Below are 57,671 nucleotides of genomic sequence, written 5' to 3'. Positions count from 1 at the left end.
GGTGGAAGCTTGTCGGAGTTATTCCCTTCGAATTGTACAAAGCGCAGAACGGGTATATTATCCAGCTTACTGTTGCTGCTATCGTCCTTTCGGTGATCGCTACTTCTGGATTAATACTGTATTTAATCCACCGGGTGACTAACCCGCTGCGGGTGTTGACGAGATTGCTATCCAAAGTCAATCCTGAGGAGCCTTTACCCCTTTATACAGTGGGTTCGTCCGATGAAATCGGCAAGCTGGCGGAGAGCTATAATATGCTTGGTATGCATATCGAGAAGCTGAAGAAGCAACTCATCCGTAACGAAGCGCAAAAGAAGGAAGCAGACATGAGGGCCTTGCAAGCCCAGATCAATCCGCATTTTCTGTATAATACATTGTCTTCGATTCATTGGATTGCTTTAATGAACGAGGAAAAGCGAATCGCTGATATGGTTGGGGCTTTAAGTGACTTTCTTCGTTTCAGCTTAAATAAAGGCAAGGAGTTTTGTCCGGTTCATCAAGAGCTTGCCCATATCAAGAACTATGTCCAGGTACAATCTATCCGTTATCCAGACAAGTTCGATGTGGATATCGTCGTTGATCCGGAATTGCAGGATAATTACATGCTCAAGCTCTTGCTTCAGCCTTTAGTGGAAAATGCGATGATCCATGGTATTCAGAAAAAAGAGGGAAAGGGGATGATTACGGTGTACGTAGAGCGTAGAGCTAACAAGATGAGCTTTCTTGTGTTGGATGATGGAATAGGAATGTCGGAGGAGCAGCTGCAGACAGTTCGCAGCCATTTATATCCTTCGGGAGAGCAGCTTGTGCCTGATGCCAGCTACGGCCTGAGAAATGTGCATGAACGGCTGCAGCTTCATTATGGCATGGATGCAGGTCTGGTTATCGAGAGCAGGGAGCACGAAGGTACGCGCATCTCTTTTACTATCCCCATTCTGGAGGGACATCATGAGAATCATGATCGTGGATGATGAAGTTATTATTCGTACCGGACTGGCTAAGGTAATTAACTGGGGGGAGCTTGGAATGGAGCTTCTGGAGCCCGCGGCTTCTGCCGAAGAGGCTTTGGAGAGAATCCCCAAAGAGCGTCCAAATATACTGCTGACGGATATCCGGATGAGCGGCAGGACGGGCCTGCAGCTTGCGGACGAAGCGAAGCGGATCAATCCCGAGCTGGAGGTCATCGTCCTGTCGGGCTATGATGATTTCGCTTATACTCAACAAGCGATCCGTCAGGGAGTCAGCGACTACTTGTTGAAAACGAGCAGGCCGGAGGAAATCATTAAAACCGTGCTGAAAGCCAAGCAGCGGATTGAAGAGAAATGGGCTGCACACAGCCAGGGGCATTTCCAGCACAAGGAGGCCCGCAACCGGTTATTCGAGCGCTGGGTGGTGGATGGGGAGACGGAGGGGATCGAGCCTCATCTTCTGACCACCTTTTTCCCGCGGATATGTGAAGAAACGAATTCAGTCGGGGTCTGGCAGCAAATCATTATATTATCGGCGGAAGGCTGGCATGAATCGCCTGGTTCAGAGTCGCTGCTGCTGTTTGCGGTCGAAAACATGCTGCGGGATTTATTCAGTTGTGAGACATTGCTGGAGAAAAGACGGATAATCGTAGCTATCCGATTGAAAAAAGAGCAGCCGTTTGATGATCAGAATATACGTTATGTCATTGGGAAGATCGAACGTTTGTTGAAATGCAAGCTGTTTGTAGCCGTAGGCAAACCGGTGGAACAGCTGAGGCAGCTTCATGAATCATACACAACAGCGAGCGAGGCGTTCGGTTATAAGTCATTAATTGGCGATAGTATGCTGAATTATGCGGATATCATGCAGCGCAAAGGCGGTAAGACTGTTTGCTCGCATGAGGAGGAGCTGGAGCTTTCTTCGATCCTTCTGGAGGATAATCCGGTTGCGTTGAAAGGTTGGGTGCAGCGAATGCTTCATGAGCAGCTTGAGGACCCCCAGATGACGCTGGAGTCGATGGAAGCGTTAGTACATTCGATTGCCCTCACGGCTCATCGGTGGCTACAAAGGGTAATGACTGCAACTGGGCGTACGAGTGCAAGGGAAGAGACTCCAGCGCATTTTCATCTCAAGTTGAGCGTTATTACGCCCAAGGATGCGTTGTTTCAACATTTATATTCGGTCATGAAGCTGTACCACAATCAGCTGGCTGAAGGACAAGCAACACACGCGCAGAAAGCGATGGCATATATTGAGGAGCACCTTGGCCAAGATGTTGGTCTCCAGCAGGTGGCCAAGCATGTTCATCTGCATCCAAATCATTTAAGCGAAGTATTCAAGAAGGAAACCGGCATGACGTTCGGCGATTATGTAGCTAAGCAAAAAATTCGCCGCGCGATGGAGATTTTATCGGTTTCTCCGGCCAAAATCAGTGAAATTGCCGTAACCGTCGGATATGAGGACGTTAAATATTTCAGTCAAATTTTCAAAAAGTATACAGGCAAGACTCCAAGCGAATTCCGCGGGGATGCATCTATTCATTTGGAGCAGGAATAATGGCAGTAGAAGGAAAGAGGGAGCTTATGGAACTGGCAAGTCTTTGGAGAATTCAACATTTTGACGTAGGAGCGAAGAGACCGCTTGAGGTAGCCTCTGCCGGATTGGACGACCGTTTCTGGATTACGGCGAAGGTGCCGGGCGATGTGCACTCCGCTTTGATTGAAAGAAAGATTATTGAAAATCCTTATTTCGGACATAACGATGCAAAAAGCCTGTGGATTGAGCAAAAGGAATGGTGGTACCGGACCCAGTTCGATTACGTTGTGGAAGAGAGCAGCGAGGAAAGACAGGAGCTGACTTTTGAGGGGCTCGATACATTTGCAACTGTATATGTGAACGGACTCGAAATCGGTAAAACGGACAATGCGCTGATGGCGCACACCTTCGACGTTACAAGAGTATTGCGTAACGGCAAGAACACTATCGCGGTGAAGTTCGACCCGCTGTATTTGCATAACCGTGACAAGGAGCTGTTTCAATGGTCTTCTTATACGAAGGAGCGTCCGTGGCTGCGTAAGGCCGCGATGAACTTCGGTTGGGATTGGGGCCCGCGGATGGTGACTGTAGGCATCTGGGGCAAGGTGCGCATCGAACGCAAGCGCTGGGCCAAGCTGGACAGCGTATATGCTCGGTCGATAGCTGCTAGTGTGCAGGAAGCAATAGTTCGAGTTGATGTAGATGTAATGGCATACCGCAAAGATGCTGCTCGTGAGCGTGTGTGCGAGGTGCGTCTGTTGGACCGCGATGGTCAGGTGGCGGTCTCTTCTAAGCTGCCGGTTAGCGGGAAGACGGCAGCGGTTGATTTGAGGGTCAATGCTCCGCGATTGTGGTGGACGCATGACCTGGGAGAGCCGTACTTGTACGAGCTCGAAGTAGTGCTGTTCGCTGATGGAGAACAGGTAGACAGTTACCGGAAGCCGTTTGGGATTCGTATCATAGAGTTGCAATTGAAGGATGAAGAAGGCCAGAACGCTTTTGTCTTCGTTCTCAATGGCGTCAAGCTGTTTGCCAAAGGCTCCAATTGGATTCCGGCCGATAATTTCATCGGCGCTATACCGGATCAGCGTTACCGCGATCTGATTGCCCTGTCTGTTGATTCCAATATGAACATGCTGCGTGTGTGGGCTGGCGGAATATACGAGAAAGACATATTCTTCGAGGAATGCGACCGGACCGGAGTGCTCGTATGGCAGGACTTTGCCTTTGCCAATGCGCTGTTCCCGGATTTCAACCGCGATTTCATGGATAACGTGCGCCGCGAGGTTATTTACAACGTTAAGAGGCTGCGCAATCATGCTTCCTTGGCGTTGTGGTGCGGTAACAACGAAATCGATTGGCTGTATGATATGAAATCAGCAGGCGGTGACATCACTTGCCCTTTCTATGGCGAAGTGATTTATCACGAGCTGATTCCGGAAGTGCTGGAGGAGCTCGATTCCAGCCGCGCTTACTGGCCGTCCTCGCCTTACGGCGGCAACGACGCCAACGATCCGGATGTTGGCGACCGCCACAACTGGCAGGTATGGCACGGCTCTGTGTACCCTCGCCAATTCGGTGACGTGCCTTTGCTCGATTACAGTATCGAGGGCGTTACCTTCAAGAATTACAAAAAAGATTTCACCTTGTTCAGCAGCGAATTCGGGATGCATGCTTCAGCGAACCGCTATACGCTGGAGAAAAACATACCGGAGGGCGAGTTCTATTGGGGCAGTGTTGAGATGGCGTACCGCAATAAAGATACGAATCATCAGAAGGGCATTCTGCTGATGGAAGGCTTCACGGGCATTCCTCAGAACATTGAGGAATACATGAACTTTTCGATGCTCACTCAGGCCGAAGGGCTGAAGTACGGTATCGAACATTACCGCCGCAATAAGAAGCGGACGAGCGGCGCGCTGGTATGGCAGCATAACGACAGCTGGCCGGGCACGAGCTGGTCGCTGATCGATTACGAGCTGCTGCCGAAGGCATCGTTCTACTACGCGAGGAAGTTCTACCACCCGCTGCTGCTGTCGCTTGACCATGAGCCGGGGCAGCCACTGAGCGTGTGGGTCGTCAATGACCGCGTAGCTTCATACGAGGGCAAAGTTCGCCTGAGCGTATATGACTTCGCAGGCGTACAGGTTTACACGCACTTGTTCGATGCGAGTATCCCGAGCAATGGGGCTGTACAGCTTGGCAGCCTGCCGGAAGCTGATGTACTGAACGGCCGCGCGCCGGAGGAAGTCATTGTCAAGCTGACAGCCGAAGGCTGGAATGCGCCTGACAATGTGTATTATCTGCGCGATCCTAAGGATCTGCGCCTGCCATCCACCTCCTTGAAGGTGGATGTGGATGCGGCGGAGCAGACCGTGACGGTCACCGCTGTCGGCAGCGTGGCGCGGCTGGTGAAGCTGGATGTGCCGCAGGGCAATATCCGCTTCAGCGATAACTTCTTCGACTTGCTGCCAGGCGAGCAAGTAACAGTTCACATCAGCGCCCCGGCAGGAAAGCCAGTTTCATTGGCTGGGCTGAAAGTAAGCGCGCTGAACGCGAAGTAAACCGGGCAGACCAGGGTTCAGAAACACCTTAGTCCTACCGGCTTGAGCAGAGAATAAGAGAGCACTTTTCCCCACTTATCCAGTGATCGGAAAGGTGCTCATTCTGTTCTTTTATTGCTCGTTAGCCTTTCCAACTGTCGCCGGATTGGATAAAGCGGCGCATTCACGGAATGCAAAGTGTTTGCATCCTAGGCATTTGGCTGGATCCATTTTTCCCACTGCGTAATCAATAGCCTCTCCCGTATGTTCAAAGAAATGACCGTCCCCAATTTGTTCACTTAATCCGGTTCTTTTCAAATAGGCTTCAGGTTGGCTTTGAATGCCTGAGATCAGCACAAGCCCGCCTGATTGTTTGAAATGCTGCACGATGCTTGCCAAATTGGATTCCCCGGTAGAGTCCAGAAATGGAACCTTTCCCATACGAAGCAGCAGCATTGCAGGACGGGACGGGAGAGCTTCCATAATGGACTTTTCGAACAGGCTTGCTGCGCCAAAAAATAAAGGGCCTTCAATCGTAAAAATACTCAGTTGAGGACAGTCATGATCATCTTTAACCATATGGGCTCCCACTTTTTCATGCTTCAATGACGGATCCGGCAATACTTTGGCCACTGTAAGTATATTGCTCATCCGTTTGACGAATAGAAGGATGGCTAAGATCAATCCGACTTCTACAGCCGTTGTCAAATCTGTAAGCACGGTAAGAAGGAAGGTTATGACAAGCACCAAAGAGTCCGTTGTTCTTGTTTTGAGAATATGGGCAAATTCTCTTCTCTCACTCATATTCCAGGCAACTACCATTAAAATAGGCGCCATACTGGCAAGCGGGATGGCAGAAGCAAACGGAGCGAATAATAGCAGGATTAACAAAACGACGACTCCATGAACGATCCCGGAAATAGGGGATACGGCTCCGCTTTTAATATTTGTAGCAGTCCGCGCTATAGCTCCTGTTGCAGGAATTCCCCCGAATAGAGGAGTGACTATGTTCGCAATCCCTTGGCCGATAAGCTCTTTATTACTGTTGTGCCTGCTGCCGGACATTCCATCTGCAACAACAGCCGAGAGCAAGGATTCAATACCGCCAAGCATAGCAATTATAAAAGCAGGAGGAAGCAGCTCTTTGATTGTATCGAATGAAATAGGAGGAATGGCGAGACTGGGGAGAGTGCTCGGAATTACCCCGTAGGTGGATCCGATGGTTGCCACATTTCCGCTGAACCATAAGGTTGCGGCAATGCTGGAAATGATTAATCCTATTAAAGAACCGGGAACTTTAGCGCTGATTCTAGGCATGATTAATAGGACCCCTAAACTGATTAAGGCCGTGACAACGCTCCAAACATTTATGGTAGACAGATGCATCCCGATTTCGTTCATATTAGACAAAAAATCTTCATGGCGTTGTAGATTGCTTAGTCCCAGGAAATTACCGATTTGGCCTGAAAAGATAATAACGGCGATACCGGATGTAAATCCAATGGTAACGGGCCGCGGAATGTATCTAATTAAAACACCCAGCTTCAAAATGCCCATTAAGACAAGAATAATCCCGGCTAATAGGCCGGCAATGAGTAAGTTTTCATAGCCGTACTGTATGACAATGCCAAATAGAATGGGGACAAATGCTCCCGTAGGTCCGCCAATTTGAAATTTGGACCCGCCAAGCAACGATATCAGGATACCGGCAACTATGATCGTATAAATACCGAACTGAGGCTTTACGCCGGAAGCAATAGCAAATGCCATTCCTAATGGAATTGCAACCACGCCAACAATCAACCCCGCAACTAGATCACGACGCAACATAGGGTAAGTAAAGCCTTCAAATCTCCCGGACCATTTCAAATGACAACCCTTCTTCTTTGATATTTGTAATATTTGATTATTTGAATATATTAAGAATAATAAACCTGTGCATATAAAAAAACAATGCCCTTTTTGTAGACATTGATAAATATACTTTTTCTATTTGGTTTTGTTTGATCCTATGCTAGACTTTATAAGTTTCTGCTGAGCTAATAATAAAACGCATGATGAATATTCTGCTCGGACGAAAAGCGCTGCTAAAACACGAAGGCATCATCGTTGAGGCGATAGCGAATGGTTTAACTGGAATTTCTGGAGCTAATACTCCCGTCAGAGCCTCGGTGAGGCGCTTAACTGGAAAAACTCCATCTATTACAAGAAAATATTGGGTGAAATGCATTTAATGATGCAATTAGCAGGCCTTTTTCCAGTTATTTGCGGAAAAAGGCCTTCGCGGCGGGGATTAACGGGAGGATTTCCCGCTAGTCAATCCTGAAGCGCAAGACCGGCGCTGAACTACAATGGATGACATGCTGAGGGGGGGCACCTAGCCGTAGCCGTGTACTATCATTAAGCTTTGATACATCTCAATTTTCTGACACCCGCATACTTTCCAATAGTGAGATTGTTCCGACCAGGTGATTGTCAAAAATTTGTTTGGCTACCTGAAGCAAGTCTTTAACCAGGGGATCGCGCAAGCTGTACACTACGGATGTCCCTTCCTTACTGCCAAAGACAACATTTTTGTTTCTTAGAATCGATAGCTGCTGGGAAACGGCTGAACCTTCACTGCCGATAATGGTTTGGATCTCATTTACGTTTTTGCTGCCCTCGGAAAGCACTTCAAGTATACGAATTCTCATAGGATGGGCCAAGGCTTTAAAAAATTCCGCCTTAAATTGCTGGAGCTCAAGGTTCATAACGAATTCTCCTCGTATATTCAAATATTTAGATATTATCATAACATAAAAAGCCTCTTGTTCAACTAACTCCCTGCATTAATAGATGTTCCTGTTGATTGCAGTATTAATTGTATTGACTTATAATGCCTATATATTCAAATAACAAGATATATGAATGAAAAGATAGGGAATGACAAATTTGTTTTTAAAGGTGAAACATGAAAATGGCAACAAAGGAACAAATTATAGAGCATGGACTCGGCTATTTAGGTGATGTTGGAATTGAAGCGGTTTGTCAGGTATGTGTGCCTAATGGCGGGTCTTGCTGTAAAAGCTGTTCTTACTTGAGAGACCGAGTGGGCTGCCAATCACGTAACACCAGCTGTACGGCATGGCTGTGCGGCTTTCAGAAGTATATATTTTTTGAGCTCGGATTACTGGAGGCGTGGAACTTATTTTGGGAGCAGGTCCCAGGTCAGGACTACAGGCAAGACTTCACTCCAACTCAAGTGGTTGTTCCATTATGGCTGGATAAACCCGATCCACGAATTCGCAGCATAGTCGATGCATTTGCCCGTGATTTAGAAGAGCTGCGTGTCCACAAAAAAATAATGATTTCCCAATTCAATGATACATTAGAATCTTATATGATAAAAAATTTACTTTACCCTGATTCTGAAATTGCTCGCCATGTATTAAAAAAGCAAAGAAATCACATGCTGGATTTCAAGCAATTTAGAATGGAGAAGGAAAACTATTATAGCCGTTGACAGCATAATTATGCGCAGGAGGTGGTCTGGTTGGGGATTGGTGGAACGATAGTTTTAGGTATAATTACGATAATCATCGTATGTGGATTGACATTTTGGGTGACGAAGAAAGCCTACTCGCGCAAATGGGAAGAAGAAGACGAGGATTAAGAAAACTAATAGTATATCCTCTTAAGAAGAAAGAAGCACACCGGGAGGTGTGCTTCTTTCAATTGAACGATTCAGATGCAGGCTTACCAATTTACACTTTCAAACCAAACTCCATCCTGCTGCTTAGTCGTAAGCGCTTTGTGAATATAGGAGACCATAGGCTCCGGCAGCTCACTTAGCTTAAACCATTCCAGCTCTTGGCATTTATGCGGCTCGGCATTGACTAGTTGGCCTTTCCAGGAGCGTACCTTTAGAAAAAAGTCGATCCATTCGGAGCTCGTATTTTTTCGGTGCATGACACCTATAACATCAACTTCAGCGGGATCGATGTCTACCCCGGCCTCCTCTTTGGCCTCACGTATGGCAGCTGCTTTGACCTCTTCACCGCCATCCATTCGCCCTGCAACAACACTCCATTTACCATCTTCAAAGCCTGTGTTCTGTCTCTTTAATAGTAAAACTTCATCATTGCGGTAAAACAACAGATGGACCGAACCGTATAAAATTGGGGTTCTCAAAAGTAGGCCTCCAGAATGAACGTTTATAATAGATGCGATTAATGATGAACCGGTGTAACTTTGTGTGCCGATAAGAGTTAATACTAGTAATAAGGTGAAATTAAGAGGTACACGATGACGCCAGTGCTGCTGACATAAAGCCAGATGGGCATCGTCCAGCGAGCAATTCTGCGGTGGCGCTCTATTTGCATATTAAAGCCTCTTGTAACGGAAATCAAAGCGAGAGGGACATTGACAATGGCTAGCAGGACGTGAGTAATCAAGATGAAATAGTAAATGTACTTAAGCGCAGTAGGGCCACCGAACAAGGTCGGCTCTGTCAAGTAATGATAGATCACATAGGAAACAAGAAACAGGGCGGTTGTAGTGAAGGCGCAAAGAATGAAATTTCGATGCATGGGGATGTTTTTACGTTTTATTGCGTACAGCGAGATCAGTAAGAAAGAAAAGGTGAAGCCGTTAAAAATAGCATTTAATAATGGAAAAATAGTGACGTCGAAGCCAAGGCTTCCTTGATATCCTGGCAGAAAAAATAATAAAGCGATAATTCCGACAAGCACTACTGAAAAAGTGGCGATAAGCGGCATAAAATTGCGTGATTTCATTTCCTTCCCCCAATTGCGTGATTCACAGCTTCAAGCTGTCCTACTGTAATTATACGTAATGAATGGCGGAAATCAATAAAGTACACAGTTCTGTAACTTTCCACGAGAAGAGACTGGCATCCTTTAATGCCAGCCTCTTACCTGAATCATAGTGAGTCAGCTGTATTGATCGCGTGTTCCCAGCTAGGAAAGTAAAACAAAGCATTCTGCATTAGCTGTGGATGGGACTGTTTAACCTTCTTTTTATTCAAAGGCTGACCGTTAGACTTCAGTTGATGAATTTGTGCAAGCACATCATCTATGCCCATATTGGCTTCCATCGTTGTTCTCTCCCTTCTGTTCAGATTGGTAAGTATTCTTCCCTTATACTGGAAATATAATCATGAATTTAGGATGGTAAGATCGATAAGCAAGCAGCGTGAAGAACAGAGTAGAACTCTAGAGCTCATGGCGAGCAAGCAGTTAGCCTCCGGAAACAACTACATAGTTGTCCCATTATGTAAAAAACTGTGATACCATTACAGAAATAAACGGCCGAATAAAAGCCTGTAGTGCTTATTCGGTAAGCTGCCGTCAGGGGAAGTGTTGCATGTTGCTGGCCAACCTCAATCGTCTATTTCTATCGCTTCGAATGAAATTTATGATCCTGTTCATGGCTCTGATTACGATACCCTTTATAATCAGCGGCGCATTCACGTATACCAAGTATTCGGCTAATGTCGAACAGAATACGAAAAACTACACGCTGCAAATCGTCGATCAAATCCGCATCAATCTGGACAGATATGTCAAAGAGATCGAGAGATTGACGTTATCCCCCCTCTATGATCCGAACGTTCTCGCCATTCTGAAGAACCACAGCAGCTCCTACCAAAAAGGAGTCTATTTGACTGCGGAGGAGCAGTTCAAGACCAATTTATTCATTTCCTCTATGGCTTTTGACCGGTCTGAAATCGAAAGCATTCTCATTTTTACGAATGATGGCAGCTTATTCAGCAATTCCGATACAAGCGTAACGAACTATTGGGAGCAGGAAACAAATAATTGGATGGAAAAAGCCGACCTGGAAGACGGAGGACTAACGATCAATCCGCCTCATTCTGTTTCCTACTATACAACGGGGCCAAAAACGGTTGTATCGCTGTCGCGGCTAATCCGCGAACCGTATACGCACAGTAAAATTGGCTTCATTAAGGTGGATCTTAAAGCGGAAGGCTTTGAAAAAATATTTTCCTCCGTTAACTTAGGCAATAACAGCAAGCTGTACATATACGATAAGGATAAAACACTGCTGCACCCACAGTCGACTATAACAGAACCTGATGTGAACGATCCGGGATTTTTAAGCGCCTGGACGAAATCGAAATATACAGGGCTGCAAATATTAGGCCAGATCCCTCTAGGGGAGCTGAGGAAGGAAGCTAAAGAGATAACGAGCTATACGTTAATGATATCACTGACCTCGCTCGCGGTGGCTCTTATACTTGCCATCCTGTCTTCCGACCGATTGGTCAAGCCGATCCGTCATCTGCAGAGTAAAATGGAGCTGGTCAAGAAAGGCTTTTTCAAAGAGCGTGCTATCGTTGCGACCAATGATGAGATCGGGCAATTGACCGAGGTTTTTAACCGGATGGTGGGGGAGATCGACCGTCTTGTTCGTGAAGTATACGAAACGAAATTACGTGAGCGTGATGCGGAAATATCAGCACTGCAGAGCCAGATGAATCCCCATTTTCTCTACAATACGCTGGAATCGATCAATATGATGGCCGTGCAGTACAATCATCTGGCCCTTTCGAATGTGGTCACCAATCTCGGCAAATTGCTGAGATATACGGTGGACAAAAATCAATCCGCCGTCTATCTGCGCGATGAGGTAAGATTTGTTGAATCCTACTTGCAAATTCAGGCATTGCGCTGCGGGGACAGCTTGCGAATGGAAATCTTTATCGATCCGTCGCTGCAATACGTGCTAGTTCTGAAGCTCATTTTGCAGCCGCTTGTGGAGAATGTCATCGAGCATGGGATGGGCAGCGATCCGGTTACGATCCGAATAAGGGCGGCAACGGAAAACGACGATTTGATCCTCTCGGTTGAGGACGATGGCTTAGGAATGGATGTGCAAACCATGGAGCAGGTGCTGAGGCGTATTGATTATGCGGGGGAAGAGCATCCGGTGAAGCAGGAATTCGGTCAAAAAAGCAGCGGCTACGCACTGCGCAACGTACACCAGCGAATACGGCTATTGTATGGCGAGCCTTATGGAATTTTGCTAAAGAAAAATGCACATAAAGGAATGACCGTTTTTATTCGATTGCCATTCCAATGGGAGGAATAACCATGTACAAAGTTATGCTTGTCGAGGATGAGGATCTGATCAGACAGGGCTTAAAGAAGCTGATTGAAGAAGTAATCGGAGGATTCATCGTGGTGAAAGAGGAGAAAAACGGCCGCCAAGCTCTTGAATCGATGAAAAGCATCCTGCCCGACTTAATTATTACAGACATACGGATGAAGGAAATGAACGGCATCGAGATGATTGAGCAGGTGCGGCATAATTTCCCCGATACTCCTATTTTGGTAATCAGCGGTTACGGAGATTTCGAATATGTGAAAAAAGCGCTTCGCTTCAAAGTCGAGGATTATTTGTTGAAGCCTGTCGACAGAGTGGAGCTGACCCAATATTTAACCGGTCTTAAAGGAAGATTGGATAGCCGCAAAATGAGTGCGCTTCAAAGCCAATCCCATACAGTCGGGAATAGTGTGGAAGAGAATGAAAAGAAAATTATCCGCACAGTCAGAGAAATCATCCATTCCAACCTGGATCAGGATATCTCCCTCCAATTCATTGCCAATAAGGTTCATATGAACCATCAATACTTATCCTCATTATTCAAGCTGGAAACAGGCCAGAACTTCGTGGATTATGTGATTCAATGCAGAATGGAACGGGCCAAGCAGCTTTTGCAGGATACGAATTTAAAAATTTACGAGGTCGCTATGCTATCCGGGTATGAGAATGCCAAATATTTTATGACCGTGTTCAAACAGCTTGTAGGCGTAACCCCTTCCGATTTCCGTGAAAACCAGGTTCGTTAGCGAACGGAAAGACCTCGATTTTTTGAACCATAACTCGATTCATTTGGATTTCTCGAATGGATATTTTTCTCTATCATTACATATGTAAGCGCTTATCAAATGAGAAACGAAGGGGAATCAGGTATGAAGAAAATGTTGTCTATGGCCGTGCTTTTCGTATCGGCAGTAAGCTTAATAATCGGGTGCTCGGCCACAAAGGACACACCTAAGGAAACGGCAGCATCTCCCAAGCCAGCGGTTAAAGAAGACATTGTGCTCAAAGTCGGTATGTGGGGAGAAAACGATACGCGTAAGAAAATATTGGAGGAGTATGTCAAGAAGTTTACGGCCCAAAATCCTCACATAAAAGTCGAGTTTATGCTGGTTCCATTTGCTGATTATCAGCAGAAGCTGTCGATTATGGTTGCTTCCAAAACCGCGCCTGATCTGGTATGGATGTCGGATAAAATGATACCGCAGTTTATCGAAGCGAAGCAATTGGCCGATATTTCCGACATTCAGAACGACAAGGCATATGATTTTAACGACAACATACCGTCAAGCTTTCAACGCCTGAAAAAGGACGGCAAGCTGTACGGTGTACCTTTTCTAAATCCGCCTAAGGTTATCTTTTTTAATAAGACGTTATTTAAGGAAAAAGGACTTAAAACCCCATTGGAGCAGTACAAGGAAGGAAATTGGACGTACGACGAATACCTGAAGTCAGCTAAAGCTATCACCGACTCATCCAAAGGTATTTATGGCAGCTTCTTAATTACCGCCAATGGCTGGAAGGCTTGGGAGGATGCCTATCTGGATACGTTCTGGGCCTTTGGAGCGGATTTTATGAATGAGGAGAGCACCAAATTTACACTTAACACTCCTGAGGGAGAAAAGGCGCTTCAGCTGATATCGGATATGATCTTTAAGGATCAAATCCATCCGAAGCCGGGGGATCAGATCACATTTGAAGGCGGAAAAATCGGTATGTCCCGGCAAAACTATGCGTATGTCAATACAGCCAGAAGCATAAAGGGCTTTGAATGGGATATCGCGCCGATGCCGAAAGGACCTAACAAGGATGCACCTGCTGCAACGGGGCTAGCCGCCTATTCCGTCATGCAGGATTCCAAATATAAGAAAGAAGCGCAGGATTTGTTGAAATTTATGACAAGTAAAGAAGCGATGACCGAGTTTGCCTTCATGTATGTGCCTAACCGCAGCTCCGTACTGGCGTCTGATGCATTGACCAAGGGCTTCGAATCTCCGACGAAAGAGGCCATTAAAGCATCTCTGATCGATCCGATGAACGGCAAGCTTAGAGCGCAAAACGCACATAAGAACTGGCAGCAAATCGATGTGAAGGTTCAGACCGTTATCGACATGCTGTATACGAAGACCTACCCGGTAAAAGAGGTGCTTAAGAAAATGGAAGACGAGGTAACGCCTCTTATGAAATAAATGATTACAGAAGAATAAGCTTAAGGGTTTAAGTATAGATGTTTCGATTCGCCAAGCGAAAGCTTGGCGATATTTCTGAAACAAAAGTGAAGTGGAGGAAGGGACCTTACAGTGAATACCCAAACAGGCAAATTAATGCAGCGTGAAAAATGGTACGGCTATATGTTCATCTCTCCGATGGTCATAGGTTATGTCCTTTTTTTGTTGGGGCCGATTATCGCCGCATTTATGATGAGCTTTACCAATTGGTCGTTGATTAAAGAAGAAGAGTTTGTTGGACTGGCGAATTACACCAAAGCCTTCACAGGAGATTCCGTATTTTGGGATACGGTATGGAACTCCTTTTATTTTTCCATTGTTTTCGTTCCGTTGAATATCGTGCTGACTTTGGCGCTGGCCCTGCTGTTAAAGGAGCGAATCCTTGGCGTCGGCTTTTTCAGAACAGCTATCTTTACTCCGGTAGTTACATCTATTGTCGTGTGGGCTACGGTCTGGAAATATATTTTCCAAACAGATAACGGACTCGTGAACTCGATTCTCCGCATATTCGGAGTTACCGGACCGGCCTGGCTATACGATCTGTCCTTGGCTATGCCGACGGTTATTATCATCACCTTGTTAAAAGGATTGGGGATCAATATGGTGATCTTCCTTGCTGCGCTGAACGATGTCCCCCCTATGTACTATGAAGCAGCCAAAATTGACGGGGCCGGCAGGTGGAAAACATTTTTTAACGTGACGCTTCCGTTGATAACTCCTTCCGTATTCATGGTCCTTGTTATTACGATGATCGGATCGCTTAAGGTTTTTGGGCAAATATACGTTTTAACCGGGGGCGGTCCAGGTACAAGCACCTATGTGTTTGTCTATTACATCTATGAGCAGGCGTTCAAAATGTACGAATTCGGGTATGCATCGGCCGTAGCATTTATCTTGTTTTTTATTATTTTCATTCTTACGGTTATGCAGTGGGGCATTAGAAGAAAGTGGGTGCATCATGAACAATAAAAGATGGGCGGAAGCTGCCAAAACCGTACCTAAATATGCCATTTTATTTGCCATTACCTTCTTTATTCTGATCCCTTTTTACTGGATGGTCAGTACCTCCTTGAAGGATTTCCAGCAGGCTTTATCGTTCCCGCCGCAGTGGATTCCGAGTCCAATTAAATGGGACAATTACATCGACCTGTTCGCCAAGCAGCCCTTTCATTTGTATTTATTCAACAGCTTATATATTGCCGCGCTGGTTACAGTTGGAACCTGCCTCTTCGCGGCGCTGGCCGGATATGCTTTTGCAAAAATATCCTTTCCATGGAAAAACACACTTTTTCTGATTTTGCTGAGCAGCATGATGATCCCTACGGAAATCACTACGATTCCATTGTTTATATGGTTATCCAAGGTTGGTTTGGTAGACACTCACTTTCCGCTCATTGTACCTCCGATGCTTGGAGCAGGCGGGATGTTCGGCGTCTTTTTGTATCGGCAGTTTTTTATTACGATTCCTAACGATCTGGATGAAGCGGCTAAAATCGATGGTTGTACGCCATGGAAAACATTTTGGAGGATTATGCTGCCGCTAGCGACGCCGGCGATGGCTACCTTGTCGATTTTAACGTTTCTGCACAGCTGGAATGAATTTTTTGAACCGTTGGTGTATCTGAATTCCAGTAAGCTGTACACGATCCCGCTTGCTCTGTCTTTATTCACCTCGGATAGTGGGACGGAGTGGCATTTGGTAATGGCAGCTTCCGTTGTAGCTACGGTTCCGCTGCTTACGGTATTTTTCTTCGCGCAGAAAAAGTTTATCGAAGGTGTAGCCATGACAGGCTTAAAGTAGAGCAGCGCCTCCGAGATGACGTTGATCTGACGGCAATAGGGCACATTGCAAAATCGGCTCTTATAAAATAGAGCAAATATCTGTTAAAATAAGGAGTGGATAGTAGCATCGTGCTAATTTGGTAGAAGAGGTGGAGAAATTGAAAGTATTAATATTAGGAGGAACCGGTGTCATCAGCAGGCAGATTGTGGAGCAATTGCTGATAGCCGGACAGGAAGTAGTTATCTTTAACCGAGGCACCAAACGACTTGCTTTTGGCCAAGATCTGGAATGGATCCATGGCGATAAGTCCGATCAAGAAGGCTTCAAGAAGCTGATGGAGGGCCGTCAATTCGATGCTGTTATCGATATGATCAGTTTTAATGCAGCGGATGCGCGGTTTACTGTTGAGACGTTTAGAAATACTGTGGGTCAAATCATCTTTTGCTCCAGTGTTGCCGTTTATAAAAGACCACTCAAATCAAACCCCATCCGAGAGGATGCAGAGGAGCTGTTCGATAATCCTGAATTCGGCTATGCGTTTCAAAAAGCTGAGATGGAACGTTATCTGCAGGAGGTCATCCGCGAAGGCCAGCTGCCGATTACGATCATCCGACCATCATTGACCTACGGAGTTGGAGCTGCCAATCTGGGTGTGCTTCGTCAAAATTACAACATCGTTCACCGTATTCGCAACGGTAAGCCTCTTGTAATGTTTGGAGATGGAACGACACCTTGGAGCTTCACGTTTGCCCCTGATTTGGCTAAAGCTTTTGTCGGCGCTGCGGGTAATAAACGGACCTTCGGCAAGACCTATCACGCAACTAACGAAGAAGTGAGTATTTGGAACGACTTGTATATGGAATTTGGCAAAATCCTTGGTATCGAGCCGAAAATTGTGCACATGCCTTCCGAGCTTTTGATGCGTGGTAATCCCGGATTGTTTGGTCATCTGTATTTTGAAAAAAGCTATTCCGGCCTAATGGACAACTCGAAGATCAAACAGGATATTCCCGGCTTTGAAGCGACAATCTCCTTGAATGAAGGGCTTCGAATGATGCTGGATTGGTACGAAAATGAAGCTATGGCAGTGGATACCGAGAAGGATTTAATGGAAGACCGCCTGACCGAGCTGCATGCCCAATGGGGTAATCAGATTGAAGCGTTGAAAATTTAATAATAAATAGCGTTATAAGGCATCGGCCTGGCCCAATTTGTAACACAAATGAAATATGGGCTTCATCTAGTATTAATGATTAACGCTTATAATAATAGATGACCCCCTTTTTTAATATATAACCTTAACCCCGCAGCCGTTACGGTATGTGGGGTTCTTTCTGTGATCCTTGTCCCGCTTAATGGTATAATAAGGGTAAATATCAATGAAAAGGAGCTGGGCCGCTTTATGAAATTTCATCGTCTTGGCAGTAGTGGGCTTAAGGTGTCAGCATTAGGTTTGGGAACTAACGCATTTGGAAAACGTGCTGATCAGGAAACCTCGATTCGGATTATACATCAAGCTTTGGATCAGGGAATTAATTTTGTTGATACGGCCAATATTTATACCGGCTCTGAATCGGAGCGAATCATTGGATTGGCTTTGGCAGGCCGACGCCATGAGGCTGTTCTGGCAACAAAAGCGGGTCTGGTCAAGGGTGCAGGACCTAACGAAAGAGGCTCCTCCAGGTATCATTTACAACAGGAGCTGGATAACAGCTTGAAAAGATTGCAAACGGACTACGTGGACTTGTACCAAATTCATACGTTTGATCCACAAACACCGCTTGAGGAAACCTTAAGGGCATTGGACGACATGGTTCGGGCTGGAAAAGTACGTTATATCGGAGCATCGAACTATGCAGCTTGGGAACTGATGAAGGCACTGGGCATCAGTGATAGATTGGGGCTAAACCGGTTCGTTTCCACCCAAGTCAGCTATTCGCTCGCCGACCGCACTCCCGAGCAGGAGCTTGTTCCGGTTTGTTTGGACCAAGGGGTAGGCATCATCCCTTATTTCCCACTGGCGGGCGGAATTCTGACAGGGAAATACACATCAGCGGACAAGCCTCCGCAAGGATCGCGTGCCGATACCGATCCTAATTTCGGCAAATTCCTTGATGAAGGCAGAATGGAGCTCGGCCGAAGTGTGAATAAGCTGGCTGACGAATTAGGCTGCACGCCAAGCGCTCTGTCACTGGCATGGCTTATGCAGCAGCCGACGGTCTCAAGCGTCATAGTTGGAGCCACAGGTGTGCAGCAGCTGGAGGATAACTTGAAGAGTGCGTCGCTTGAGCTTGGAGCCGATACACTGGATGAACTGGAGCGGCTGAGCGAGGCTTACCGTTACGGAAAGCCGTTTGCGTGGTATCGTTTGCCTTAGTGGGATTTGTCATAAAAAAACGTTGGAGGCGATTGCTTCTTCCTATCAAAGGCAGGTTTGGAAGTCCTGTAGAGGGTATTGCTTTTTGACAACAAAAGAGGCTGTCTCACCGGTAGATACACTACCTTCTGAAACAGCTTCTTGACCATAAGTTCATTGTATCTACAGGGACTCGCCTTCGATGATTGTGTAATCGATCAGAGGGGGCGAAGTCACCTCTGATGTGTCCAATTGTTCCAAAAGCACATCAACCGCCAATTTTCCCATTTGCTCCACATTGTAATGAACGGTTGTTAGCTTGGGTGTGATGTATTTGAGCACGTCGATATTATCGAACCCCATGAGTCCGATTTCATCGGGAATGCGAATTCCTTTTTCCTTCAAGTAGTTCATCGCTTCTAAGGCGTACTGGTCACAGGAGCAAATAATGGCGGTGCGCTTCAGCTTTAAATCGATCCGATCCAAGGCATCGACATACTGTTTATCGGTTATAATGACCGGCTCCTCTGTAAAGTTCTTAAGGCGCATCCCCTCCAGCAGGCCTTCCAACCTTTCTTCTTGTGTGTAAATATTGCTTACCCCGCGGTAAGCGAGAGGAGGACAAATGTAAACAATACGTTCATACCCTTTATCGCTAACGTATTGTACAGCATCACTCATGGCGCTCCGGTCATCGATTCCGATATAACTCCATTTATCCGACAGCTTATTGCAAATCGTAATAATAGGGATATTGAACTGCTCCAAATATTGTTCAAAATCCATTCCTTGATTGATCGGAAATAAGATGATTCCATCCACTTTCCGGTTGACAAGGTGCTCTATCGCTTGTTTCTCAGTATGAAAGCTTTTATCTGTTAAAAGTAGATTTACGAAATATTCCCGATGTCTCGATTCCGTTTCGATTGAGTTCGTAAGCTGTGAAAAGGAACGGTTATATAGATCAAAAAGGACTAATCCGATGGTTTTGGTCGTTCCTTTAGCCAAGCTGCGCGCCAAAAAATCAGGCTTGTAGTTGAGATCAGTGGCTATCTTTAAAATTTTCTCTTTTGTTTTGTGACTGATCCCGGGCCGGTCATTCAGGGCTCTGTCCACAGTGCCGTGGGATACCCCGCAAAGCTCGGCTATTTCTTTTATAGTAACGCTCATCTGGGATCCTCCTAAATGTGTACGCACACGATGCGAATAATCCAAGTATAAAAAGCCCCCCTTTTTTTGTCAATAAAAACAAAGGACATGAGAATTTATTTTTCTAACCGTATTGACAGTAAAAATATGGTAGTGGTATATTAAACGTGTTCGCACACGATTTTAATTGAAAGCGGATACAAACAAATATAACTGTAGCACATTGTTGTGAATAGTGATCTTAAACAGAGAATGAAGTTTACTTTTCGCCAAAAACGTGTGCGCACACGAAAAAATAAGTGGTTTGACTTACAAAGGCCGCTTTTTTTTATGAATTAAATCGTGTGCGTGCACGTATGTAGGAATATTAAGCATTTTAATAACGTCGCACACTTTAAAAGTGAGCGCTTACAATAAATCTTATTAATCACGGTACTAACCTGAATAAGGTCGAGTATATATAAAATCTCATTTCGAGGGGGCAACAGTATGTCAAGAATGAATAAAACGTTATTGGTAACGGTCAGCTCTATACTTTCCGCGTCACTCGCATTAGCAGGCTGCAGCGATTCCACCGCACCGGCTCCGGGACAGGGCACAGCTGCTAAAGGCGGAGCAACAGAGCTGACTCTCTGGACATTCAATGCACTGCATCAAAAATTTTATGAGAACGCAGCCCAAAGATGGAATGAAGCGAATGCAAATAAAAAAGTCACACTTAAGGCAACGACCTATCCGTATGACGATATGCACAACAAGTTGCTACTGGCGTTGCAATCCGGCCAGGGAGCCCCGGATTTAGCCGACATCGAAATCAGTAAATTTTCCAATTACCTCAAGGGAGATAAACCGCCTCTGGTAGAATTGGATGATATCATAAAGCCGATTAATGATAAACTGGTCAAATCGAGAATGGATATTTACAGCAAGAACAATAAATTTTATGGCATTGACTTTCACGTTGGTGCTGCTGTTATGTACTATAACAAAGAACTGCTTGATAAAGCGGGAGTAAATCCGGACAGCATTAAAACATGGGAGGATTATTACCAGGCGGGGAAGAAGGTCGTGGCGGCAACCGGAAAACCGATGACGACCATTGAGACGCGGGACCAGTGGTCTTTCTGGCCTCTCATTGTGCAGCAGGGGTCCGATTACTTCGATAAGGACGGAAAAGTGATTTTGGATAATGCAACCAATATTAAAACCTTGGAATTTCTCAAAACGTTGGCGGATTCAAAAGTCGCTGTTGCTGCTCCGGGAGGCGGCCACCATAAAGAGGAATACTACGGATTTATGAATAAAGGAGGGGCTGCCTCCGTTCTGATGCCGATTTGGTATATGGGCAGATTTACGGAATATATGCCGGATCTGAAGGGGAAAATTATTGTTCGTCCGCTGCCTGCATGGACAGTAGGGGGAAAAAGATCTGCGGGGATGGGCGGCACAGGGACTTCTATAACGAACCAGTCCAAAAATGTCAGTCTTGCTAAGGAATTCCTCGCCTTTGCGAAATTATCCGAGGAAGGCAACAAGAAGATCTGGGAAGAGCTCGGTTTCGATCCGATTCGATGGGATGTATGGGACTCGAAGGAATTGAAGGCGGACAATAAATTTACCGAATATTTCGGAAAAGGAATTTTTGATATGCTTTTGCAGGTTAAAGGTGAAATCGATTCTCCTCATACGACCGAAAAAATACCGCTTGCCTCCGATTTGGTGAAAAAGAATGTCATTTTCAAAGTGATTGAAGAAAAAAGCGCAACGCCTGAGCAAGCCTTAAAGGCTGCTGCGGATGAACTAAGAAAATAAACACGCGTGGCAAATCATTGGCCTTGGTACCAAGGCCAGTGATTTGTTTCAACCCGGTAAGTCTATGCATACGAAATAATTTTCTGCGAAAATTTAAGTGAATGCTTACTATGCAGGCTTTCCTTCGGAAAGCGCTGGGGGAGAGAAGATGAATAATAAAACGGCAGTTCAAGAACAGCTTATGGCGGTAAATAGACCGGAAGGGTGGCTTAAGCGTGCTTTTTATTCCCAATACGCAGCACCCTATGTGTTTATTTCACCGTTCGTGATTACCTTCCTTCTGTTCCAGTTGTATCCAATTATTAGTTCCTTTGTTATGAGCTTCCAGGAAATTATTCCGGGTGAGACCAAATTTATCGGACTAAAAAATTACCAAGACCTTAACAATGAACATTTTTTTAATGCAATTTGGAACAGCCTTCGTTATACATTCTGGTCGTTGGTCGTGCTTTTGCCGGTTCCAATGCTTTTAGCGGTCTTTTTAAACTCCACCAACATGGTTGCTAAAAACTTTTTCCGATCTACACTTTTTATGCCTGCCCTGACATCCATCATTGTGGGCGGTGCTATTTTTAGACTTATTTTCGGTACACTTGAAACGGCGCCGGCTAACGTTTTTATATCCTTATTTGGGTTTGAACCGGTTAAATGGACTTCAAGCGCGGGGGCAGGCATGTTCATTATGGTCGCTTTGGCCTCTTGGCGTTGGATGGGGGTCAATATTATTTATTTTCTGTCCGGGCTGCAAAGCATTCCTCAGGAGCTGTATGAGGCAGCGGAAATGGATGGGGCCAACCGATTCACCAAATTTCTTAGAATCACGCTCCCATTATTGAAGCCGGTAACAGTGTATGTGTTGACGATCAGTATTTTTGGCGGATTCGCAATGTTTACGGAGAGCTTCGTGTTCTGGAACACTCAATCCCCTTCGGATATTGGTCTTACCATTGTCGGATATTTATATCAACAAAGCTTCGAGTTTTTTAATATGGGTTTTGGGTCAGCCATCGGTATTGCTTTCTTATTTATCGTCTTGTCGATTAACTTCCTCCAGTTACTTATCTCCGGTCAGTTCAGAAAGGAGAATTAATTAGGCTATGACATATTCAGACAAATTGCAGAGAGGCTTTCTTGTCATTGTTTTTGTGATTTTGACCGCTGTGGCCTTGTTTCCTTTCTATACCTTATTATTGGCGTCTTTCAAGCCGCCTACCGAGCTGCTGCGGTATGGATTGAATCTCAAGCTGCAGCCCGACCTGTTAAGCTTCAAAAACTACGTTTATCTGTTTACCGGAGGCAAGGTTTATTTTACTTGGTATGCTAACAGTTTGTTGATTACCGTATTGTCCACGCTGTTAACGTTGCTGTTATCGTCGCTTGTCGGCTATGGCTTGTCGGTGTATCAATTTAAGGGAAGAAACGTAGTCTTTCTGCTCGTCCTATTCGTGATGATGGTCCCTGTGGAAATCATTATGCTTCCTTTATACAAAATGTCGATTGCCTTTAAATTAATTGATTCGTATTGGGGAGTGATTATTCCCTTTGCCGTCTCGCCTTTTGCCGTTTTCTTTTTCAGGCAATTTGCAGGTGGAATTCCAAGAGATTTTCTGGATGCAGGACGAATCGATGGTTGTACGGAATACGGCATTTTCTTTAGAATTATGGCCCCATTGATGGCCCCTGCCTTTGGAGCGATGGCGATTCTACAAGCATTACATCACTGGAACAACTTTATTTGGCCGTTAATCGTTCTGCGGACAGATACTAAATTTACACTGCCCATCGGGCTGTCGTCTCTTCTTACGCCTTACGGCAACAATTACAGCATCCTCTTATCCGGGTGTATTATGTCTGTCCTTCCGTTATTAATTTTGTTTATCGCATTCCAGCGCTACTTTATCTCCGGTCTGACGGTAGGAGGAGTAAAAGGGTAGCCGGGAATATCACAGCACACAACACTCATCATGAGATAATAGAGGGAGTAACCTTATGAATAATCTAAAAAAAGCCAAAATGATCTTGGACAAAGACTTCAAAATAGCTCAAATCGACAAACGTATTTACGGTTCTTTCATTGAGCATCTCGGCCGCGCGGTATACGAAGGGATTTATGAGCCCGGTCATCCGTTGGCTGACGAGCAAGGATTTCGTAAAGATGTCATTGGTCTTGTGAAAGAATTGAATGTGCCACTCATCCGTTATCCCGGTGGGAACTTCGTTTCGGGTTACAATTGGGAGGATGGCGTAGGACCGAAGGCAGACCGCCCGCGGCGTCTGGAGCTGGCGTGGAGAACCGTCGAAACGAATGAAGTGGGAACGAATGAATTTGCCGATTGGGCGAAGAAGGCCGGTTCCGAAGTCAATATGGCCGTTAACCTAGGAACCCGCGGCATTGATGCAGCCAGAAATTTGGTGGAATACTGCAACCATCCGTCCGGGTCGTACTGGAGTGATCTCCGTATTTCTCACGGCTACAAAGAGCCGCATAAATTTAAAACATGGTGCCTTGGCAATGAGATGGACGGCCCTTGGCAGATCGGACATAAAACAGCAGCCGAGTATGGACGTATCGCCAGTGAAGCCGCTAAGGTCATGAAGTGGGTGGATCCGACTATTGAGCTTGTCGCATGCGGAAGCTCGAGCAGCAGTATGCCGACCTTTGCCGATTGGGAAGCTACGGTTTTGGATCACACATACGATCATGTGGAATATATTTCGCTGCATCAGTACTACGGAAACCGGGATCATGACACAGCAAACTTTGTAGCGCGTTCTCTCGATATGGATGCCTTTATTCGCTCCGTGACCGCGATTTGTGATTATGTGAAGGCGAAAAAGCATAGTAAAAAGACGGTCAATCTATCCTTTGACGAATGGAATGTATGGTACCACTCCAACGAAGCGGACCGTAAGATGGATCCTTGGCAGATTGCTCCCCCACAGCTTGAGGATGTGTATACATTCGAAGATGCCATTCTTGTTGGCTGCATGTTAATTACAATGCTTAAACATGCGGACCGGGTGAAAATAGCTTGTATGGCACAGTTGGTTAATGTTATTGCGCCGATCATGACGGACAAAGGAGGGGCGGCTTGGAAGCAAACCATCTTCTTCCCATACATGCACGCTTCAGTGTTCGGCAGAGGGACCGCGTTGAACTCAATTATTTCTTCTCCGGTATATGACAGTAAGGATTTTACGGATGTGCCTTATCTGGAATCGACTGCCGTATTTAACGAGGAAACGGATGAGCTTACTATTTTTGCAGTCAACCGGGATTTGGAAGAGTCTTTATGGCTGGAGTGTGACGTTCGTAATTTTGAGGGCTACAGAGTCATAGAGCATATCGTGCTTGAACACGATGATGTAAAGGCTAGAAATACTATCGGGAACCCTGCGAATGTGGTACCACACAATAGAGGAAATGCTGAGATGAAGGACGGCTACATTCAATCGGCACTGCCTAAGTTTTCGTGGAATGTAATTCGATTGTCGAAATAGGTCTTTCTTATCCATATCAACAGCCCGCACTCACACTTTGGTGAACGCGGGCTGTTTGCTCACTCGCTGGGATGCCTTTTACTGTGGTGTATAAAAGTTTTGCGTGTAATAGATCGTCATCTTGCCGCCGAACGCTACACCAACGCCGAGACGCTGGATGTCGCTGAGCAGGTTCTTGCGATGGCCCTCCGAGTTCATCCAGCCCTCGTGGGCATAGATGGCGCTGGTCTGGCCGGCGGCGATGTTTTCTGCGGCAGCCTGCATAGCGATGCCGTCCGACTTCATCCGATCGAACGGAGAGGCACCGTTCTTGCTTTCATGCGCGAAATAGTTGTTTGCGGCCATGTCCGCACTGTGTTTGCGCGCTGTGCCGGCTATTTTATCGTCCCAGGTGAAAGCAGGCTTACCCAGCTTGACGCGGGCTGCATTAGCCAGGTCGAAGATTTGCCGCTCGTAAGCTGTGATCAGCGAATCGCTGGCTTCCGGATAAAAGGCAGCCAAAGCGAGTTCCGTTGGCTTGGCGATTGTCTGGATGCTTGTAACAACGTTGTTGCGATGAAGGTCATAAAAGAAGGTGACATAAGAATCTGATGTCTCATAAGTGCCGTATTCACCCTTGCCGTAGTTCATAGTAAAGCGGGTGTTGCCCTTGGTAATCGAGGCTAGGGGTTGACCGTACAGGTTCAGCACTGCGCTTTTGGCGCTCCCATCGGACAAACCGTTGTACTCCCAATTGGCGGAGGTGGAATATAGACCGACTACCCTGCCGCCGCTAATCCCAATCTGTGCGTAGCTGCTGTAATCCTGGTTGTATATGAACCACTGGAAGCCATATTCGCTTAAATCCTTACGCGCTGGCTCTCCGAGCTTGGCGATCACATCTTCCGCCGCATCCCCGATATGGATGCCTTTTACTGTGACCGTGTTGGCCGCGGCTGATGACTGAGGTGTCGCTGGATTAGCCGGACTTTCAGGAGAAGATGGTACGGCTGGAGAAGAGGCTCCATTGTCCGGGATGAGCTGGAATTGCTTTTGCTTCACGTTGCGTATAAATTGCACCGCTTCGGCTCTCGATAAGCGATCGGCTGCTTGATAGCCGGCAACGGTTGCCGCTGTTTTTCCCTCAGACAAGCCTTGGTCGAGCAGGTAGCGGATAGAATCGTTTAGGCTTTGTGTTCCTTTTTGCGAAGCTGTAATAATTTGAGCGACAAGTCCGCGGCTAAACTTGGTTGCGTCCGTATTATGCAGCACAGGCCATTTGCGGCTGTCTGCTACATCGTAATACGGCTTGTACCAGGCGGAGCCGGAAGCTGCAGCAGCAAGCTTAACCTCGGGGTAAGCCCGCAGCAGCATGGCCAGAAACTCCGGCTCGGATACCGATTGATCCGGTCGGAAGCTTCCGTCTTCGTAACCGTTGACGATATTATTTTGAACGGCCCATGAGATTGCCGTGGCTCCCCAGTGGCGGGCTGTATCAGTAAAACCAGGTGCATCGGCTGCGTACACCGGATGCTGCAATGGAAGGAATGACGATAAAGGTGATAAGAAGATAGCGATGGCAAGGGGCAATAAGCGAGCTGATAGCTTTGTGTTCATTATTTAAACCTCCTAAATTCAAAACGCATCTGTTTTTTAACTACGTCAAAAGATGCATATGGAATAAAATTCGTACACTTTCTACTATATGGCTCTCTAGCCGGAATGTCTAACTGTAAAACCAACCAATCGAATTATATAGGATTACAGAAAACTCCGCCTCAGAGAAGTTTAACTCATTAGTTAGTCTTTTCATAACAAGTCAACAGGTTTATACTGGGAAAGGGTAACGAATACGGACTATATCTTGCAGGAGGCGGACTACAAATGATCATTAGCGATATTAAGAATTGGGAACGGGAAAAGCAGGTTTATCCTAAAGCGGTTAATAGAGGGCTGGAGTATATTCAAAGTACTGATTTTAGTTCGTTGAAACCTGGCAGGTACGATATTGAAGGAGATCTTATGTTTGCTCTGCTGCAGGAGCCGACAACCTTGTCTTGGGAGAAGCAGCGGCCCGAGTCGCACCAAACCTATACGGATATCCAGTTTTTGCTGGCAGGTGAAGAGGTCATCCGAGTTGCACCATTAACTGAGGATGCAGTAATTAGCGAGGAAAATTTTGCGGCGAGGGATATTGCATTCTACAGTAAAATAGCTGAGGAAAACGCGATTCAACTAAGCCCTGGCTCCTTTACCGTGTTCTACCCAGGTGATATTCATCGTCCTTGCTGCAGTGTTTCAGAAGATCAGCCAATCCGCAAAGTCGTCATTAAAATTCATAAATCATTGCTGTTTGAATAGTAGCAAGCTAATGAGGGTAGGCTCCGACAGGAAGCCTGCCCTTTAATATTTTAAAGAAGCTGATGCAAGCGGTGCCTGAGATGAAGGGACATTTTCTCATCGTGGAGCAGGAAGGCAGGCTTATCAGGTCTCAAGGTCGAGCGATCCAATTTATAGGGCGAGTAAGGTGGAGAGAGGCTAATCACTAATCGTGCAATTAACCCGATTGACGATTGGCGGAACGTAGGTGCGCTATTTTGGCGAAAGCGGCTCTATACTGGAGGGGGGCGGAACGACGATCAGCTATTTGACTACTGGAAGGCCAATCAGATGGATTTTCGGGGGAATAAGTGATTGACGTTCCGTTTGATTTTAATGTTAACGTGTGCGAGTGGAAATAGAGGAACCAGGTTCCGTTTCAGCCGGGAAATGAGCAATGCTGGATTGACAGTTGGGGAGCCAACGTGAGGCTCGACCCGGAGAGCGCTTTTCGATATGATGGGAATGTGCTTAGGATAGGAAAATCTCTCAGGAGGGGATGAACATGTATTTGCGTGAAGCAGCCATTCTGCGTGACAAGTTTCCTGCTGGCGGCCGGTATCCATTTACAGTGCCTGCTTTGGCGCAGACTAAAGGGCTTCCTTTCGGTGGGCCGGTTACTTTTTTCGTAGGGGAGAACGGGTCGGGTAAATCAACCATGCTGGAGGCTATAGCCTGGCAATGTGGTTTCCATACAGCCGGAGGCAGCGCTAATCAGACCTATGAGCTGGATGGGACTGAGGCTGATTTTGGGCCATACATCCGGTTAACCTGGAATCGCAAGGTGACGAGCGGCTTTTTTCTTCGTGCAGAATCGTTTTTTAATTTCGCTAATTATTTGGATCAGATGGTGCGGGAGCAGCCGCAATACCGACATGAATTTTATGCCCCGTACGGTGGCAAATCGCTGCATGAACAGTCGCATGGGGAATCCTTTCTATCGTTGTTCCGCAATCGATTTGGGAGAAGGGCCATTTATTTATTGGACGAGCCGGAAGCTGCGTTATCCCCAGCCCGTCAATTAAGCTTATTATCCGTATTTCACCGTCTAAGTCCGGACTCTCAATTTATTGTTGCGACGCATTCCCCCATTTTGCTGGGATTCCCGGGTGCGCAGATCTATTCGTTTGACGAGGGTCCTATACATGAGATTGCTTATGAAGAGACGTCGCATTATCAGCTGACACGCCGGTTTTTGGAAAATCGCGGAGCTATATTTCGGGAGCTGTTTGCTGAGGATGATGAATAAATAGGGCTGGTAGCGGCCAACCGAATTAGGTAATAGCAGAAGCTGTGTCGGTTCGCAGGAATAATTATTTAGAGGAATAATGGTTAAGGTGCTTTATTATTAAAATCCCTTAATGTTAGGTGAATAGATATTTCTGGATGCTTACGAAATTAGTTTCGACTTGGCGGAACTTTAGGGAGGTATATCATTTGGAACGGAGATCGTTTGAGGCACTAATGGTAAATAAGCAAGATGATCAGCTTGCTATAAGTTTGCAGGAGCTGCAGGTCGAGGATTTGCCTGCGGGCGAGGTGCTTATTCGTGTTCACTATTCGGGAGTGAACTATAAGGACGCACTCGCTTGCCGTTTGGATGGCGGCATAGTCCGATCGTATCCGCATATCCCCGGCATCGATCTGGCCGGGGAGGTATGCACCTCGGCAGACGCACGGTTTCAGCCAGGGCAGAAGGTCATAGTGACCGGCTTCGGGCTGGGCGTCTCGCACTTTGGCGGATTCAGCGCTATGGCGCGTGTTCCCGCCGATTGGGTTGTGCCGCTGCCGGCAGGCTTGGAGCCGCGCGAAGCAATGGCGATAGGTACAGCCGGTTTAACGGCAGCGATCTCGATTGAGCGGATGGAGCATAACGGGCTCCATCCCGCGCAAGGCCCTGTGCTGGTGACTGGAGCCACCGGCGGGGTTGGCAGTGTTGCCGTCGCGCTGCTGGCCGCGAGGGGCTACGAGGTTGCTGCGAGCACTGGCAAAGCGGAGGAGCATGATTATTTGCGGGCTCTGGGCGCCCGCGACATTGTTGGGCGCCTGAGCGCCGCAGCGTCAGGGTCCGTGGTCCTGGCGAAGCCGCTGGAAAAGCAGCAGTGGGCCGGCGCCGTTGACCCTGTCGGGGGCAGCGGGCTGGCATTCCTGCTGGCTTCCATCCGCTACGGCGGCTCCGTAGCTGTCAGCGGCCTCACTGGCGGCGGTACCGTTCCGACAACGGTACATCCGTTCATCCTGCGCGGCGTCAATCTGCTCGGTATCGACTCCGTCCAATACCCTATAGAGCGCCGCAGCGCTTTGTGGGAACGGATGGCGTCCGACCTGAAGTCCGACGGGCAGCTGGAGAGGATCGGCAGCCGTACGATCCGCTTGCAGGATGTGCCTCACGCGGCGGAGGAGATATTGGCCGGACGTGTCAGAGGACGGATTGTAGTTGAATTATAGCTCTTAGCCTTCATTCATCATAAAAAAGAAGCCTCAGTCCCACATTGAATAATGGTTCTGAGGCCTTCTTCCGCTTTGCTGCCCTTACGGCCGCTCAATTTTAATTGTGGAAACCATGCAGCAGCAGGTTTGACTGAGTGAGGGTGGTGAGGCTCAATGGGGCTGGGCTTCACCGATCAGCATTCCGCCCCAGTCATTTCATTGGTGAACATTTTCTTATACTCAAGCGGAGTCAGCTTCTTGGCTGATTCCGCTGCATAGTGGATCTGCATCGCCCGACGTCTTTTCACCGAAAAATTCGGTGGTGTCCCATGATGCAGGAGGCCTGAGAATAAAAGCGCACCGCCCGGCTTTAATGGAACAGCGACATCACGCTCGACTTGCACGCTCAGGTCACAAAGCTGCCAATCGCGGACAGCATAATGAGGAACGGCACCATCCCGATGGGAGTAAGGAATGACGTGCATACAGCCGTTGTCCAACTCAGCTGGATCGAGTGCAATCCATATACCGATTACGGATTTGTCGAAAGCGAGTGGGCCGTAGGCCATATCCTGATGCCATGGCTTCTCGGCACCCCCTGTAGGCGGTTTCAAAATGGCTTGATCCTGCGCGACCTTGGCTTCTTCACCGAACAACTGTGCCATGACACCCATGATACCGTCTTGAAAGGCCACATGTCTGAGTCGCGGCTCATGGTCAATATAATCATATATTTTGCGGGCTGCAAGCTCTCTTTCTTCATCAGAATGAAGCTGGGATTTTGGCTTAACATACTGCACCTTAGAGCCTAATGAGCGCTCATAGAGGATGTCCATTAAGGCTTCTAACGAGTCCTTAATTTCATTTTCATCCAATACTTCATCGATAACTAAATAACCGCGTTCCCAAAATTGTCTCACATGCTGTTCGGTAAAGTCTTTTATAGTTCGGATGCGGTCTGATTCAATAGAATCGTAGCGGTACAGCTTCTCGGCGATGTCTTGGGCTAATTGCTGCTCATCTTGATTTTCGTAAGAGTATAAGGTTCTTGGCTCCTTGGCTTCGTTCATTTTGTTACGGCCTCCTTCATCTTCTGCTTGAATTTATCATACCAAGCAGAAGGGGGCATAGAAATGAAGGTAGAATACGTTTTTTTATACTTAAACCGATATCAGCTAATTTCCGTTGTCAATGTCCTCATTGTTTTGATTGACACTGCCGTGAGCGCGGGAGGGCTCAGTGCTCCACTTGTACTTGGATGGCGGAGCGCCATAGTGTTCCTTGAATTGCTTGCTGAATAAATAAACGTTGGCATAACCCAAAGACTCTGCAACCTGAGATACGTTCATGGGCGTTTCCATAAGCAGATGCACAGCTCTTTCCAAACGAACATCGGTGATGTATTGCTTGATGGAGGTACCGGTGTACTTCTTGAACAAAATGCTTAAATATTCTGCAGAAAGCTGAACATGATCCGCAATTTCCTGATGCGACATTCTTCTTCCAACGTCCTCACGGATATAACCGATCACGCGTGCGATCACTTGCTTTTGCTTGCCGGCCGATGAGGTTTGCTCCTCCTGCTGCCGACTGTACAGATACAGCATAATTTGTTTGAGCATCAGGTTATATTCTATATCCGACCAAGCGCCATCGTTGTATACGACTTGCAGCAATCGGTTTAACAGCATTTCTATAAACAACGTATCACTTACTAATGTATGGCGCTCAGGAAGCAGCGAGGCATCAAAGGGCTTTTTTGAAATCAAATCCGTCAGATTAAAATGGATGAAAATAACGGTCAGCCGATCGTTCAAATCCTGTGTTGCCTCTGTTATATCGCTTGGACGAATAAGAAAACAGCTGCCTTTTTGGATCGGATACGAGACTCCATTTATTGTCATAGTTCCCTTGCCAGCAACGGCATACCATAGATCGTAATCCTGTAGCGGTTGATGAGGACGCCAATGCCATGCTGGCTCACAGCGAGCCTTGCCCGCATTGGAGCTACGTTCAAAGCTCGCGTTGAGAAGCGGGAAATCTTCTGTCGGGTGATTGTCCATCTTGGACTTCTCCTATTCTAATAGCTTTATTAAGCTCCGATTTCTTCAAACCTGGACTGTAACTATTTCCCTGTTGCTCTCGTTATAGAAAAGAAAGCATCCTAATCAAATTGAAAAGGGGGATCTTTATGGAGGTAGGCACGGTATATTTCTCCGACCGATTTTTCTCGACCGGGTTGACAGATATTCGTGATGAGCACAACAACAAAATGGGCGAGCTTGATCTGCAAAGCATGTTCTCTTCGGGTATTCATGTACTCGATGATCGGGGGCGTATGACTTATAGCGGTAAATTCCGCTTTTTCTCCAATACATGGTTAGTACTGGACCGAGACGGTGATGAGATCGGTGCTCTTAAAGCAAAGATGGCTTTTTTCAAAAAGCATTATGCGTATGTCGGTCGTCACGGAGAGCTTCGGATTGAGGCTCCTGCTTTCTCCAAGGAATATACGGTTACGACAGTCCGTGGTGAAGTAGTAGCAGAATTCGCTAGAACGGATGGAATGTTCTCTTCAGGCGCCTTTGCTTTGACGAATCTTTCCGCCCTGCCCATAGAAGAGCTTATCCTGGTTGTTATGGGAGTTCATGCCATTCAAAAAAGGCAGAGCGCTGCGGCCAGCACCTAATTGTCAATATATCACACAGGATGCTACGAATGAACCAACAAATATGCTGAGGCTTAGGAAAAAAAGTGCATGGAAGAGAGAGCATTGGGAAATCTAGAACTATTAGGAATGACAACATGCGGGGTGCTCTTTCATGCCAATGGTCGAATTGAACGGAACACAGATTCATTATCAAATAGAGGGGAACGGGGTGCCGATTGTTTGCATCCATCCTCCGATGATTTCCAGTAACTGCTTTACCTACCTGCGTCAACAGTTGGCCGATACGTTTCAGATCATTACATTCGATATTCGAGGACATGGAGCAAGCGAGCCGTCCGAACGAAAGGTAACCTATCCGCTTATTGTCGGGGACATCAGGCAGCTGCTGGATGCCCTTCACTTACCTTCGGCTTACCTGTGCGGATATTCTACTGGCGGTTCAGTTGCTTTGCAAGCGATGCTAACTTACCCGGATCGTTTTCTCGGGGGGATTCTGCTCAGCTCAATGCCGGAAATGAGCGATTGGTACAATCGGGCCTGGATATGGGCGGCGACTCAAGTATCTCGGCTTAAAGGCAAGCATTTAATGGCGGCTGTGATGTCGGCGGGGAATGCGGATAAGATGCAGACGTTCAAACGTTTGTATAGACAAGCTATACAAGGGCATATCCGCAACAGTCAAGAATATTTCGAATACAGCCTGAATTTCAATTGTACGAAGCGGCTCCATGAAATTGATTCCCCGATACAGCTGATCTATGGTCAAAAAGATAGGAGATTCCACCGATATGCCCATATGCTGAAGCGTAATTTGGCGCAAAGTACCTTGCAATTTATCGCTAACGCCAATCATCAGCTGCCCATTAAGAATGGTGTGGAGCTCTCCGGGATGATTCGTTCGTGGATTGAACTTGCAGAAGATGAACGCTGGCGCGATTCCAAGCATAGACAGGTGCTTACGCATGAGTATGTGGACGACAATGAGTTTGAGAGTCAATACGATCTTGAGAATGAATATGGGAATCACAATGAGCAACTAGCGCACTTTGCGGATGAAGAATTCACTAATGCTCTGGAAGCGCAAATTGCAGAACTATCGGAGCAACAACCAGATCAGCACGAGAAGCATGAAGATTATTAAGCTAACAGATTAACGCTTTTATGGGTAGAAGTGGAACGGATATACCGCTCCCCCTCGCAGGTTCGGTGAAGGGAGCCGTACATCCGTTCCACTAGAGAGTCCAACTGCCTTGTCACCTTTGTAACCAACGATATCTCCGCTGACCAAGCGATCACATCAATCGACATCCATACGAACGAGAGTATTGCTGCTCTGCCAAGAATTTTGAGAGAGATATAATGATTGATCAACGAAATAAAGCGCCGCTGAACGCGCTTCCCCCAATCCTGTAAGTCCGGTTCCATCGATTCGCAGCTTATCCATATAGGCAGAGCTATGAATGCCGAAGGTTCCGTTCATCATATAAATCCAGCCTTGGCGGTAGTGCAGAGTTGTTATCCAATGATCCGAAGTATAAAGGGGAATGATTACAGAACCATCTGCGCTCATTTTATTTAACTGTTTTCCGTAATCACTGACATAGTAGATCCAATCATCGATAGCAATTGCTCTGGTTACATTGTCTAGAAGCTTGCTTTGCTCATAACCATTGAGATTCATTCGGTATAGGTTAGCGGGTTCATCGTCACTTTCCTGCATCAGAAAATAGATCTGCCCGGCATTTATGAAAAAAGGGTACATCCTTGTCCCGCTGACAAGCTCTTGATCGTCCGACCCATCGATGTTCATTTTATGGATGGTTGATTAAAAGCGTGATGAGGCTGATGTTTATTTTATTAAGCATAGGGCACTCCTTTTAAAAAACGAATATTTATTTCTTAATCTTTTAACGTGAAATCAGTTGCTATAGTTACACCAAAAGAGGATGAAAATAGAAATTGTACAAGAAGGGAGATCAAAGGAATCTGGGGGCGAAGGTAGATAGTAACCAAACGGCCATGCGGAGGAATTAGTTAAAAGTTGCAGCACATATAACATTTTATGGTATATTGGAAGAAAAAGGAGCTCGGGATTTTATGAGGAAAATTATTATTGTTCTTTCTATTATTCTGATAATCGGGTCAGCTGCGACGGCAGTTGCTGCTTCCGCTGAAGCTGTGCAGGCGACGGTTGCCAAGTTTGTATTTAAAGTGAATGGTGTAGAGAAGGAATTAAAGAACAGCCCTTTAGTAGTGGATGGAACTTCATATTTACCTGTACGAGAGGTTGCTGACCTGCTCGGATATGAGCTTGGTTATGAAGAAACAACGGGGACAATCAGCTTTGAGCAAAAGCAGGCTAAGAGCAATCCGTATCAAGAGTTAACGGAAGCTCCAGACTTATCAGAATGGATCAATGTTCTTGATCTGATTCGATTTTATGAGGGAAATGATATTAAAGCCTCTTTATCTGGTGATCACTCCGTTACAAATCTAAATATAGGCGCTTATGGAATTGGCTTCCCTTTTTCATTCGAAGACCAGTACAAGCAGGGGGATGTCCCTAAGTTATACCAGAAATACAAGGGGAAGCTCTCTATGTTAGTTTACAAAAACAATATCCACGTCAATAAATCCAACATTAAAGATTTAGGTTTTCCTATTGAGGATGAATGGATGCCGGCAGCGGATTTAACGAAAACTTCTACAAAATTTGATTTCAGTTTACTTAATGGCGTAGGGAAATTGAAGCCAGTGTTTCTATACACCGAACAAGGGATAATACGTGCCATGAACTCCAAAACGGGGATTTTACTCAACAAAGAAGACTTAAAAGCAAGAGGGCTAATTAGTTAATAGTGTTAAGGGATGACAAATCGTGTAAGTAGGAAGAAAATTTTACTGTGATTAAAATAGAATGAAGAGTATGAATAAAACCGCCCACATCTGGACGGTTTTATTCGTATTTGCAGCATTTTTGAAATTTACAGCGAAACATCTCCTAGCAAAAGCGGTCTGTCAAGTGAAGCACTATAAGGATAGTCTGCATCATAAGACCCAAATATTTACTATTCAAGCAACTTTTCTTTGTACATTAGCGTCAATAGAGAAACGGGATTTAGAATGATTTCCCAGGAATGGAGAGGAGAAATACGGTGGTACTAGACAGAGAGAAGAAACGGCTCACCTTATGGATGGGGATCATGGTTGTTGTTCTGTGTATATGTTCCTTACTGTGGACTCGGCCTGCGGCAGCTGCGGGTTCGATAGAGCTCCAGATGGAAGCGGGCTATGATGGTAAAATAAAAGATGGACAGTGGTTCCCGGTTAAGTTTACCGTGACCAATCCGTCTGAAGATGTAAGCGGCGATCTGGTTGTGCAGATGGTCAATCCAATGGGAGGCAGCGATGCCACTTACATCAAGCACATTGACTTGCCTAAGCAGACGACGAAGGTTGTGTGGATGTCCCTGCCTGGCATGTCGTACAACAGCAAAAATAATGTTATTAAATTTTATAAAGGTGATTTAAGCAAAGGGGAGATCATCCCCATTACCAAAGGCAATGATTACATAGCGGCAACGCCTACTCAGTCGGTTCAAGTAGGCGTGCTGGCGCGGGACCCGGATACACTTAACTTTTTATCGCTTCTGCAGTCAAAAAATATAGCGGTCAGCGTCATTCATTTGAAGCCGGAACAGCTTCCAGGCGAATCGGTTATGCTTGAAAGTCTCGATGTGCTCGCTTTGAATGATTTTGCCTCCGACCAGTTGAAGGAAGATCAGGTTACAGCAATTACGTCATGGGTAAATCGTGGCGGTACGCTGGTGTTGGCTGGTGGCGCCGGATACCCTAAGACGGCTAAAGCTTTCGAGAGTCTGTCACCGGTAACTTACACAGGAACAACCTCTTTATCCGGTCTGTCTTCACTCGAGCAAGCATCGGGTAAGGAGCTTAAGCTTGGCGAGCCTTTTACGGTTTCGACATCAGGGCTGAGATCAGGTGAGATCATTACCCAGGAGAAGCAGCTGCCCCTTTTTGCCAGAAAAAACATAGGAAGCGGAGAAGTATGGTACGTGGCCTATGACCTTGCGCTCAATCCGGTAGCCTCGTGGAACGGAAATCCCGAGCTATGGGAGAAAGTAATCCAAGGCCACTCAGGACCAACCAATATGAAGCGTGGAAGACCGGGCTATTCCTTCATGAATCAATTTATGGAGGTGCAGTATGCGCTCGATTTTTTCCCTTCGTTAGTGTCGCCGTCCTTCTTCCTGCTGCTGATCGTGTTTCTGATTTATGTCATTCTTGTAGCTCCGTTTTTATACCTGCTGCTGAAAAAAATGGATAAAAGAGAGTGGGCCTGGATTATCATCCCCGCCTTTTCTATTCTGTCGAGCGCCGTTATTTTTATGATCGGATCTTCGGACAAAAGCTCAACATTAATACATACACTCAACACTCTGGAGCTTAACGGCAGCGGTCAAGGACAGCGGACGAGTGCAACAGCTGTGTTTGTTCCTCGCGGTGGGAATTATGAGCTTGAGGTTCCTAAGGCTGCGCGTACGGTTTTGGCTAACACGAATCAGGGCTTTGGCTCTAATGGTCAGTTGACCGGGATTTCTGATCAACACATTCGTCTGGATGCGGAAAAAACGCGAATTGGTTGGTCGGATGTACCTTATTGGTCTGTGCGCAAAGCATGGGTTCAAAACGATGAAGTCGAGCAATTAGGTAAGTTCGAGGTGAACCTGACGTTGGATTCCACTGGACTTAAAGGTGAAATCGCCAATGCAACGAAAAGTGACCTGAACGATATTAATATTATTATCAACCGGAGCGTGTACAACGTAGGAGAATTAAAGGTTGGGGAGAAAAAGCCGATTGCGTTAACTTCTCCTACAAATATTAATAATGGTAATTTCGATTACGGCTATCTTTTGTTTAATAACCCGAATGGAATGAATGGCGGCATGATATACAGAAACGGCAATGGAAACATGGATACCCATGAACGTGAACGCCAAATGATTAATTCGTACATGAACAATAGCAGCAAAGGGATGAATCAGGGGAAACCCGTGGTCATCGGCTGGAGTAAGGATAAGCAATCGTTATTCAAGGTGAATGGCAAGGAGGCTAACTCCGATCAATTGAACCTGTGGGTGCAGGCGGTTGATTTCCAAGTTGTTCAAGGGGATAAGATATCGATTCCTGCAGGCTATATAAGCCCTGTTATTGTTACTAACAATACGAATCAATTATTTATGGAGCCAAACGGAATGGTAGTGATCGGCAACGGTTCCGTGACGTTCGAATACGCACTTCCGAGAATTCAGGGTGCTTCCTATACGAAGCTGGATATGCGTATGCCAGGTGGAGCAGGCGTTCCACAGTTTCTGACATTAGAGCTGTGGAACGGGGAAAAGCAAGATTGGGAGCCACTTGACTTGCGCACCCCGGTAGAGAAAAAGGATAACCTATCAGCTTATATCATAGACGGTGGGACCACAATACGAATGAAGGCTACGACCACACAGCAGTTCGGCTTCCAGTTCCCTGAGGTAGCCTTGGAAGGGACGGTGCGCCAATGAGCAACGATCAGGAAGTAAGCAAGCAGAAGATGGGAAGTACAGAGGTAGCAGAGCCGTTGAATGAGAACGGGGAGATTGGTACAGCGATGAGTGCAGGTCGAGAAATGGAAAGACTGGCGGGTGATAATCAGAATTTGCCTAAGCCGATGATAGAAATTAAGGATTTAACGAAAACCTACGGCAGCTTTACTGCGTTGAAATCGATGAGTATGGATATTGCCAAGGGCTCCGTGTTTGGATTCGTCGGACCCAACGGAGCCGGTAAGTCAACTACGATGTCGATTCTCGCGACGCTGCTCGCACCGACCTCGGGCTCGGCCAAGGTTGGCGGTTTCGAAGTAACAGAGTATCCGAAGGAAGTGCGCAAGCTGATCGGCTACATGCCGGATTTCTTCGGTGTGTACGATCAGTTCAAAACAACAGAATATCTTCATTTCTATGGAGCCAGCTACGGAATTCCGCGAGCAGATCGGGAGAAGCTCATTCCTCAGCTGCTGGAGCTGGTTAACTTAACGGATAAAGCGGATTTCTATGTCGATTCCTTATCGAGGGGAATGAAGCAGCGGCTATGCTTGGCGCGATGCTTGGTGCATGATCCAGAGCTGCTGATTTTGGATGAGCCGGCGTCAGGGCTTGATCCGAGAGCCCGGATTGAAATGCGCGAAATATTGAAGGAGCTTAAGTCAATGGGTAAAACCATCTTGATCTCCTCGCATATTTTGCCGGAGCTGGCGGAAATGGTGGATGAGATCGGCGTCATTGAGCATGGACAGCTTATTGCCAAAGGCAAGGTGCAGGATATCCAGAACCGGATGCGGGTCAAACGGGTATTGCACATACGTGTGCTGGAGCGGGAGCAGGAGGCGGCGGCATTTCTGCAGGATCAGCCGCATGTTTCCATGGTGCTGCATGATGAGCAAGGCATCCATGTGCATTTCGGGGGACAGGATGAGGATCAGTCCAACCTGCTTCTGGAGCTGATTGGCAAGGGCTACCGGATCATAACGTACAGTGAAGCGCAAACGAATCTGGAGGATGTGTTCTTGGAGATTACGAAAGGAGGCGATGCGCTGTGAGGAATGGCCTCGGTTGGCGCCAAACATTAATTAATCCTGTATTGGACAAAGAGTTCCGGCTGCGCATGCGGACGGCTCGCTCGTCTCTGTCATTGTTGTTCTATTTGCTTGCTATTGGGCTTTTAGCAATGGGCTTTATATACTTAAATACAGGTGGAATTCGCGGAGGAGCAGCGAGCTTCCGCCCACAGGAAAGCCGGGAGCTGTTTTATTTCCTGAGCATTGCCCAGCTGGTGCTGGTTGCTTTTATGACACCTGGCCTGACTGCCGGCGTCATTAGCGGGGAGCGGGAGAAGCAGACACTGAACATACTGCTGACGACACAGCAGAGCTCGACGACGATTATTTTGAGCAAGCTGGTTTCTTCATTAAGCTTTATGCTGTTGGTTATTATCGCTACGCTGCCGGTGTACAGCATCGTGTTCCTGTTCGGCGGCATTTCGCCTAAGCAGCTGTCTTTGGTTTTCTTGTTTTATATTTTTGCAATGTTCGTGCTGGGTGCGTTCGGAGTGTTGTTTTCAACCATATTTAAGCGGACGATGATCTCAGTTGTCGTGACCTATGGCTTTACACTGGCTGTATTTGCCGGAACGGGACTGTTGTATATCTTTTTACAGGGGGTGCTCCGTCAATATAATCAAGGGGTGAATCCTCCATCTTACGGTTGGGTTGGATATGTGCTCGGACTTAACCCGGTTGCTGCGCTGCTCAGTATTTTCGAGCCGAACCTCAATCGTGAAGCGTTCGGCAATAGAATGACGCCTAGCGGCACACCGACGCCCCCACCTATTGAGCTGTGGCAGGAATTTGTTCTTGTATATGCAGTGTTGGCTGTTGGAGCGCTGCTGCTAAGTATTCGATACATTCGCCCGAGATTGAAGAAGCGGGGTTAGATTTGTTGGTGGAATAGGATGACTTTCTAAATAACGAGTAGCGAGTTAATCGGATGTTGGACCTATGAGATGAGGTTAACCGAGAGCACTTTATCTGCCTCTAGATGGGCAGGTAGAGGAACTGGGATGCGCTATTTGGTTGTTCACACGTCATAAATCAAATGGAACGGAACTAGGATGTCTTATTTGTTGGAAATGTGGGCATTTCGGCAGGTTGGAGATGAAATAGCGCATCGTATTTCCGCAGCTTCATGAATTTGATGAGATGCAAGACAAATAACGGAATGACGTTCCGTGAGAGTGGGGGCTTCTCATAAAAAGCAGCCCTATTGATAAAAGGATGAAGGAGCTCCGAATCTATGGGGAAACTCCCTTTATTGCACGAAGTATTCAACACCGCTATGGAGTGACTGGAGTCGGCGTAATGGAATAAGGTATGAAAGGAGTCGTTATAGCTATGCTGAGTGTGGAGTCGCAGCGTTTGCTGGAGCTGCTTCGGCCGGTCCGACGCAGAATGCTTGGAATCCGCATGACGGAGCTGGGCGCACTGGGTCTGGTGGCGGGATTGATTGCTGCTTTCCTATGGATGCTCGCCGGGCATTTCTTTCCGATTCCTTATTATCGGTTGGAGGCTGTGCTGCTGGTGCTCCTTGGGGGAATGATTGGTGTACTGTACCCTTTGATAAGAAGGATAACGCCAGAGGCGGCTGCTAAAGTACTGGATAAAGCGGGTGCCGAGGAAACTGTACTTACGGCGCTTCAATATTTGCATCAAGACACACCTATTATCCGTATGCAGCGTGAATCAGCGATTGCTTTTACCGAAGCGGCAGTGCGAAATCTGCCGAAGGTAGTCATGCTGAGCGGATTTAAAAGGCGGCTATGGGTTATTGGCATCTGCTCCTGCATGCTGGCGGTCATGCTTATTTTGCCTAATCAGATGGATGGAATTTTGGCACGAAAGCAAGCGGAAGCTTCATGGGTGGAAGAGCAAAAGCAGAATGTGGAAAGTATGGCAGAGAAGCTGAAGGTTGAAAAGCTCGATCCGATTGTCAAAAAGCCAACCGAGCAAACGCTCCTGCAGCTGCAGGAAGGACTCGAGCAGAGTCGGGACGTTAAGACGGCGCTCGATGAAATGGAGAAGTCGATGAAGGAGCTGCAAAAGCAGGCGGAGCCGTTAGCCAAGCGACAGGCTGAAGCGGAGCAGTGGGCTGACCAAATGCAGCGGCAGCCGATGCTCAAGCAGCTCGGGCAAAGCCTGAAGCAGCAGGACGCTTCAATGCTGCGCCAAAGCGCCGAGCAATTGCGCGAGCAGGTGCTGAAGCTGACGAAGGAGCAGAAGGAAGCACTCGCGAAGGAGCTGGAGAAGCTCGCGGCAGCGATGCCGGATGCTTCATCGGAGCAGGCGGAGCGGCTGCGCAAAGCGATGGAGGCTGCCGCGAAGGAGCTGCAAAAGCAGGCCGGCGACGCATCGGCCGATCCGGCGCAGCTCGAAGCGCAGCTGAAGGAGCTGGAAGCGCGGCTCGCTGAGGCGCTCCAGCGGCAGCAGCTGAACGCGCAGCAGCAAGCGCTGGCGATGCAGCAGGCCGCGCAGATCGCGCAGGCTGGGCTGCCGATGGCGGGCCAACTGGCGGCGCAGGGCGCAGCGCTCTCAGCCGCGTGGAGCCCGAGTGGCCTCGCGAATGCGCTGGCCACGGCTGCGATGCCTGCAGGCCCCGGCGGCACGCCGAGCCCTGGCGCGCAGCCGGGCGCTGGAGCACAGCCGGGCACTGGTGCCGGAGCCGGAGCTGGCGCAGGAGCCGGAGCGGGTGCAGGTGCCGGAGCGGGAGCGGGAGCAGGTGCAGGAGCGGGTGCAGGAGCGGGTGCAGGGGCAGGTGCAGGTGCAGGTGCCGGAGCCGGAGTCGGCAACGGGTCGAGGAGCCTGGTCACGACGCCGCGTAATCTGCAAGGCTCTGGCAACGTGCAGTCCGATCAAGGGGCGGTTAACGGCTCCGGGGGCGAGGTACAGAAGGGTGGCTCCTCGCCAATGATGGACGGGGCGACGAGGCCGTATGAGGAAGTGTTCACCGAATATGCCAATGAGGCCAAAAGCTCGTTAAACCGCAGCCAGCTGCCGCAAAATGTACAGAATCTGGTACGTGATTATTTTACGGAAATCCAACCGAATCGATAAATGACAATGAACCATGCAGAGGTGAAGGTGAAGCCATGATAGAGACGAAAGCGCAAGTGGAACAATGGATGGGAACCTTCGCGGCAGTGAAGGAGCAGATCGGCAAGGTCATTGTCGGTCAGCAGGAGGTAGTCGAGCAAATTCTTTGGTGCATTTTTACCGGAGGACATGCGCTGCTGGAAGGAATCCCGGGACTTGGCAAAACGATGCTGGTCCGTACTATTGCCGATACGCTTGACCTCCATTTTTCCCGTATCCAATTTACTCCTGATTTAATGCCTGCGGATATTACCGGAACCAACATCATTCAGTTTGGCACCAAGGGAGAGACCTCCTATCAATTCCAATCAGGCCCTATCTTTGGCAATCTGATTTTGGCCGATGAGATTAATCGTGCCACACCTAAGACACAAAGCGCTTTGCTTGAAGCTATGCAGGAGAAGACGGTGACAATCGGCACCACAACGCATCAGCTTCCTCGTCCTTTCTTTGTATTGGCAACGCAAAATCCGCTGGAGAACGAAGGCACCTATCCGCTGCCGGAAGCTCAGCTGGATCGTTTTTTATTGAAGATCAACGTCACTTTCCCGACGAGAGAAGAGCTTAAGGAAATTATTATCCGGACTACATCAGCTTACGAAACCACAGTTGATACAGCAGCGAACGGTGCTTTATTGGAAGAAATCCAGCGTGGTGCGAAGGATATTCTGGTAGCCGACGATGTATTGGATTACGCTTTGCAGCTGCTTATGATGACCCATGCTGCTGAAGCCCAAGCGCCGGAGTCGGTTCGGAAATACGTTCGGTATGGCTCCGGTCCACGTGGTTTGCAAGCTATTATCTCTGTCAGCAAGGTGCGCGCATTGAGCATGGGGAGGCTGCATGTTTCCGTGAACGATATTCAAAAGGTTGCCGTACCTGCGCTGCGCCACCGGATTTTCCTGAATTTCGAGGGTCAAGCCATGGGCGTATCTACGGATACGCTTGTTCAAGATATTATTGCTTCCTTGGAGAGAAGCCGATGAACGAGTCGGGTTTGCTGCTGGATTCCAATCTGATGCTGCGTCTGGATGCTTTGCAGCTTTCCACCAAGAGCCGGGTTCGCGGTACGATGCAGGGCAAACGAAGGTCGCAACAGCTCGGCTCCTCGCAGGAGTTTGCAGATTACCGCTTATACACCCCGGGCGATGATACACGCCAGTTTGACTGGAATGTGTTCGGGCGAACCGGCAAGCCCTTTATTAAGCAGTTCATGGATGAGCAGGAGCTGCAGGTGAACTTGTATATCGACTGCTCACAGTCTATGGATTTCGGCGATGGTGCAGCGAACAAATTTTTATATGCCCGTCAGTTGGCTGCTTGCATAGGGTATATCGCGCTTGCCGGCTATGACCGAGTCAGCACACGGCTGTTCAGCGACCAGATCGATCGGCAGCTGCCTATGCTGCGGGGCAAGGGATCGATGCACCGGCTTGTGCAGTTTTTGGAGCAGGCAGCTGTCGAGTCGTCAGGTGACATGGCAGCCGCCATGATGCAGCCTGCCCAGCTTCCCAGGCAGCCAGGTGTGACATGGCTGTTTTCTGATTTTTTATATGAATCAGGGGTCGAGGAGTCGCTCTCCTATCTGCTTGCCGCCCGTCAGGAGGTTGTAGTTGTGCAGGTGCTCTCCCTGAAGGAGATGCATCCTGATTTAGCCGGTGACCTGCGACTCATCGATAGTGAATCTCTCTCGGGCAAGGAGGTCGCGGTTACCGGCCGAATCATCAAGGCCTACCAGGAGGCGGTTGGGCAGTACACGCGAGGTCTGCAGCGCTTTTGCCATGAACGTAATATGACTTACGTCTTAACGGTAACGGATACGCCTCTCCTGGATACGGTTCAACGTGCTTTTCGGCAGAGCGGTGTGTTGCTGTAGCGAATTTGGACATAAAAGTAAGAGGTGACAACCATGCAATTCCAGTCGCTCCTCAGCCTGTGGTTCGGGTTGACGCTGCCTGTGATCGTTCTTATGTATATTTTAAAACGCAAATATATCGACACCATCGTGCCCAGCCATCTGCTGTGGAATCGAGTGCTTCGCAATCTGGAGGCAAATACCCCTTGGCAAAAGCTGCGCAACAATTTACTGCTTCTTCTCCAGCTGCTGATCGCTGCTTTACTGGTGTTAGCTTTGATGCAGCCTTTTATATGGAGCTCCGGAGGGGCCAAAAACCATGTTGTGGTCGTGCTTGACCGCTCTTTTAGCATGGAGACATTAACCTCAGCCAAGGGTGAGAACGGACAGCTGCTTAGCAGGCTGGAGCAGGCGAAGCAGGACATAGCTCAGCTTGTGAAAAAGGACGCCTCCAGCAGCGCAATCACATTGATTACGATGGGAGGCGAGCCGGATGTGCTCGTATCTCGTGAGATAAAGAGGGATGCCATTCAGGCTGCACTAAATGAAGTAACTCCATATTATGGGAAAACAGCCTATAAAGAGACCCTATCTTTAGCAGCAGCGCTCACTCAGGATGATAAGGATTCAGAAATCCGCGTGTATACAGACGGTCAATGGACGGATTCGATAGCTGGGCTGTCCTTTCGTGTTCCGGTAAAGGTGATACGTGCTGGACAAGCGGGGGAAAGCGTTGAAAATGTGCGTGTTGTTCAGTTCGGCGTCAAGCCTTCAGGTGTAATGGGTACATCGGCAATTTCAAATGGCTCGCCTGGTACAGAGGGCTCGCCTACATCGACAAGCACAAACGGTTCAACTGGAGGAGCATCAAATGCAAGTACATCAAGCGCTAATGGCGTAGAACTGATCCATGCTGTGGCTATGCTGAAAAACGAAGGATCAAACAAGCAGGAGTTCGATATTGAGCTTTATAGCGGCAGCAGCTTAGGGGATGTCCGTCATGAATCCTTGCAGCCCGGGGAGCAGAAAACCTTCTACTTCGACAAGCTTCAATCAGCCGATTATTACAAGCTGACGGTTAATATAAAGGATGCGTTGGCGGCTGATAATCAAGCTTTCGCCTTTTTACCGGGGGAGCGGACCAAAAAGGTGCTGCTTGTGACGGAAGGCAACGTTTTTCTGGAGAAGGCGCTTCAGCTATCACACGCGGAAGTGACCAAGGTGCAGACAGGCGGGGCTGGACCCTTAACACCGCCTCGCAGCGGGGTTGATCTGGTCGTACTTGATTCGGTGAAGGCGGCGGACATTGCTGATAAAGCATGGCAGGAGCTGCTGGAGCAAAAGCCGGTTTGGTATATTCACACACCGTCACAAATGGCAGAAGTGAATGCGCCTGCGGCTGAGTATCAGATTATTGATCATCCTGTAACCCAGTATATCCGGCTGCAGGATACGCATATTGCCAAGCTTCAGAAGCAGGAAGCTGTCTCTTGGGGAAAAGCTGTTATCTCACTGGGATCACAGCCTATCGTCTACGCAGGATCAGATAAAGGACAGCCCAGGCTGCTGTTTGCATTTGACCTGCATCAATCGGATCTGCCGCTGCGCTCAGAGTTCCCTGTATTGGTGCAGAACGCCGTTGAATGGCTCGGCAGCCGCCAAGCTGTCAGCTTAGGCAGAGCTGTTGCCGGAGAGCGCATAGACATTCCGCTCTCCGGCAAGACGGCCTCAGCGGAGTGGCTGCCGCTCGATATCGTCGGCGATCCGCAGCCGGTTATTGCGGCTGAGAAGGCGGAAGGCGCCGTAACGAGCAGTCAGACCGTGCCGAACCGGCCGGGGCTGTATCAATTTGTGGAGCATACGGCTGCGGGAGCTGGGGCAGGCAGCAACTCGACTGAGCGCAAAACTTATCTTGAGGTCACGGCTGATCCGAGGGAAACGGCTGTTATGCCCCAGCAGGAACCTGTTTTGGCTGCACAGGGCTCCGCGGCTGCAAATGGGGGCATACAAACACAGCCTCAGACTAATGACGGGTCCAATGATGCAAGCGGTCAGTCCACACAGCCTTCATCAGCTGGAGACGAAGTTGGCAGCCAAGGCAAAGCATCCGATGCCGGTACCAATGCCAATAACGGACAATCACTCTACTCGTTGGTCCGTTGGGCTGTGCTGCTGGTAACAATCCTGATGCTTGTGGAATGGGGGGTGTACCGGCGTGGGACTTCAATTTAAAGAGCCGTGGTTTCTGCTGCTGTTGCTCCCGCTGATTGGATTTGCCATATGGATGTGGCGAACCAAGCTGCAGCTGCTCGGCACACGCAAAGCGTTAGCTGTCGGCTTGCGGACGACGATTTTGTTGCTGTTGATTTTATCGCTTAGCGGTATTCAATGGTTTGCGACTCTGGAACAGAAGGCTGTCTATTATGTGATCGACCGCTCGGACAGCATGCAGACAAGCAAAGCTTACGAGCAGTGGCTGAAGGCATCCGCGGATGCCAAAGCAAAGGACGATCAGATCGGCGTCATTTCTACAGGCTTGGATGCAATTGTGGAGCGGAGTCTGACTTCCCAAAGCCTGAACGAGTTCAGTTTTACGGGCCAAGTCAACAGGCAGTTCAGCAACCTGGCTCAAGGGCTGCAGTTGGCTGGCTCCATGCTGCCTGATCTGTCCACACCGCGGGTCGTGCTGCTGACGGACGGCAATGAGAATGTCGGAGACCTGCTGAGGCAGGGAAAGCTGCTGAAGGACAAAGGAATTCCGGTAGATGTTCTGCCTTTACCTAAATCCGCGAAAAAAGACGTTTCTATCGATAGCCTAAAGCTGCCTGAGAAGCTGTACCAAGGCGAGAAATATACATTGGAAATTGCGATTGCCAGCACTTTTGCCGGTTCGGGAGAGCTGCGGATTTATGAAGAAAATCAGGAAATATCGAAGCAATCGGTCACGCTTGAGCGGGGGGATAACCGGTTTGTTTTGCAGAGTCTTGCGAAGGAAGCAGGATTTCACCGTTACCGTGCTGAGCTGTATTTTGCCGAGGATGAGCAGGCAGAGAACAATATAGGGTATGCCTTTAGCAGGGTGACGGGACCGCCCAAAGTACTTGTTGTTGAAGGTGTGACGGGCAGCTCCGGCAACATTGAGTCCGTATTGAAGTCGAGCTTTATCGGCTATGAGGTTATTCCACCGGAAATGCTTTCGCGCGAGATGGCCAATTATGCCGGTTATGACAGCATTATTTTAAACAACGTATCCGCAACCAGGATTTCAGGACCACAAATGGAAATGATCGAAACGGCTGTCAGCAGCTACGGGATAGGGCTAATGATGCTGGGTGGGGAAGACAGCTACGGCATGGGAGGTTATTTTAAAACACCGATTGAAAAAGCGCTCCCGGTCTACATGGATTTACAGGGCAAAAGGGAGATCCCCTCGCTTGGTCTGATTCTTGTGATTGATCGTTCCGGAAGTATGGCAGGTGGCAAGCTGGAGCTTGCGAAGGAAGCGGCGATGCGCACGGTGGAGCTGATGCGGGAGAAGGATAGCGTTGGTGTTGTGGCGTTCGATTCGACGCCGTGGTGGGTTGTCGAGCCGCAAAAGCTGACCGATCGCAAGAAGGTGCTGGAGCAGATCCAATCCATTCAACCTGCCGGAGGCACGGAAATTTATACCGCGGTAGACGAAGCTTATCAGCGGATGCTGAAGGTGGAGGCGCAGCGCAAACATATTATTCTGCTGACGGACGGCCAATCAGCCACGAATCAAAGCTATGAGCAGCTAACGGCAAACATGCTGAAAAATAATATGACCCTGTCATCGGTTGCCGTAGGCGAAGGGTCGGATGTGCAGCTGCTGGAGTCCATTGCGAAGATGGCCAAAGGGCGGTTCTACTATACGAACGACCAATCGACTTTGCCGGCGATATTTAGCCGCGAGGCTGTCATGATGGCGAGGACCTATATTGTAGACCAACCTTTTGTACCGGCTTTGGGACAGACTGGGGAGTGGAAGGGACTGTTCGGAGACGGTGTGCCGAAGATAAATGCTTATGTAGCAGTGACCCCGAAGGAAACGGCTGAGGTAGCTCTTATGAGCCCTGAACCGGACCCGCTGCTTGCCAGATGGCAATACGGCTCGGGAAGAAGCGTTGCTTGGACCAGTGATATTACCGGAAAGTGGTCAGCCGATTGGATTGCATGGGAACGTTTCTCCAATGTATTCAGTCAAATTATCAAGTGGACATTTCCGCAGTTTCAAGCGTCTCCGTTTACTCTCTCCTCCCATTTGAACGGTAACGAGGCAACGCTGGACATTAAGAGCAGTTTGTCCGGCATTCAAGGCGATGTTCAGGCATCGATAACGGATGACACGCTGGGGAAGACTGAGCTTTCTTTGTCTCCAACGGCTCCTGGTGAATATGAATCGAAGCTGGCTGTGCAGAAGCCGGGAGTGTATTTAGCGAAAATTGATCTGAAGGATGCATCCGATAAGGAAAAAAGCTTAGGCAGCTTCACCACCGGATTCGTTATTCCTTATTCACCGGAGTATAAGATCAATCCGGTTGATCCTGCAGGCAAGCTGAAGCAGCTGGCGGAGCTGACGGGAGGGAGACTGCTTTCCCTGGAACGGCCGGAGGAGGTCTTTCAAGGAGAAGTGAAGCCTAAGCGGCAGTCGCATGACATGTCGATGCCGCTGCTGATTGTCGCGCTTCTCCTCTGGCTGCTCGACATCGCGGTGCGCCGGCTGTCGATCCCTTGGGAGCGCGTGGCCGTCCTGTGGACGGCGCGCTCCCGCCGCCGGCTCCAGCCCGAGCCGGCGGCTGCCGCAGCCGGGCTCGAGCGGCTGCAGCAGCGCAAGCGCCTCGCCGGGCTCGCTCGCCCGGCAAGGGCCGCGAGCAGCGACGGGGCGACGCTGCTCGAACGCGGCGCATCGGCCGAGGCCGCCGATGCTGCAGCTCGCGCCAGCGCGCCCGCAGGTGCTGGCGGAGCAGCGCCGATGCCGCCAAGCGCGGCATCGAATGCGCCTCCGCGCGCGGCCAGCGGCCCGCAAGCGCAGGCTCCGGCGCCTGGCGAGCAGACGATGAACCGTCTGCTCGCCGCCAAAAACCGCAAGCGGAGGTAAGCCGCTTGTCCCGCCGCTCCTTTCCTTCCTTGCAGATTACTGTATAATGTCTTAGAGACAGTTTGTTTTGGCAAAGAGGGTTAAGGTCGAGAGAGGAATGATAGCATGAGTGAAATAACAATTACTGCTTTTAGCGTGGAACAGGTTAAGGATCCTTTTAAAATTTTAACTGGGGAGCGCTATGAGTTTATACTGGATATTGAAGTGCCTGAGGATGATGAGCTGTACTCTGAAAGCGGGTTGTATATAAGGGTTATTTACCGTGTGGAGGAAGGTCTCAGTGGAATTCTAAGATACGAGATTTACGAGAGAAATACGGCCAAGTATTTGGATTTCGACTTGGAAGAAGATGAAGAAGCTTTACTAAGCGCATTTTGTAAGGATAATTTGCCTGAATAATTCCCTAATGAGGTTCACCGGATAACATCTGGTGAACCTCTATTTATTTTCTTCCTTGAGAGTTGTTGGAAATTAAGCTTTTTGGTGCAACCTTAGAAAACTATGTAATTTCCACACTAATGGGCGTACATTGATAGCCGTTACAGACACTTTCCTCACATGGACATGCGGAAATAGCTATAATGACATCCATTTCGGCCCTTAATGTAATATAGTCACCGGCAGCGGACAGGGGGGCTTCGATTTGAATATCTCCACTTCCGTCAATCACCGTGTTCATGAAAATATTAAACGGATAATGCTGATCCGGCTGCGGGATACCGAACTCGGAAAGAGCGGTATTCAAATTATGATAACAGCTCCGGTGATTAGGCTTATTATATAAAAACTCATACATTTCAGGGCGGCAAGCGGAATTAATAAAATCATGTTTACCAACGGTGTCCTCCAGAAGAGTGAGCATCGGTGTATACGAATTAGAATATAAAATGTCGCCTGGCTTGATATTCATAGTACGCAGCGCATCCATGGTCACACTAGGGTCCAATCGTTCCTTGGAATCACTTTCCCGATATGCGACCAAATCAGCCACCTGCTGACCGTTTACGTCAATCACTTTCAGGATTTGTCCTTTTTCCAGCTTAAAGCTGCGCCCTTCCTTAGAAGGAATAAGCAATTCATGAACGGTTTGCTGTTGAGTCATGATACCCCTCCTATTGCTGATCATCCTAACAGTTTATTTTGGCTAACCCTAGGTGAACTTATCCAGATGGCTTACTTGCCTCGGTGAATAATTTAGCCGAAAACAATGAATTATATGGGAGTAGTAAAACATTAGAGGGGAATGATTAGACCGCATGCAAACTTCCTATTCAAATCAAGTTCCTACAGGTCAAATGCCTTCCATGATGAATCATGGTGGTCATGAAATGTTTGATTCTCATGAAATTTTATCAAGCTTCATTAGTTTGTTGGATCAATACGTCATGTTCGAGCAATTTATACAAGACGAGGAGTTGAAGCAGATTCTTTATCGGCAACATCGGTTTATTACCGATTTGTACAACATTACAGTTGACGCTTTCTCCACAGGCAGAGACCCGTCACATCCTACACATTCGTATAAGATGAACCAAAACAATCAAGTGATCTACGGAATGCAGCAAACAGCACCCAAGAAACCGATGATGTCTATTCAAGAAATCAATGGACAGGGGATTTCCGCTTACATGCTGGGGCTTATTAAATCAACAGCTTCCCTGCTTGCGATGACCTCATTAGAAATTACGAATCCTGTGCTTCGGCGAATGATGGCAGATAGTGTGCCTAATTTTATTGAAATGGGCTACGAACTGTTTTTGTATCAAAATAAAAGACATTATTACCAGGTTCCTCAGCTGGCTCAACAGGATATGCAGCAGATGCGGAACAGCTATGCTCCTTCGCCATATCTCGTATAACTCTGAACTTCTTATACTCGGGGAACCTTACAAGAAAATTTGTAAGGTTCTTCAAGTTTTGGAGTAATTGGATACGAGGAGGGAGAAGCATGAAAACACATCAAGGACATCTCCAATGGTGGCATTTATCGTTGCTTGGTGTAGCGTGTACCATTGGGACCGGTTTTTTCTTAGGTTCAAGTATTGCCATACATAAAAGCGGCTTTGGCGTGATGGTCTTGTTTGTACTTGCGGTATTAGGCAGTTATTTTGTTTTTGAAGCTCTAGCTGCAATGACGGCTGCTCAGCCGGAGAAGGGTTCATTTCGTACCTATGCCAAACAAGTCTATGGTCAGTGGGCCGGATTCAGCAGCGGCTGGCTCTACTGGACTTCCGAAATGCTAATTTCAGGCAGCTCGCTAACAGCGCTCTCCATTTTCTCGCAATTTTGGTTTCCGCAAGTTTCTCTCTGGATATTTACCTCCATCTATGCCGCGCTTGGCCTTACGGTCATCATTCTGGGAACCAAGGGCTTGGAGAAAACAGAGGATATCCTGTCCATTATCAAAGTGGCCGCTATTGTCATGTTTATTTTAGTTGCTCTGGCTATTTGGCTGGGTTGGTTCGATGGGGGACTATCGAGAACGGGGCCTTCGATAAGCCTTTTCAAGTTTTTATCTCCTGATTGGAGAGGAATGTGGACGGGCCTCATCTATGTATTTTTTGCTTTTGGAGGAATTGAAGTGATGGGGTTGATGGCAGCTGATTTAAGTAAGCCTAAGGAAGTGACGAAGTCCGGCAAGCTGATGCTTGCTCTAGTAGCCTTTCTTTATATTGCATCAATCGGATTGCTGCTCGTTCTTGTCCCCTTGGACCAGCTGAAGCAAGAGGAAAGTCCGTTTGTCTTAGGCTTGAGAAGCTTAGGCTTACCTGCCCTTGAGCATGTGTTCAATGCCGTTCTTATTATAGCCGGGTTTTCTACAATGGTTGCGTCTCAATATGCGGTAACGTTAATGCTGGTTACACTTGCAGAGGATGGGGATGCCCCCAATTGCTTTTCCATCAAAATAGGGAAGCGCCAAACCCCTTATCCTGCCTTGGGATTAACTTTAGTGGGAATAGTTATATCCATCCTATTAGTTGCATGGTTACCAAAACATATATTCGAGCATATCGCAACTGCGGCCGGATTAGTGCTCTTGTATACCTGGTCCATCATATTGCTCTCAGCCCCCAAAGTGGTGAAGCTATCCATTGGAGCTAAAATAAAAGGATTTATCGCTCTCGTATTAATCGGTGCGGCTGTCTCGGGAACATGGCTGGAAGCGTCGAGCAGACCTGGATTTGGAGTGAGTCTGCTCCTGGTTGTGATTATAGCTGCGGTGACCTGGTTTATGAGAGCAAGATGGAGGAGCACGCTTTAGAAGTGTAATTTTTTAATAGCTTGCTTCATTCTAGTGAAGGGACACTTGGAGGGAATGTGATTATCATCATGCAGGAAATATTGCTGCCATTCCAGGTTATCCTCCTGACCATACCCTTTCAAGGAAGGATGCGCGGGTATTCCATCGTATTTGGCCAAACGGCTTCTGATAGCCTTTTTTAATTTGTGACTGATTGATTTGGACTTATTAAGCTCCTCAAACACCCATCGTGGCTGAAAAGCGAGCATAAAATAAGGGAAATGTCTGCTCTTGCGAATGGCATGGGCGGGTGTCGTACAAAAGGCGAAATAAGCATTCCCATCAAAGCAAAATTCCCAAGAATGATGGGAGGGATCCGTCGAAATCTCCTTCGGCCACTCTTTTTCGTCGTATTGGCTTAACTGACTAAGCAGCGACCAGAATAATTCCTCGTAATTTTGAATCGAATAATTAGTGGATAAAGCTGAGGGCGTATTGAAAAATATGACCAGTGAAGCATATTTGCCAGTCGCTCTAGAGCATTGGCCGTATTGCTTCAATAAGGAAGCGAGAGCTTGAGGAGAGGTGTGCGATCTGGGATCTCCGACAAAGCCGAATCGCAGATGATCGGATATAAAGCCTTGTCTCCCGGGGATACAGGGGTATTCATTATGAGTATCGGTAATCATCGCCTGGAATTGCTGAAATGCATCCTGCTGCCAATTCGCGAGCTCAAATAATCGCTCATCCAACCAGCTTTTTGTGTACAGCTCAGACATGTGATAGATCCTCCTTCATCAGTTCGTGATACTGTATGAAGAGGAGGAGTACTAGGTGAATGTCCTTGTTTCTATATTATTCTGAATATAAGCGTGTATTGGGCTTGGGAAATTATATTAATTTTGTATATTTATAAAGGCTCAACCTCAAAATCAGTGCTTGACCCTTCTCCGACCATCACTCCGCATAAAATCCTGCGAATATGCAGTTATTTTCTACTGAAATTTGCGGGTGAGAGGAATAAACTGCAAAAATACAGCAATTTTCATGTGTTTCGGACCGGTATTAGCTAAGAATGGAAAAAGATGTACATTTGCATGAATTCAAGAATACTACGATTATCCGACTAAAAGGATGTATAATTGCAGGTTTTTGGGTAGGCAACGGCTTCGAATCGAATGATATCTTGTGCTTGCTGCCATTGTCGTTCTTAGGGTCATATCTGATTGTATAGGTCTTTGGATGTAGTTTTTATGTCTGGATGAGGTTTGATCGACCGCCATGCAATGCCGAAACGCGAATCCGTGATTTTCAATATTTGGTAACTATTTACAATTCGAATTGTCCTTATATGTTAAATATTTATAAAATTTGTCGAATATACAGCTTTTTTGTTGAACAAACAGTCGAAAATAGAGTAAATTTATGCTTAAGATGTATATTTGTTTAGTCTTTGTTTAGTGCAAAGTCTTTATAATGGCTGTAAGACTGCTCCTGCTGCTTGAATGACTGAAGGATATCAGCGCCTTTTTGAAGCACAGAAATCATAGGTCTTAAGTACCGTGTTATCTTGGCTGCAAAAATTTCATTCCGTGGCAATCCAAAGGAGGATTCGTAATTTGCCGAATAATGCAAGTAGAGGAAAGGAAAGAGCTTCTGATGGTACATGGAAGCCCTTGTTTTGGTGTGCTTTGATAAACACCGGGAGCTAATACATATTTATTGGAGGTAAACATGTTTAGAAATGAGAGAGTTAAGCTTGCAGCAATTGTCCTTATATTATGTATGATATCAACCTTATTTGGTGATTTTAAGGTCGCTTCTGCGGCCACTACCAATATATTAAAGAAAGCCTACATTACAAGCTTTAATACCGGCAAGGTTGATGTGGTAGATCTGGAAAACGGTACGGTGGAGTTGGGTAAAATTACGGTGGGGGCTCAACCCAACAGTGCAGCGTTCAACCCGAATGGTACTCAGGTTTTTGTAACCAATCGGTCCAGCGGCACTGTATCGGTTATAGATCCGGTTACCGATACGGTGATCCGTACAATAACGGTGGGTGCAGAACCTCACGGGGTAGCTTTTAACTCAGATGGCAGCAAAGCTTATGTAGCTAACAGGGTTAGCAACACTCTCTCTGTAATCAATACTGCAACGCTTGCTGTTACTGGTACAATAACTGTATCAGCAAACCCTATAGCAATGGTAACAGTAGGCCAGAAGCTGTTTCTGACACAGCAAACCGCCAGCAAAGTAGCAGTCATTGATCTTACAAACGATACCGTTTCTAGTCAAATTACGGTAGGTAATGGACCGTATGGTCTTTCGGTCAATCCCAATGGTACCAAGATTTATGTAGCCAATCAGTCAGGAAATTCAGTTTCAGTAATCAAAGTCGCAGACAACACTGTGGAAGCAACTATAACAGTCGGCTCATACCCTTCCGCTACTGAAGTCTCTCCCGACGGGAGCCGGGTTTATGTGGCGAATACCTTTTCTAACACTGTTTCTGTTATCAATACTACTAATAATACAGTGGTAAGTACCATCAATGTTGGCGCTAACCCCTACGTTATTGGTATATCTGCAGATGGCACACGAGCCTTTACGGTCAATTATAGCAGCAGCAATATGAGCGTGATCAGAACTTCCGATAACACGGTACTTCAGCCAATAGCTTTAAGCCCTGGTCCCTTTATGGTGGGTACCTTTATGGTTTCTACGGCTGTGGCCACTAACCCGGTTCAACAGCAAGTGGTTGCTCCAACAGCGAGCCCAGCCTCCGGTGTGGTGGCAGCAGGCACGACAGTAGTCTTATCCACGCCGACCCCGGATGCGAAGATTTACTACACGATTGACGGAACCACGCCGACCGTCGGCAGTACGTTATATAGTACGCCAATCAGCGTGATGAGCACGACAACGATTAAGGCAATTGCTGTGAAATCAGGAATGACCGATAGCGCGATAATGAGCGAAAGCTACACGGTTAATATAAATACCCCTCCAACAATAAGCAGCATTGTATATCAAAGCGTTAAAGTAAACGGAATCCTTGGCCCCCTGGCATTCACCGTATCCGATGCGGAAACGAGTGCAGGAAACTTGACTGTTACAGCAGCTACGTACAATTCAACACTCATACCACTGGGAAATATTAGTTTGGGTGGCAGCGGCGAGAATCGTACGATAACTCTTACACCGGCCCAAGGCCAAACGGGAACAACGTCTATTTGGTTGACTGTAACCGATGCTAACGGTTTATCGGCAAGTACAGGATTTCAGGTTACGGTAGTGGCATCAAGCAACGCAGACTTAAAAGCAATGGCAATAAGTGCAGGAAGCTTAAATCCAGCGTTTGTATCTAATACAACCGCGTATACGGCAACTGTGCCCAACAGTACGCGCAGCTTGACAGTTACTGGANACACAATCAACGTGAACCGGTTACCTTCTAGCAACGCAGACTTAAAAGCAATGACAATAAGTGCAGGAAGCTTGGATCCAGCGTTCGCGTCCAATACAACCGTGTATGCAGCAACTGTGCCCAACAGTACGCACAGCTTGACAGTCACTGGAACCGTGTACGACCCGGCAGCAACTATTCGTGTCAATGGTGTTGTGATGGCAGGTGGAGCGGCTTCGTCGGAGCTTCCACTGAATATTGGAACTAACGTGGTAACAGTTGGAGTTACTGCACAGGATGGCACGACATCAAAAACATACACAATTAACGTAAATCGGTTACCTCAACATTCGACAACATCGAGTGGCGGGAGTTCGGTATCTCAGTCGAACGGTGTGCAAATTGTTGTAGATGGTGTCGTACAAGATCAATCAGCTACAGCAAAGAATGACAAAATAGGGGATCAAAGTGTAACAATCATTTCCGTGGACAATGACAAAGTGATCGCTCAACTGGAGAAAGAAGCGAATAAGCTGCTGTCGATTCCGGTTACAGGTAACGCAGATGTAGTTATCGGTGAATTGAACGGCAAGCTGGTGAAAGCAATGGAAGGCAAACAGGCTGTGATTGAGGTCAAAACAGATCGTGCAACCTACACACTTCCGGCCTCGCAAATTAATGTCAGCAGTATTTCCGCTCAGTTGGGCAGTAATGTAAAGCTGGAAGATATCAAGATCAGTATTAAAATAGGTTCGTCTCTGCCGACGATAGCTGCAACTATAGAAAAATCAGCTGCCGGTGGAAGTATGACACTAGTGGGTAAGCCTATTGATTTTGAGGTTACAGCGACATGGGAGGGTAAATCGGTAACGGTTAACCAATTTCAGAGCTATGTTGAACGTCAGATTGCTCTACCGGCTGGAACCGGTGCTTCCCAGGCAACAACAGCTGTTGTACTGAATGCAGATGGAACTCTAACCCATGTGCCAACCAAGTTGGTGACGATCGATGGCAAAACGATTGCGGTCATTAACAGCTTAACCAACAGCAGTTACGCAGTGGTATTTAGTCCCAAAAAATTTGCAGATGTAGAAACTAGCTGGAGTCAACAAGACGTGAATGATATGGCGTCCAGACAAATTGTTCAGGGTGTAACCGATCAATCTTTCCAACCGGACAAAGCGATCACTCGTGCAGAGTTTGTAGCTATTATGGTTAGAGCTCTTGGTTTGAAGCCGGGTGTAGGGGACAATGTTCCAAAGGATATTCAAGCATCCGATTGGTTTGCTGGTGTCGTACAAACGGGCGTGTCTTACAAATTAATCAGCGGTTATGAGGATGGGGCCTTCCGTCCTAACCTGACGATTACGAGAAAAGAAGCGGCGGCTATCGTTGCACGTGCATTGACTCTTGTCAAGCTGAACAATGGATTGTCTGAAGAAGAAGCAACTAAGCAATTGGAATTTTTTACAGATGGCTCCAAGATTCCAGCCTGGGCTAAAAAAGATCTTGCAGTTGCTGTGAAGAATAATATTTTGCAAGGTGATAACGGACAAATTTCCGCAGACGATAATGTTACACGTGCTCAAACGGCAGCGATGCTAAGAAGATTGCTGCAGCAGGCAAATTTGATTAATAAGTAGGTTTATCCATACGGTAAGAAGAAAAAAGGACCATTGCCAACTGGCAATGGTCCTTTTTGACAGATAAGCGTACTATGTCAATAAGCTTTAAACTGACTTTTGAGTAACTCAAACACACCTAACCTTAAAAATTTTTAAAAATTAGTTAGCAACTGACGAAGAGTAGTGGAC

Annotated in this window: 46 protein-coding genes (1 of these 46 running past the window's edge); 33 read left to right on the top strand and 13 right to left on the bottom strand. The window is 47.3% G+C overall.

All coding sequences use genetic code 11. The features are described from left to right. The 3 genes in view from ACFQ0C_RS07410 to ACFQ0C_RS07400 are tightly spaced (at most 26 nt apart) and all read left to right on the top strand, a layout consistent with a single transcriptional unit that may run on beyond the window. Positions 1 to 971, top strand: partial view of a sensor histidine kinase gene (locus ACFQ0C_RS07410; protein WP_379365431.1) — the 3' portion only. The gene continues 802 nt to the left of window position 1, outside the view; only the last 971 of its 1,773 coding nucleotides appear in the window; the start codon falls outside the window, past its left edge; the stop codon is at positions 969 to 971. Continuing rightward, complete coding sequence (locus tag ACFQ0C_RS07405) at positions 949 to 2,526, top strand: response regulator (RefSeq protein ID WP_379365429.1); 1,578 nt, start codon at positions 949 to 951, stop codon at positions 2,524 to 2,526. The genes ACFQ0C_RS07410 and ACFQ0C_RS07405 overlap by 23 nt, the downstream gene beginning before the upstream one ends. Before the next feature lie 26 nt (positions 2,527 to 2,552). Further along, positions 2,553 to 5,069 carry a beta-mannosidase gene (locus ACFQ0C_RS07400; RefSeq protein WP_379365515.1) on the top strand — a complete coding sequence of 839 codons (2,517 nt, stop codon included), beginning with the start codon at positions 2,553 to 2,555 and terminating at the stop codon, positions 5,067 to 5,069. A 111-nt stretch (positions 5,070 to 5,180) separates the two neighbouring features. Here the strand turns inward: ACFQ0C_RS07400 and ACFQ0C_RS07395 are convergent, their stop codons facing one another. Both ACFQ0C_RS07395 and ACFQ0C_RS07390 read right to left on the bottom strand, forming a co-directional pair. Continuing rightward, positions 5,181 to 6,917: a SulP family inorganic anion transporter gene (locus ACFQ0C_RS07395; RefSeq protein ID WP_379365427.1), complete on the bottom strand. Its 1,737-nt coding sequence runs from the start codon at positions 6,915 to 6,917 to the stop codon at positions 5,181 to 5,183. A gap of 548 nt (positions 6,918 to 7,465) precedes the next feature. Further along, positions 7,466 to 7,798 (bottom strand): ArsR/SmtB family transcription factor, encoded by a 333-nt coding sequence (locus ACFQ0C_RS07390; protein WP_258216998.1) that lies wholly within the window; start codon positions 7,796 to 7,798, stop codon positions 7,466 to 7,468. Positions 7,799 to 8,004: 206 nt separating this feature from the next. On the opposite strand from ACFQ0C_RS07390, the gene ACFQ0C_RS07385 reads away from it, so the two are divergent. Next, on the top strand, positions 8,005 to 8,550 hold the full coding sequence (locus ACFQ0C_RS07385; protein ID WP_379365424.1) for a hypothetical protein: 546 nt from the start codon (positions 8,005 to 8,007) through the stop codon (positions 8,548 to 8,550). A 233-nt stretch (positions 8,551 to 8,783) separates the two neighbouring features. Here ACFQ0C_RS07385 and ACFQ0C_RS07380 read toward each other — a convergent pair whose 3' ends face one another. The 3 genes from ACFQ0C_RS07380 to ACFQ0C_RS07370 form a co-directional block, all read right to left on the bottom strand. Beyond that, a complete protein-coding gene (locus ACFQ0C_RS07380) occupies positions 8,784 to 9,218 on the bottom strand; it encodes an NUDIX hydrolase (RefSeq protein WP_379365422.1) in 435 nt (144 codons plus the stop codon). Between the two features lie 83 nt (positions 9,219 to 9,301). After that, positions 9,302 to 9,823: a DUF420 domain-containing protein gene (locus ACFQ0C_RS07375; RefSeq protein WP_258217001.1), complete on the bottom strand. Its 522-nt coding sequence runs from the start codon at positions 9,821 to 9,823 to the stop codon at positions 9,302 to 9,304. A 146-nt stretch (positions 9,824 to 9,969) separates the two neighbouring features. Beyond that, a complete protein-coding gene (locus ACFQ0C_RS07370; RefSeq protein ID WP_171654941.1) occupies positions 9,970 to 10,143 on the bottom strand; it encodes a hypothetical protein in 174 nt (57 codons plus the stop codon). 269 nt (positions 10,144 to 10,412) lie between these two features. Here ACFQ0C_RS07370 and ACFQ0C_RS07365 point away from each other — a divergent pair, with 269 nt between their 5' ends. The 7 genes from ACFQ0C_RS07365 (at position 10,413) to ACFQ0C_RS07335 (ending at position 18,561) form a co-directional block, all read left to right on the top strand. Next, on the top strand, positions 10,413 to 12,161 hold the full coding sequence (locus ACFQ0C_RS07365; protein ID WP_379365419.1) for a cache domain-containing sensor histidine kinase: 1,749 nt from the start codon (positions 10,413 to 10,415) through the stop codon (positions 12,159 to 12,161). A gap of 2 nt (positions 12,162 to 12,163) precedes the next feature. Beyond that, on the top strand, positions 12,164 to 12,922 hold the full coding sequence (locus ACFQ0C_RS07360) for a response regulator transcription factor (protein WP_379365417.1): 759 nt from the start codon (positions 12,164 to 12,166) through the stop codon (positions 12,920 to 12,922). A gap of 123 nt (positions 12,923 to 13,045) precedes the next feature. Continuing rightward, positions 13,046 to 14,362, top strand: coding sequence for an ABC transporter substrate-binding protein (locus ACFQ0C_RS07355; RefSeq protein ID WP_258217005.1), 1,317 nt, complete (start codon positions 13,046 to 13,048; stop codon positions 14,360 to 14,362). A gap of 111 nt (positions 14,363 to 14,473) precedes the next feature. Then, positions 14,474 to 15,370: a carbohydrate ABC transporter permease gene (locus tag ACFQ0C_RS07350; protein ID WP_379365414.1), complete on the top strand. Its 897-nt coding sequence runs from the start codon at positions 14,474 to 14,476 to the stop codon at positions 15,368 to 15,370. Then, a complete protein-coding gene (locus ACFQ0C_RS07345; RefSeq protein WP_379365412.1) occupies positions 15,360 to 16,202 on the top strand; it encodes a carbohydrate ABC transporter permease in 843 nt (280 codons plus the stop codon). The genes ACFQ0C_RS07350 and ACFQ0C_RS07345 overlap by 11 nt, the downstream gene beginning before the upstream one ends. 139 nt (positions 16,203 to 16,341) lie before the next feature. Continuing rightward, positions 16,342 to 17,358 carry an NAD-dependent epimerase/dehydratase family protein gene (locus ACFQ0C_RS07340; RefSeq protein ID WP_379365410.1) on the top strand — a complete coding sequence of 339 codons (1,017 nt, stop codon included), beginning with the start codon at positions 16,342 to 16,344 and terminating at the stop codon, positions 17,356 to 17,358. 228 nt (positions 17,359 to 17,586) lie between these two features. After that, a complete protein-coding gene (locus ACFQ0C_RS07335) occupies positions 17,587 to 18,561 on the top strand; it encodes an aldo/keto reductase (RefSeq protein ID WP_379365408.1) in 975 nt (324 codons plus the stop codon). A gap of 162 nt (positions 18,562 to 18,723) precedes the next feature. Here the strand turns inward: ACFQ0C_RS07335 and ACFQ0C_RS07330 are convergent, their stop codons facing one another. Then, positions 18,724 to 19,710, bottom strand: coding sequence for a LacI family DNA-binding transcriptional regulator (locus ACFQ0C_RS07330; RefSeq protein WP_379365406.1), 987 nt, complete (start codon positions 19,708 to 19,710; stop codon positions 18,724 to 18,726). A gap of 477 nt (positions 19,711 to 20,187) precedes the next feature. Here ACFQ0C_RS07330 and ACFQ0C_RS07325 point away from each other — a divergent pair, with 477 nt between their 5' ends. From ACFQ0C_RS07325 to arfA, 4 genes are all read left to right on the top strand, one after another. After that, positions 20,188 to 21,501 (top strand): ABC transporter substrate-binding protein, encoded by a 1,314-nt coding sequence (locus ACFQ0C_RS07325; protein ID WP_379365513.1) that lies wholly within the window; start codon positions 20,188 to 20,190, stop codon positions 21,499 to 21,501. Positions 21,502 to 21,649: 148 nt separating this feature from the next. Next, positions 21,650 to 22,591 (top strand): carbohydrate ABC transporter permease, encoded by a 942-nt coding sequence (locus ACFQ0C_RS07320; protein WP_379365404.1) that lies wholly within the window; start codon positions 21,650 to 21,652, stop codon positions 22,589 to 22,591. Positions 22,592 to 22,598: 7 nt separating this feature from the next. Continuing rightward, the gene (locus tag ACFQ0C_RS07315; protein WP_379365402.1) at positions 22,599 to 23,435 is read left to right on the top strand and encodes a carbohydrate ABC transporter permease; all 837 of its coding nucleotides are present in this window, start codon (positions 22,599 to 22,601) and stop codon (positions 23,433 to 23,435) included. Between the two features lie 55 nt (positions 23,436 to 23,490). Continuing rightward, positions 23,491 to 25,002, top strand: coding sequence for an arabinosylfuranosidase ArfA (arfA, locus tag ACFQ0C_RS07310; RefSeq protein WP_379365400.1), 1,512 nt, complete (start codon positions 23,491 to 23,493; stop codon positions 25,000 to 25,002). A 78-nt stretch (positions 25,003 to 25,080) separates the two neighbouring features. Here the strand turns inward: arfA and ACFQ0C_RS07305 are convergent, their stop codons facing one another. Continuing rightward, a complete protein-coding gene (locus tag ACFQ0C_RS07305; protein WP_379365398.1) occupies positions 25,081 to 26,598 on the bottom strand; it encodes a CAP-associated domain-containing protein in 1,518 nt (505 codons plus the stop codon). A gap of 267 nt (positions 26,599 to 26,865) precedes the next feature. On the opposite strand from ACFQ0C_RS07305, the gene ACFQ0C_RS07300 reads away from it, so the two are divergent. The 3 genes from ACFQ0C_RS07300 to ACFQ0C_RS07290 all read left to right on the top strand — a co-directional run bounded on the left by ACFQ0C_RS07300 (position 26,866) and on the right by ACFQ0C_RS07290 (position 29,808). After that, positions 26,866 to 27,342, top strand: a complete 477-nt coding sequence (locus ACFQ0C_RS07300) for a NanQ anomerase/TabA/YiaL family protein (RefSeq protein WP_258217012.1) — start codon at positions 26,866 to 26,868, stop codon at positions 27,340 to 27,342. A 523-nt stretch (positions 27,343 to 27,865) separates the two neighbouring features. Further along, complete coding sequence (locus tag ACFQ0C_RS07295; protein ID WP_379365395.1) at positions 27,866 to 28,609, top strand: AAA family ATPase; 744 nt, start codon at positions 27,866 to 27,868, stop codon at positions 28,607 to 28,609. 215 nt (positions 28,610 to 28,824) lie between these two features. After that, positions 28,825 to 29,808, top strand: a complete 984-nt coding sequence (locus ACFQ0C_RS07290) for an oxidoreductase (protein WP_379365511.1) — start codon at positions 28,825 to 28,827, stop codon at positions 29,806 to 29,808. 176 nt (positions 29,809 to 29,984) lie between these two features. On the opposite strand, the gene ACFQ0C_RS07285 is transcribed toward ACFQ0C_RS07290, so the two are convergent. Both ACFQ0C_RS07285 and ACFQ0C_RS07280 read right to left on the bottom strand, forming a co-directional pair. Beyond that, complete coding sequence (locus ACFQ0C_RS07285; RefSeq protein WP_379365393.1) at positions 29,985 to 30,860, bottom strand: phytanoyl-CoA dioxygenase family protein; 876 nt, start codon at positions 30,858 to 30,860, stop codon at positions 29,985 to 29,987. Between the two features lie 105 nt (positions 30,861 to 30,965). Beyond that, positions 30,966 to 31,853, bottom strand: coding sequence for a helix-turn-helix domain-containing protein (locus tag ACFQ0C_RS07280; RefSeq protein WP_379365391.1), 888 nt, complete (start codon positions 31,851 to 31,853; stop codon positions 30,966 to 30,968). A 128-nt stretch (positions 31,854 to 31,981) separates the two neighbouring features. On the opposite strand from ACFQ0C_RS07280, the gene ACFQ0C_RS07275 reads away from it, so the two are divergent. Both ACFQ0C_RS07275 and ACFQ0C_RS07270 read left to right on the top strand, forming a co-directional pair. Beyond that, entirely contained in the window at positions 31,982 to 32,479 is a 498-nt protein-coding gene (locus tag ACFQ0C_RS07275; protein ID WP_379365389.1) for an LURP-one-related family protein, read from the top strand. Positions 32,480 to 32,612: 133 nt separating this feature from the next. Beyond that, positions 32,613 to 33,602, top strand: a complete 990-nt coding sequence (locus ACFQ0C_RS07270; RefSeq protein WP_379365387.1) for an alpha/beta fold hydrolase — start codon at positions 32,613 to 32,615, stop codon at positions 33,600 to 33,602. On the opposite strand, the gene ACFQ0C_RS07265 is transcribed toward ACFQ0C_RS07270, so the two are convergent. Together ACFQ0C_RS07265 and ACFQ0C_RS07260 are read right to left on the bottom strand one after the other, a co-directional pair. After that, positions 33,599 to 33,757, bottom strand: coding sequence for a hypothetical protein (locus ACFQ0C_RS07265; protein ID WP_379365385.1), 159 nt, complete (start codon positions 33,755 to 33,757; stop codon positions 33,599 to 33,601). The two genes, ACFQ0C_RS07270 and ACFQ0C_RS07265, sit on opposite strands and share 4 nt — an antisense overlap. A gap of 1 nt (position 33,758) precedes the next feature. After that, the gene (locus tag ACFQ0C_RS07260; RefSeq protein ID WP_379365383.1) at positions 33,759 to 34,271 is read right to left on the bottom strand and encodes a DUF5050 domain-containing protein; all 513 of its coding nucleotides are present in this window, start codon (positions 34,269 to 34,271) and stop codon (positions 33,759 to 33,761) included. Positions 34,272 to 34,558: 287 nt separating this feature from the next. Here ACFQ0C_RS07260 and ACFQ0C_RS07255 point away from each other — a divergent pair, with 287 nt between their 5' ends. From ACFQ0C_RS07255 to ACFQ0C_RS07210, 10 genes are all read left to right on the top strand, one after another. Beyond that, positions 34,559 to 35,317: a stalk domain-containing protein gene (locus ACFQ0C_RS07255; protein ID WP_379365381.1), complete on the top strand. Its 759-nt coding sequence runs from the start codon at positions 34,559 to 34,561 to the stop codon at positions 35,315 to 35,317. Positions 35,318 to 35,616: 299 nt separating this feature from the next. After that, the gene (locus ACFQ0C_RS07250; protein ID WP_379365379.1) at positions 35,617 to 38,052 is read left to right on the top strand and encodes a DUF7408 domain-containing protein; all 2,436 of its coding nucleotides are present in this window, start codon (positions 35,617 to 35,619) and stop codon (positions 38,050 to 38,052) included. A 146-nt stretch (positions 38,053 to 38,198) separates the two neighbouring features. Further along, positions 38,199 to 39,128, top strand: coding sequence for an ABC transporter ATP-binding protein (locus ACFQ0C_RS07245; RefSeq protein WP_379365509.1), 930 nt, complete (start codon positions 38,199 to 38,201; stop codon positions 39,126 to 39,128). After that, positions 39,125 to 40,021: an ABC transporter permease gene (locus tag ACFQ0C_RS07240; RefSeq protein ID WP_379365377.1), complete on the top strand. Its 897-nt coding sequence runs from the start codon at positions 39,125 to 39,127 to the stop codon at positions 40,019 to 40,021. Before ACFQ0C_RS07245 ends, ACFQ0C_RS07240 begins: the two co-directional genes overlap by 4 nt. 457 nt (positions 40,022 to 40,478) lie before the next feature. Beyond that, on the top strand, positions 40,479 to 42,194 hold the full coding sequence (locus tag ACFQ0C_RS07235) for a spermidine synthase family protein (RefSeq protein WP_379365375.1): 1,716 nt from the start codon (positions 40,479 to 40,481) through the stop codon (positions 42,192 to 42,194). 35 nt (positions 42,195 to 42,229) lie between these two features. Then, positions 42,230 to 43,219 carry an AAA family ATPase gene (locus ACFQ0C_RS07230; protein ID WP_379365373.1) on the top strand — a complete coding sequence of 330 codons (990 nt, stop codon included), beginning with the start codon at positions 42,230 to 42,232 and terminating at the stop codon, positions 43,217 to 43,219. Beyond that, the gene (locus tag ACFQ0C_RS07225) at positions 43,216 to 44,109 is read left to right on the top strand and encodes a DUF58 domain-containing protein (RefSeq protein WP_379365371.1); all 894 of its coding nucleotides are present in this window, start codon (positions 43,216 to 43,218) and stop codon (positions 44,107 to 44,109) included. Before ACFQ0C_RS07230 ends, ACFQ0C_RS07225 begins: the two co-directional genes overlap by 4 nt. Positions 44,110 to 44,142: 33 nt before the next feature. Then, positions 44,143 to 46,320 carry a vWA domain-containing protein gene (locus tag ACFQ0C_RS07220; protein WP_379365369.1) on the top strand — a complete coding sequence of 726 codons (2,178 nt, stop codon included), beginning with the start codon at positions 44,143 to 44,145 and terminating at the stop codon, positions 46,318 to 46,320. Further along, positions 46,304 to 49,207, top strand: a complete 2,904-nt coding sequence (locus ACFQ0C_RS07215; RefSeq protein WP_379365367.1) for a VWA domain-containing protein — start codon at positions 46,304 to 46,306, stop codon at positions 49,205 to 49,207. Before ACFQ0C_RS07220 ends, ACFQ0C_RS07215 begins: the two co-directional genes overlap by 17 nt. 105 nt (positions 49,208 to 49,312) lie before the next feature. Beyond that, a complete protein-coding gene (locus tag ACFQ0C_RS07210) occupies positions 49,313 to 49,606 on the top strand; it encodes a DUF6509 family protein (RefSeq protein ID WP_258217027.1) in 294 nt (97 codons plus the stop codon). 100 nt (positions 49,607 to 49,706) lie between these two features. Here the strand turns inward: ACFQ0C_RS07210 and ACFQ0C_RS07205 are convergent, their stop codons facing one another. Continuing rightward, positions 49,707 to 50,309 (bottom strand): DUF1989 domain-containing protein, encoded by a 603-nt coding sequence (locus tag ACFQ0C_RS07205; RefSeq protein WP_379365365.1) that lies wholly within the window; start codon positions 50,307 to 50,309, stop codon positions 49,707 to 49,709. Positions 50,310 to 50,463: 154 nt separating this feature from the next. Here ACFQ0C_RS07205 and ACFQ0C_RS07200 point away from each other — a divergent pair, with 154 nt between their 5' ends. Both ACFQ0C_RS07200 and ACFQ0C_RS07195 read left to right on the top strand, forming a co-directional pair. Further along, positions 50,464 to 51,066, top strand: coding sequence for a spore coat protein (locus tag ACFQ0C_RS07200; protein WP_379365363.1), 603 nt, complete (start codon positions 50,464 to 50,466; stop codon positions 51,064 to 51,066). 89 nt (positions 51,067 to 51,155) lie between these two features. Continuing rightward, complete coding sequence (locus tag ACFQ0C_RS07195) at positions 51,156 to 52,469, top strand: amino acid permease (RefSeq protein WP_379365361.1); 1,314 nt, start codon at positions 51,156 to 51,158, stop codon at positions 52,467 to 52,469. On the opposite strand, the gene ACFQ0C_RS07190 is transcribed toward ACFQ0C_RS07195, so the two are convergent. Beyond that, positions 52,466 to 53,227 carry a YqcI/YcgG family protein gene (locus ACFQ0C_RS07190; RefSeq protein ID WP_379365359.1) on the bottom strand — a complete coding sequence of 254 codons (762 nt, stop codon included), beginning with the start codon at positions 53,225 to 53,227 and terminating at the stop codon, positions 52,466 to 52,468. The two genes, ACFQ0C_RS07195 and ACFQ0C_RS07190, sit on opposite strands and share 4 nt — an antisense overlap. 955 nt (positions 53,228 to 54,182) lie before the next feature. Here ACFQ0C_RS07190 and ACFQ0C_RS07185 point away from each other — a divergent pair. After that, positions 54,183 to 57,500, top strand: a complete 3,318-nt coding sequence (locus ACFQ0C_RS07185; protein WP_379365358.1) for an S-layer homology domain-containing protein — start codon at positions 54,183 to 54,185, stop codon at positions 57,498 to 57,500. Positions 57,501 to 57,671: the final 171 nt, after the last annotated feature.

Origin of the sequence: Paenibacillus sp. GCM10027630, from assembly GCF_042676305.1 — a bacterium.
Lineage (GTDB): Bacteria > Bacillota > Bacilli > Paenibacillales > NBRC-103111 > Paenibacillus_S.
Note: the sequence above shows the minus strand (reverse complement) of the source record. Positions and strands in the feature narration are given on the sequence as shown.

What these genes read in the sequence shown, in the direction of transcription:
- ACFQ0C_RS07405 (WP_379365429.1), top strand. Translation starts at nt 949, where the DNA reads ATGAGAATCATGATCGTGGATGATGAAGTTATTATTCGTACCGGACTG.
- ACFQ0C_RS07400 (WP_379365515.1), top strand. Translation starts at nt 2,553, where the DNA reads ATGGAACTGGCAAGTCTTTGGAGAATTCAACATTTTGACGTAGGAGCG.
- ACFQ0C_RS07390 (WP_258216998.1), bottom strand. Translation starts at nt 7,798, where the DNA reads ATGAACCTTGAGCTCCAGCAATTTAAGGCGGAATTTTTTAAAGCCTTG.
- ACFQ0C_RS07385 (WP_379365424.1), top strand. Translation starts at nt 8,005, where the DNA reads ATGGCAACAAAGGAACAAATTATAGAGCATGGACTCGGCTATTTAGGT.
- ACFQ0C_RS07375 (WP_258217001.1), bottom strand. Translation starts at nt 9,823, where the DNA reads ATGAAATCACGCAATTTTATGCCGCTTATCGCCACTTTTTCAGTAGTG.
- ACFQ0C_RS07370 (WP_171654941.1), bottom strand. Translation starts at nt 10,143, where the DNA reads ATGGAAGCCAATATGGGCATAGATGATGTGCTTGCACAAATTCATCAA.
- ACFQ0C_RS07365 (WP_379365419.1), top strand. Translation starts at nt 10,413, where the DNA reads ATGTTGCTGGCCAACCTCAATCGTCTATTTCTATCGCTTCGAATGAAA.
- ACFQ0C_RS07360 (WP_379365417.1), top strand. Translation starts at nt 12,164, where the DNA reads ATGTACAAAGTTATGCTTGTCGAGGATGAGGATCTGATCAGACAGGGC.
- ACFQ0C_RS07355 (WP_258217005.1), top strand. Translation starts at nt 13,046, where the DNA reads ATGAAGAAAATGTTGTCTATGGCCGTGCTTTTCGTATCGGCAGTAAGC.
- ACFQ0C_RS07345 (WP_379365412.1), top strand. Translation starts at nt 15,360, where the DNA reads ATGAACAATAAAAGATGGGCGGAAGCTGCCAAAACCGTACCTAAATAT.
- ACFQ0C_RS07335 (WP_379365408.1), top strand. Translation starts at nt 17,587, where the DNA reads ATGAAATTTCATCGTCTTGGCAGTAGTGGGCTTAAGGTGTCAGCATTA.
- ACFQ0C_RS07330 (WP_379365406.1), bottom strand. Translation starts at nt 19,710, where the DNA reads ATGAGCGTTACTATAAAAGAAATAGCCGAGCTTTGCGGGGTATCCCAC.
- ACFQ0C_RS07325 (WP_379365513.1), top strand. Translation starts at nt 20,188, where the DNA reads ATGAATAAAACGTTATTGGTAACGGTCAGCTCTATACTTTCCGCGTCA.
- ACFQ0C_RS07320 (WP_379365404.1), top strand. Translation starts at nt 21,650, where the DNA reads ATGAATAATAAAACGGCAGTTCAAGAACAGCTTATGGCGGTAAATAGA.
- ACFQ0C_RS07315 (WP_379365402.1), top strand. Translation starts at nt 22,599, where the DNA reads ATGACATATTCAGACAAATTGCAGAGAGGCTTTCTTGTCATTGTTTTT.
- arfA (WP_379365400.1), top strand. Translation starts at nt 23,491, where the DNA reads ATGAATAATCTAAAAAAAGCCAAAATGATCTTGGACAAAGACTTCAAA.
- ACFQ0C_RS07305 (WP_379365398.1), bottom strand. Translation starts at nt 26,598, where the DNA reads ATGAACACAAAGCTATCAGCTCGCTTATTGCCCCTTGCCATCGCTATC.
- ACFQ0C_RS07300 (WP_258217012.1), top strand. Translation starts at nt 26,866, where the DNA reads ATGATCATTAGCGATATTAAGAATTGGGAACGGGAAAAGCAGGTTTAT.
- ACFQ0C_RS07295 (WP_379365395.1), top strand. Translation starts at nt 27,866, where the DNA reads ATGTATTTGCGTGAAGCAGCCATTCTGCGTGACAAGTTTCCTGCTGGC.
- ACFQ0C_RS07290 (WP_379365511.1), top strand. Translation starts at nt 28,825, where the DNA reads ATGGTAAATAAGCAAGATGATCAGCTTGCTATAAGTTTGCAGGAGCTG.
- ACFQ0C_RS07285 (WP_379365393.1), bottom strand. Translation starts at nt 30,860, where the DNA reads ATGAACGAAGCCAAGGAGCCAAGAACCTTATACTCTTACGAAAATCAA.
- ACFQ0C_RS07280 (WP_379365391.1), bottom strand. Translation starts at nt 31,853, where the DNA reads ATGGACAATCACCCGACAGAAGATTTCCCGCTTCTCAACGCGAGCTTT.
- ACFQ0C_RS07275 (WP_379365389.1), top strand. Translation starts at nt 31,982, where the DNA reads ATGGAGGTAGGCACGGTATATTTCTCCGACCGATTTTTCTCGACCGGG.
- ACFQ0C_RS07270 (WP_379365387.1), top strand. Translation starts at nt 32,613, where the DNA reads ATGCCAATGGTCGAATTGAACGGAACACAGATTCATTATCAAATAGAG.
- ACFQ0C_RS07260 (WP_379365383.1), bottom strand. Translation starts at nt 34,271, where the DNA reads ATGAACATCGATGGGTCGGACGATCAAGAGCTTGTCAGCGGGACAAGG.
- ACFQ0C_RS07255 (WP_379365381.1), top strand. Translation starts at nt 34,559, where the DNA reads ATGAGGAAAATTATTATTGTTCTTTCTATTATTCTGATAATCGGGTCA.
- ACFQ0C_RS07245 (WP_379365509.1), top strand. Translation starts at nt 38,199, where the DNA reads ATGATAGAAATTAAGGATTTAACGAAAACCTACGGCAGCTTTACTGCG.
- ACFQ0C_RS07235 (WP_379365375.1), top strand. Translation starts at nt 40,479, where the DNA reads ATGCTGAGTGTGGAGTCGCAGCGTTTGCTGGAGCTGCTTCGGCCGGTC.
- ACFQ0C_RS07230 (WP_379365373.1), top strand. Translation starts at nt 42,230, where the DNA reads ATGATAGAGACGAAAGCGCAAGTGGAACAATGGATGGGAACCTTCGCG.
- ACFQ0C_RS07225 (WP_379365371.1), top strand. Translation starts at nt 43,216, where the DNA reads ATGAACGAGTCGGGTTTGCTGCTGGATTCCAATCTGATGCTGCGTCTG.
- ACFQ0C_RS07220 (WP_379365369.1), top strand. Translation starts at nt 44,143, where the DNA reads ATGCAATTCCAGTCGCTCCTCAGCCTGTGGTTCGGGTTGACGCTGCCT.
- ACFQ0C_RS07210 (WP_258217027.1), top strand. Translation starts at nt 49,313, where the DNA reads ATGAGTGAAATAACAATTACTGCTTTTAGCGTGGAACAGGTTAAGGAT.
- ACFQ0C_RS07205 (WP_379365365.1), bottom strand. Translation starts at nt 50,309, where the DNA reads ATGACTCAACAGCAAACCGTTCATGAATTGCTTATTCCTTCTAAGGAA.
- ACFQ0C_RS07200 (WP_379365363.1), top strand. Translation starts at nt 50,464, where the DNA reads ATGCAAACTTCCTATTCAAATCAAGTTCCTACAGGTCAAATGCCTTCC.
- ACFQ0C_RS07195 (WP_379365361.1), top strand. Translation starts at nt 51,156, where the DNA reads ATGAAAACACATCAAGGACATCTCCAATGGTGGCATTTATCGTTGCTT.
- ACFQ0C_RS07190 (WP_379365359.1), bottom strand. Translation starts at nt 53,227, where the DNA reads ATGTCTGAGCTGTACACAAAAAGCTGGTTGGATGAGCGATTATTTGAG.